The sequence below is a fragment of the Streptomyces sp. NPDC050842 genome (assembly GCF_044456565.1).
Lineage (GTDB): Bacteria > Actinomycetota > Actinomycetes > Streptomycetales > Streptomycetaceae > Streptomyces.
In genome coordinates this window covers 335,780-390,116 of sequence record NZ_JBITGA010000009.1, presented here as the reverse complement: position 1 = coordinate 390,116, position 54,337 = coordinate 335,780, and the positions used below count along the sequence as shown (strand labels likewise).

Annotated in this window: 54 protein-coding genes (1 of these 54 only partly in view); 32 read left to right on the top strand and 22 right to left on the bottom strand. The window is 71.0% G+C overall.

What is annotated here, in order from left to right; all coding sequences use genetic code 11:
- The first annotated feature begins 106 nt into the window (after nt 1-106).
- From ACIBG6_RS29825 to ACIBG6_RS29790, 8 genes are all read left to right on the top strand, one after another.
- Nucleotides 107-754: an HAD family hydrolase gene (locus ACIBG6_RS29825; protein ID WP_399225771.1), complete on the top strand. Its 648-nt coding sequence runs from the start codon at nt 107-109 to the stop codon at nt 752-754.
- A gap of 43 nt (nt 755-797) precedes the next feature.
- Nucleotides 798-2,000, top strand: a complete 1,203-nt coding sequence (locus tag ACIBG6_RS29820; RefSeq protein WP_399225770.1) for an MFS transporter — start codon at nt 798-800, stop codon at nt 1,998-2,000.
- On the top strand, nt 1,969-3,147 hold the full coding sequence (locus ACIBG6_RS29815; protein WP_399225769.1) for an acetoin utilization protein AcuC: 1,179 nt from the start codon (nt 1,969-1,971) through the stop codon (nt 3,145-3,147). Before ACIBG6_RS29820 ends, ACIBG6_RS29815 begins: the two co-directional genes overlap by 32 nt.
- A gap of 108 nt (nt 3,148-3,255) precedes the next feature.
- Entirely contained in the window at nt 3,256-4,071 is an 816-nt protein-coding gene (locus tag ACIBG6_RS29810) for a phosphatase (protein ID WP_399225768.1), read from the top strand.
- Nucleotides 4,072-4,198: 127 nt separating this feature from the next.
- On the top strand, nt 4,199-4,408 hold the full coding sequence (locus tag ACIBG6_RS29805; protein WP_017240950.1) for a helix-turn-helix domain-containing protein: 210 nt from the start codon (nt 4,199-4,201) through the stop codon (nt 4,406-4,408).
- Between the two features lie 164 nt (nt 4,409-4,572).
- Nucleotides 4,573-4,671: a 30S ribosomal protein bS22 gene (locus tag ACIBG6_RS29800; protein WP_003948845.1), complete on the top strand. Its 99-nt coding sequence runs from the start codon at nt 4,573-4,575 to the stop codon at nt 4,669-4,671.
- 138 nt (nt 4,672-4,809) lie between these two features.
- Complete coding sequence (locus ACIBG6_RS29795; protein WP_399225767.1) at nt 4,810-5,874, top strand: NAD-dependent epimerase/dehydratase family protein; 1,065 nt, start codon at nt 4,810-4,812, stop codon at nt 5,872-5,874.
- 15 nt (nt 5,875-5,889) lie between these two features.
- Nucleotides 5,890-6,984: a lysophospholipid acyltransferase family protein gene (locus ACIBG6_RS29790; protein ID WP_399225765.1), complete on the top strand. Its 1,095-nt coding sequence runs from the start codon at nt 5,890-5,892 to the stop codon at nt 6,982-6,984.
- A gap of 53 nt (nt 6,985-7,037) precedes the next feature.
- Here ACIBG6_RS29790 and ACIBG6_RS29785 read toward each other — a convergent pair whose 3' ends face one another.
- The 3 genes from ACIBG6_RS29785 to ACIBG6_RS29775 form a co-directional block, all read right to left on the bottom strand.
- On the bottom strand, nt 7,038-8,297 hold the full coding sequence (locus ACIBG6_RS29785) for a DUF5667 domain-containing protein (RefSeq protein WP_399225764.1): 1,260 nt from the start codon (nt 8,295-8,297) through the stop codon (nt 7,038-7,040).
- A 312-nt stretch (nt 8,298-8,609) separates the two neighbouring features.
- The gene (locus ACIBG6_RS29780) at nt 8,610-9,401 is read right to left on the bottom strand and encodes an ECF subfamily RNA polymerase sigma factor, BldN family (RefSeq protein ID WP_055642830.1); all 792 of its coding nucleotides are present in this window, start codon (nt 9,399-9,401) and stop codon (nt 8,610-8,612) included.
- A gap of 426 nt (nt 9,402-9,827) precedes the next feature.
- Nucleotides 9,828-10,790, bottom strand: a complete 963-nt coding sequence (locus tag ACIBG6_RS29775) for an HAD family hydrolase (RefSeq protein WP_399225763.1) — start codon at nt 10,788-10,790, stop codon at nt 9,828-9,830.
- Between the two features lie 91 nt (nt 10,791-10,881).
- On the opposite strand from ACIBG6_RS29775, the gene ACIBG6_RS29770 reads away from it, so the two are divergent.
- From ACIBG6_RS29770 to hemB, 6 genes are all read left to right on the top strand, one after another.
- Nucleotides 10,882-11,160 (top strand): glutaredoxin family protein, encoded by a 279-nt coding sequence (locus ACIBG6_RS29770; RefSeq protein ID WP_399225762.1) that lies wholly within the window; start codon nt 10,882-10,884, stop codon nt 11,158-11,160.
- Nucleotides 11,161-11,432: 272 nt separating this feature from the next.
- On the top strand, nt 11,433-12,227 hold the full coding sequence (locus ACIBG6_RS29765; RefSeq protein WP_329622761.1) for a redox-sensing transcriptional repressor Rex: 795 nt from the start codon (nt 11,433-11,435) through the stop codon (nt 12,225-12,227).
- A complete protein-coding gene (locus ACIBG6_RS29760; RefSeq protein ID WP_399225761.1) occupies nt 12,224-13,618 on the top strand; it encodes a glutamyl-tRNA reductase in 1,395 nt (464 codons plus the stop codon). The genes ACIBG6_RS29765 and ACIBG6_RS29760 overlap by 4 nt, the downstream gene beginning before the upstream one ends.
- Complete coding sequence (hemC, locus tag ACIBG6_RS29755; protein ID WP_399225760.1) at nt 13,615-14,601, top strand: hydroxymethylbilane synthase; 987 nt, start codon at nt 13,615-13,617, stop codon at nt 14,599-14,601. The genes ACIBG6_RS29760 and hemC overlap by 4 nt, the downstream gene beginning before the upstream one ends.
- Complete coding sequence (locus ACIBG6_RS29750; protein WP_399225759.1) at nt 14,598-16,268, top strand: uroporphyrinogen-III synthase; 1,671 nt, start codon at nt 14,598-14,600, stop codon at nt 16,266-16,268. The genes hemC and ACIBG6_RS29750 overlap by 4 nt, the downstream gene beginning before the upstream one ends.
- A 102-nt stretch (nt 16,269-16,370) precedes the next feature.
- A complete protein-coding gene (gene hemB, locus ACIBG6_RS29745; protein ID WP_399225758.1) occupies nt 16,371-17,375 on the top strand; it encodes a porphobilinogen synthase in 1,005 nt (334 codons plus the stop codon).
- 6 nt (nt 17,376-17,381) lie between these two features.
- Here the strand turns inward: hemB and ACIBG6_RS29740 are convergent, their stop codons facing one another.
- Nucleotides 17,382-18,158 (bottom strand): DUF4253 domain-containing protein, encoded by a 777-nt coding sequence (locus ACIBG6_RS29740; RefSeq protein ID WP_399225757.1) that lies wholly within the window; start codon nt 18,156-18,158, stop codon nt 17,382-17,384.
- 110 nt (nt 18,159-18,268) lie between these two features.
- On the opposite strand from ACIBG6_RS29740, the gene ACIBG6_RS29735 reads away from it, so the two are divergent.
- Entirely contained in the window at nt 18,269-18,538 is a 270-nt protein-coding gene (locus ACIBG6_RS29735; RefSeq protein WP_399225794.1) for a DUF1876 domain-containing protein, read from the top strand.
- Nucleotides 18,539-18,614: 76 nt separating this feature from the next.
- On the opposite strand, the gene argS is transcribed toward ACIBG6_RS29735, so the two are convergent.
- Nucleotides 18,615-20,378, bottom strand: a complete 1,764-nt coding sequence (gene argS / locus ACIBG6_RS29730; RefSeq protein WP_399225756.1) for an arginine--tRNA ligase — start codon at nt 20,376-20,378, stop codon at nt 18,615-18,617.
- Nucleotides 20,379-20,565: 187 nt separating this feature from the next.
- Between argS and lysS the strand changes: the two genes are divergently transcribed.
- A complete protein-coding gene (gene lysS, locus ACIBG6_RS29725; protein WP_399225755.1) occupies nt 20,566-22,290 on the top strand; it encodes a lysine--tRNA ligase in 1,725 nt (574 codons plus the stop codon).
- Nucleotides 22,291-22,369: 79 nt separating this feature from the next.
- Here the strand turns inward: lysS and ACIBG6_RS29720 are convergent, their stop codons facing one another.
- The 3 genes from ACIBG6_RS29720 to ACIBG6_RS29710 form a co-directional block, all read right to left on the bottom strand.
- The gene (locus tag ACIBG6_RS29720) at nt 22,370-23,662 is read right to left on the bottom strand and encodes a DUF2637 domain-containing protein (protein WP_399225753.1); all 1,293 of its coding nucleotides are present in this window, start codon (nt 23,660-23,662) and stop codon (nt 22,370-22,372) included.
- Between the two features lie 131 nt (nt 23,663-23,793).
- Nucleotides 23,794-24,531 (bottom strand): DUF3558 family protein, encoded by a 738-nt coding sequence (locus ACIBG6_RS29715; protein WP_399225752.1) that lies wholly within the window; start codon nt 24,529-24,531, stop codon nt 23,794-23,796.
- Between the two features lie 81 nt (nt 24,532-24,612).
- Complete coding sequence (locus ACIBG6_RS29710; protein WP_399225751.1) at nt 24,613-25,590, bottom strand: DUF3558 domain-containing protein; 978 nt, start codon at nt 25,588-25,590, stop codon at nt 24,613-24,615.
- Between the two features lie 175 nt (nt 25,591-25,765).
- On the opposite strand from ACIBG6_RS29710, the gene ACIBG6_RS29705 reads away from it, so the two are divergent.
- On the top strand, nt 25,766-26,959 hold the full coding sequence (locus ACIBG6_RS29705) for an RtcB family protein (protein WP_399225750.1): 1,194 nt from the start codon (nt 25,766-25,768) through the stop codon (nt 26,957-26,959).
- A 53-nt stretch (nt 26,960-27,012) separates the two neighbouring features.
- Here the strand turns inward: ACIBG6_RS29705 and ACIBG6_RS29700 are convergent, their stop codons facing one another.
- From ACIBG6_RS29700 to ACIBG6_RS29690, 3 genes are all read right to left on the bottom strand, one after another.
- Nucleotides 27,013-27,855, bottom strand: coding sequence for a hypothetical protein (locus ACIBG6_RS29700; protein WP_399225749.1), 843 nt, complete (start codon nt 27,853-27,855; stop codon nt 27,013-27,015).
- A gap of 143 nt (nt 27,856-27,998) precedes the next feature.
- The gene (locus ACIBG6_RS29695; protein WP_399225748.1) at nt 27,999-28,763 is read right to left on the bottom strand and encodes an SDR family NAD(P)-dependent oxidoreductase; all 765 of its coding nucleotides are present in this window, start codon (nt 28,761-28,763) and stop codon (nt 27,999-28,001) included.
- Between the two features lie 65 nt (nt 28,764-28,828).
- On the bottom strand, nt 28,829-29,164 hold the full coding sequence (locus ACIBG6_RS29690; RefSeq protein WP_399225747.1) for a YnfA family protein: 336 nt from the start codon (nt 29,162-29,164) through the stop codon (nt 28,829-28,831).
- 91 nt (nt 29,165-29,255) lie between these two features.
- On the opposite strand from ACIBG6_RS29690, the gene ACIBG6_RS29685 reads away from it, so the two are divergent.
- A complete protein-coding gene (locus tag ACIBG6_RS29685) occupies nt 29,256-29,717 on the top strand; it encodes a hypothetical protein (protein ID WP_399225746.1) in 462 nt (153 codons plus the stop codon).
- Between the two features lie 45 nt (nt 29,718-29,762).
- On the top strand, nt 29,763-30,248 hold the full coding sequence (locus ACIBG6_RS29680) for a MarR family winged helix-turn-helix transcriptional regulator (protein ID WP_384148110.1): 486 nt from the start codon (nt 29,763-29,765) through the stop codon (nt 30,246-30,248).
- 15 nt (nt 30,249-30,263) lie between these two features.
- On the opposite strand, the gene ACIBG6_RS29675 is transcribed toward ACIBG6_RS29680, so the two are convergent.
- Together ACIBG6_RS29675 and ACIBG6_RS29670 are read right to left on the bottom strand one after the other, a co-directional pair.
- Entirely contained in the window at nt 30,264-31,001 is a 738-nt protein-coding gene (locus ACIBG6_RS29675) for a Mut7-C RNAse domain-containing protein (protein WP_399225744.1), read from the bottom strand.
- A 63-nt stretch (nt 31,002-31,064) separates the two neighbouring features.
- Nucleotides 31,065-31,916: an NAD(P)H-binding protein gene (locus tag ACIBG6_RS29670; RefSeq protein ID WP_399225742.1), complete on the bottom strand. Its 852-nt coding sequence runs from the start codon at nt 31,914-31,916 to the stop codon at nt 31,065-31,067.
- 145 nt (nt 31,917-32,061) lie between these two features.
- Here ACIBG6_RS29670 and ACIBG6_RS29665 point away from each other — a divergent pair, with 145 nt between their 5' ends.
- Nucleotides 32,062-32,511, top strand: coding sequence for a GNAT family N-acetyltransferase (locus tag ACIBG6_RS29665; RefSeq protein WP_399225741.1), 450 nt, complete (start codon nt 32,062-32,064; stop codon nt 32,509-32,511).
- Here ACIBG6_RS29665 and ACIBG6_RS29660 read toward each other — a convergent pair.
- On the bottom strand, nt 32,508-33,038 hold the full coding sequence (locus ACIBG6_RS29660) for a GNAT family N-acetyltransferase (protein ID WP_399225740.1): 531 nt from the start codon (nt 33,036-33,038) through the stop codon (nt 32,508-32,510). The two genes, ACIBG6_RS29665 and ACIBG6_RS29660, sit on opposite strands and share 4 nt — an antisense overlap.
- Before the next feature lie 15 nt (nt 33,039-33,053).
- Nucleotides 33,054-33,968, bottom strand: coding sequence for a DUF6597 domain-containing transcriptional factor (locus tag ACIBG6_RS29655; RefSeq protein ID WP_399225739.1), 915 nt, complete (start codon nt 33,966-33,968; stop codon nt 33,054-33,056).
- Between the two features lie 126 nt (nt 33,969-34,094).
- On the opposite strand from ACIBG6_RS29655, the gene ACIBG6_RS29650 reads away from it, so the two are divergent.
- Nucleotides 34,095-34,679, top strand: coding sequence for a TIGR03086 family metal-binding protein (locus ACIBG6_RS29650; protein WP_399225738.1), 585 nt, complete (start codon nt 34,095-34,097; stop codon nt 34,677-34,679).
- 97 nt (nt 34,680-34,776) lie between these two features.
- Here the strand turns inward: ACIBG6_RS29650 and ACIBG6_RS29645 are convergent, their stop codons facing one another.
- Nucleotides 34,777-35,028, bottom strand: a complete 252-nt coding sequence (locus ACIBG6_RS29645; protein WP_399225737.1) for a hypothetical protein — start codon at nt 35,026-35,028, stop codon at nt 34,777-34,779.
- A 275-nt stretch (nt 35,029-35,303) separates the two neighbouring features.
- Between ACIBG6_RS29645 and ACIBG6_RS29640 the strand changes: the two genes are divergently transcribed.
- Complete coding sequence (locus ACIBG6_RS29640; protein WP_399225736.1) at nt 35,304-36,155, top strand: ABC transporter substrate-binding protein; 852 nt, start codon at nt 35,304-35,306, stop codon at nt 36,153-36,155.
- A gap of 66 nt (nt 36,156-36,221) precedes the next feature.
- Here the strand turns inward: ACIBG6_RS29640 and ACIBG6_RS29635 are convergent, their stop codons facing one another.
- Nucleotides 36,222-36,638, bottom strand: coding sequence for a MerR family transcriptional regulator (locus tag ACIBG6_RS29635; RefSeq protein ID WP_399225793.1), 417 nt, complete (start codon nt 36,636-36,638; stop codon nt 36,222-36,224).
- Nucleotides 36,639-36,747: 109 nt separating this feature from the next.
- Between ACIBG6_RS29635 and ACIBG6_RS29630 the strand changes: the two genes are divergently transcribed.
- Nucleotides 36,748-38,721, top strand: a complete 1,974-nt coding sequence (locus ACIBG6_RS29630) for an APC family permease (RefSeq protein WP_399225735.1) — start codon at nt 36,748-36,750, stop codon at nt 38,719-38,721.
- Between the two features lie 135 nt (nt 38,722-38,856).
- Here ACIBG6_RS29630 and ACIBG6_RS29625 read toward each other — a convergent pair whose 3' ends face one another.
- On the bottom strand, nt 38,857-39,477 hold the full coding sequence (locus ACIBG6_RS29625) for a hypothetical protein (RefSeq protein ID WP_317596433.1): 621 nt from the start codon (nt 39,475-39,477) through the stop codon (nt 38,857-38,859).
- Between the two features lie 280 nt (nt 39,478-39,757).
- Between ACIBG6_RS29625 and hemL the strand changes: the two genes are divergently transcribed.
- The 8 genes from hemL to ACIBG6_RS29585 all read left to right on the top strand — a co-directional run bounded on the left by hemL (nt 39,758) and on the right by ACIBG6_RS29585 (nt 48,212).
- Nucleotides 39,758-41,065, top strand: coding sequence for a glutamate-1-semialdehyde 2,1-aminomutase (gene hemL, locus ACIBG6_RS29620; protein ID WP_399225734.1), 1,308 nt, complete (start codon nt 39,758-39,760; stop codon nt 41,063-41,065).
- Nucleotides 41,062-41,748 carry a histidine phosphatase family protein gene (locus ACIBG6_RS29615; RefSeq protein WP_399225733.1) on the top strand — a complete coding sequence of 229 codons (687 nt, stop codon included), beginning with the start codon at nt 41,062-41,064 and terminating at the stop codon, nt 41,746-41,748. The genes hemL and ACIBG6_RS29615 overlap by 4 nt, the downstream gene beginning before the upstream one ends.
- A gap of 302 nt (nt 41,749-42,050) precedes the next feature.
- Nucleotides 42,051-43,301 carry a hypothetical protein gene (locus ACIBG6_RS29610; protein WP_399225792.1) on the top strand — a complete coding sequence of 417 codons (1,251 nt, stop codon included), beginning with the start codon at nt 42,051-42,053 and terminating at the stop codon, nt 43,299-43,301.
- An 87-nt stretch (nt 43,302-43,388) separates the two neighbouring features.
- A complete protein-coding gene (locus ACIBG6_RS29605; RefSeq protein ID WP_399225732.1) occupies nt 43,389-44,015 on the top strand; it encodes a TlpA family protein disulfide reductase in 627 nt (208 codons plus the stop codon).
- Nucleotides 44,016-44,019: 4 nt separating this feature from the next.
- The gene (locus ACIBG6_RS29600; protein WP_399225731.1) at nt 44,020-44,757 is read left to right on the top strand and encodes a cytochrome c biogenesis CcdA family protein; all 738 of its coding nucleotides are present in this window, start codon (nt 44,020-44,022) and stop codon (nt 44,755-44,757) included.
- 5 nt (nt 44,758-44,762) lie between these two features.
- Nucleotides 44,763-46,526, top strand: a complete 1,764-nt coding sequence (locus ACIBG6_RS29595) for a cytochrome c biogenesis protein ResB (RefSeq protein ID WP_399225730.1) — start codon at nt 44,763-44,765, stop codon at nt 46,524-46,526.
- Nucleotides 46,523-47,611 carry a c-type cytochrome biogenesis protein CcsB gene (gene ccsB, locus ACIBG6_RS29590; protein ID WP_399225728.1) on the top strand — a complete coding sequence of 363 codons (1,089 nt, stop codon included), beginning with the start codon at nt 46,523-46,525 and terminating at the stop codon, nt 47,609-47,611. Before ACIBG6_RS29595 ends, ccsB begins: the two co-directional genes overlap by 4 nt.
- Before the next feature lie 70 nt (nt 47,612-47,681).
- Nucleotides 47,682-48,212: an SRPBCC domain-containing protein gene (locus ACIBG6_RS29585; protein ID WP_399225727.1), complete on the top strand. Its 531-nt coding sequence runs from the start codon at nt 47,682-47,684 to the stop codon at nt 48,210-48,212.
- Between the two features lie 4 nt (nt 48,213-48,216).
- Here ACIBG6_RS29585 and ACIBG6_RS29580 read toward each other — a convergent pair whose 3' ends face one another.
- From ACIBG6_RS29580 to ACIBG6_RS29570, 3 genes are all read right to left on the bottom strand, one after another.
- Nucleotides 48,217-49,776: a hypothetical protein gene (locus ACIBG6_RS29580; RefSeq protein WP_399225726.1), complete on the bottom strand. Its 1,560-nt coding sequence runs from the start codon at nt 49,774-49,776 to the stop codon at nt 48,217-48,219.
- A gap of 4 nt (nt 49,777-49,780) precedes the next feature.
- Nucleotides 49,781-51,841, bottom strand: a complete 2,061-nt coding sequence (locus tag ACIBG6_RS29575; RefSeq protein ID WP_399225725.1) for a hypothetical protein — start codon at nt 51,839-51,841, stop codon at nt 49,781-49,783.
- Between the two features lie 115 nt (nt 51,842-51,956).
- On the bottom strand, nt 51,957-52,403 hold the full coding sequence (locus ACIBG6_RS29570; protein WP_399225724.1) for an anthrone oxygenase family protein: 447 nt from the start codon (nt 52,401-52,403) through the stop codon (nt 51,957-51,959).
- A gap of 91 nt (nt 52,404-52,494) precedes the next feature.
- On the opposite strand from ACIBG6_RS29570, the gene ACIBG6_RS29565 reads away from it, so the two are divergent.
- The gene (locus tag ACIBG6_RS29565; RefSeq protein WP_399225722.1) at nt 52,495-53,073 is read left to right on the top strand and encodes a TetR/AcrR family transcriptional regulator; all 579 of its coding nucleotides are present in this window, start codon (nt 52,495-52,497) and stop codon (nt 53,071-53,073) included.
- 80 nt (nt 53,074-53,153) lie between these two features.
- Here the strand turns inward: ACIBG6_RS29565 and ACIBG6_RS29560 are convergent, their stop codons facing one another.
- Nucleotides 53,154-54,337, bottom strand: the 3' portion of a protein-coding gene (locus tag ACIBG6_RS29560; protein WP_399225721.1) for a S41 family peptidase. Its footprint extends 199 nt past the window's final position; 1,184 of the gene's 1,383 nt are visible here — the last part of the coding sequence; its start codon lies beyond the right edge, outside the window; its stop codon occupies nt 53,154-53,156.

The window sequence follows — 54,337 nt, the reverse complement described above, 5'->3', positions numbered from 1 at the left end:
GCAGGGGGGACCCTGTGGGAGAGTAGGACGCCGCCGAACAATTTTTAGCCTCAACCCCCGGACTTTGTCCGGGGGTTGAGGCATTTTTGCGTTCTAGGCTTTGTCCATGCGATACGACTTGGTCATCTTCGACAACGACGGTGTGCTCGTGGACAGCGAGCCGATTTCCAACACGCTTCTCGCCGGCTATCTGACGGAGCTCGGGCATCCGACCTCGTACGAGGAGTCGGTGCGCGACTACATGGGGTCCGCCATGCACCGCATTCACGAGCTGGTCGAGGAGCGGACTGGGGAGCGCTTGCCCGCGGACTTCGACGAGACGTTCCACGCGCGGGTCTTCGCCGCCTTCGAGCAGGAGCTGGAGGCGGTGTGCGGGGCCGCGGACGTGCTGAAGGGACTGGCCGTGGCCGGGGTTCCGTACTGTGTGGCGTCGTCCGGGAGTCATGAGCGGATTCGGGTGGGACATCGGAAGACGGGGCTCGACGCGTGGTTCCGGGACGAGATCGTCTTCAGCGCCGAGGACGTGGGGCGGGGCAAGCCTGAGCCCGACCTGTTCCTGCACGCCGCCGAGCGGATGGGCGTCGCGCCGGAGCGGTGTGTCGTGGTCGAGGACAGCCGGCTCGGGGTCCAGGCCGCCGTCGCCGCAGGGATGGACGTGTACGGGTTCACGGCGATGACGCCCGAGGAGAAGCTCGCCGGCGCCACGGGGTTCTTCCGGGCGATGGGCGAGCTCCCCGCGACATTGGGTCTGTGATCCATCTACCCATCGGTAGGACCCGGCCCTACGCTGAGCCGCCATGACGGATGCGCGGTTGCGGCGTGGGCGGGGATCCCTGGCGGTCAGTTTCTTCGTACAGGGGGTCACGTTCGCGCTGCTCGTGACCCGAATACCGGGGATCCAGGACCGGTACGGGATCTCGGACGCGCTGCTGCCCGCCTTCCTCGCCGCCGTGCCGATCCTTGCCGGGGTGGCGAGTGTCGCGACCGAGAAGATCGTCGCCCGGGTGGGGCCCGCGGTGGTCCTGCGGTGGGCGCAGCCCGTCGTCCTGCTTGCCCTCCTGGGGGTGGGTGCCGGCACGGAGTTGTGGGAGGCGGCGGTCGCCCTCGGGCTCTTCGGGCTCGCCGTGGGGGCCCTCGACGCGTCCATGAACATGCTGGGAGTGAACCTCCAGCGGGCGTACGGGCGGAGCATCATGCTCGGGTTCCACGCCTCGTACAGCCTCGGCGGGATCGCCGGCGCCTCGTTGGCCTGGGTCGGGGCGCACTGGCACCTGTCGCTGGTCGTGTCGTATCTGCCGGTCGTGGTGGTGTTGCTGCCCGCAGCCCTGGTCGGCAGTCGGTGGTACGGGGCCGGGGAGCACCGGGCGGTGGAGAAGGAGGCGCGGGAGAGCGGCGGGAGTCGGGTCGCCTTCGCCTTGCTGCTGCCGCTCTGTCTTGTGATGACCTTCGCGTACATAGGGGACTCCACCGTCTCCAACTGGAGTGCCAAGTACCTCCAGGACGTGCTCGGGAGCTCGGAGGAGCTGGCGACCGTGCCGTACAACGCGTACATGGTGACGACGCTGCTGGGACGGGCGGTGGGTGACCTCGGGGTGCGGAAGCTGGGGGCCGTGACCGTCGTGCGGTGCGGGGCGGTGCTCGGGGCGCTGGGGTTCGCGGTGGTGGCGGTGGCGCCGGGGGCGTGGGCGGGGATCGCCGGGTTCACCGTGCTCGGGCTCGGGCTGAGCGTGATCGTGCCGCAGACCTTCGCCGCGGCCGGGAGGTTGTTTCCGGGGGCGAGTGACGCTGCTGTGGCGCGGCTCAATGTCTTCAACTACGTGGGGTTCCTCGTCGGGTCGCCGTTGGTGGGGGCGCTCGGGGACGCGTGGAGTTATCGGGGGGCGATGCTCGTGCCGATGGTGCTGGTCCTGGTGACGGTGGTGTACGCCACGTCGTTCGGTTCGCGAGAGGCCCGATACGGTGGCGGGCATGAGCGGCCGCGCACTGTTGATGTGGGATGAAGCTGTCACGCAGTACGACTTCGGGTCCGAGCATCCGATGGATCCGGTACGGCTCGCGCTGACCATGGGGCTGGTGCGGGCGTACGGGCTCGACCGGGCCGTGGACGTGGTCGCGGCGCCGCCGGCCGGGGACTCGACCCTGCGGCTGGTGCACCGTGAGGACTATGTGGCGGCGGTCCGGGCGGCCTCGGCGGATCCGCGCCACGCGGACCAGGCGTACGGGCTCGGGACGGTCGACGATCCGGCGTTCGGCGGGATGCACGAGGTGTCGGCGCTGATCGCAGGGCAGTCGGTCGGGGCGGCGGAGGCGGTGTGGCGCGGGGAGGCCGCGCACGCGGTGAACTTCGCGGGCGGGCTGCACCACGCGATGCCGGGGAGTGCGTCCGGGTTCTGTATCTACAACGACGCGTCGCTGGCCATCGCCCGGCTGCTCGAGCTGGGGGCGGAGCGGGTCGCCTATGTGGACGTGGACGTGCACCACGGTGACGGGGTGCAGGCCGCGTTCTGGGAGGATCCGCGGGTCCTGACGATCTCGCTGCACGAGCATCCGCGGACGCTGTTCCCGCAGACGGGGTGGCCGGAGGAGACGGGTGCGGCGGGGCCTGGTGAGGGTGGGGCCGTGAACGTGGCGCTGCCGGCCGGGACGGGGGACGCGGGGTGGCTGCGGGCCTTCCACGCGGTGGTGCCGGAGCTGATCGCGGACTTCCGGCCGCAGGTGCTCGTGACGCAGCACGGGGCGGACACGCATTTCGAGGACCCGCTCGCGCATCTGGCGGTGTCGCTGGACGCGCAGCGGGTGGTGCAGTCGGCCTGTCACGAGCTGGCGCACGAGTACGTCGAGGGCGGGAAGTGGGTCGCGCTCGGCGGTGGCGGGTACGCGGTGGTGGATGTCGTGCCGCGGTCGTGGACGCATCTGGTGGGGATCGCGGCGCATGCGCCGGTGGATCCGGAGTCCGTGATCCCGTCGTCCTGGCGGGACGAGGTGTACGCGCGTACCCGGCAGTTGGGGCCGGCGCGGATGACGGACGGGCGGTGGCCGGTGGGCTTCCGGGACTGGGCCGAGGGGTACGACCCGGCGGATCGGCTGGACCAGGCGGTGCTCGCGACCCGGAAGGCTGCCTTCCCGCTGCGGGGACTGCTTCCCTAGGGGTGGGGGCGTACGGGGCGAGGGCGTTCTCCTCGTTCGTTACGCCGACTGTGCACTGTCCCTGGGGTTTCGGCTCCGGGGGCGGCGTGTTCCGGCAGCATCGGGAGGGTGTTGAGTACCGGTGCGCTGCGGGCGCATCTTTTGGCGGCGGGGTTGGCGGGGACGGTGGCGACGTCGCGGGAGGAGAGTCTGCGGAGCTATCGGCTCTTCGCCGCGCGTGATCCGCGGGTGCTGCTGGGGCTCGATCCGGCCTGGGGGTGGGGCGAGGCGGATCTGCTGCGGTTGATGGCCGACAAGTGCGGGGTGTCGGGGGATCCGGCGCACCGGTCGGGGCCTGACGTGATCGATCCGGAGCGGACGTTGAGGGGGCTCGACGCCTTCGCGGCGAGGCTGGGTGCGGCGGCCGCTCGACGGGTTCCGGTGCTGTTCGGGACGGGTCATCCGCATCGTCTGCTCGGTTTCTACGTCGCGCTTGCAGACGCTTTGTCGGCGGCGGGATGTCTTGTCCTCACCCCGGCGCAGGGGCGATGTGTCGACATAACGACCCGGTTCGGCGTACGTACGTACCTCCTCGACTACGTACAAGGGGTCGCGTTGGTGCGTGAGCCCGGGCTGTCGGGGGGTGGTCGCGAGCCGGGGGCGCACTCGCACTCCGCGCTGCCGATCAGGGCCGCGCTCGAAAGCGCGGCCGAGGGCGGCGGGCCGCTGCCGGAGCTGGTGGTCGGGGACCACGGATGGGTCTGCGGTGCAGGTCAGCTGGGTATCGAGGCCATCGGGCTTGCCGATACGGATGATCCGGCGCTGTTCGTCGGTGAGGCGGAGGGGCAGGTGTCGGTGGCCGTTCCGCTTGATGACGGCGTGCGCTCCGACTACTACCGTCCGCTGACGCGCTATGTACTCAATCGAGCGTGTCTGTCACGGTAAACGGCCGATGGCAGCTCCTCTTCCCCACTCGTACCACCCGCCCCTAGTCTGGCGAGTGAGCGCTCGGCGACGAAGAGTCACCGGAGGGGAAGCCGGTGGGCGTCGCGGCGGAAGGTACAGGTGGGTCATGGCTGCTGGCGATCGACCTCTCAACGAGGTCAAGTTTCTGACCGTGGCGGAAGTCGCCGCGGTGATGCGCGTGTCGAAGATGACCGTGTACCGCTTGGTGCACAGTGGTCATCTGCCGGCGATCCGGGTGGGCAGGTCTTTCCGGGTGCCGGAACAGGCGGTTCACGAGTACCTGAGGGAGTCCTTCGTGGGGGTGGGGACCGCGTAGCGAGCGCGCGGCCGTTAAGCCGGGAAAGTCGCGTACGGCCCTCGGATTACAAGCGCGGTGCTCGGGACGGTAGGCTAGGCCGACGTAGGTCGTGTGGGCCCAGACGCCCCGCACCGATCCCCGCCGGGAGGCGGGGATGTTCCGAGAAGTGAGCGAGGGTAGTCGTGGGCTCTGTTATCAAGAAGCGGCGCAAGCGGATGGCGAAGAAGAAGCACCGCAAGCTGCTTAAGCGCACGCGCGTTCAGCGTCGCAACAAGAAGTAAGGCGACCGCTGCATCGCAGCGTTCAGTGCGTCAGGCGTGGCCCTTCACCGTTCGCGGTGAAGGGCCACGCTTTATTCGCGCCGAAATCCGGAGGCGCTACGGTGGCGACCAACGGAAGACGGACGGAAGGCGCTGATCTTGGGCAGGGTCGTGCTCGTCACCGGTGCCGCCCGGCACCTCGGGGGCCGTTTCGTACGGCGAATCCAGCGGGACCCGGAAGTGGAGCGGGTGATCGCGGTGGACGCGGTCGCCCCGGCGCATCAGCTCGGCGCCGCCGAATTCGTACGGGCGGACATCCGCCGGCCGGCGATCGCGAAGGTCCTCGCCGAGCACGAGGTCGACACGGTGGTCCATATGGACGTCACCGGTACGGCGCTCGGCGCGGGCGGCCGTACGTCGGTCAAGGAGACCAACGTCATCGGCACCATGCAGCTGCTGGGGGCCTGCCAGAAGTCGCCGCGGATCAAGCGGCTCGTGATCAAGTCGAGTACGAGCGTCTACGGCTCCGCGCCGCGCGACCCGGCGGTCTTCACCGAGACCACCCCGGCGAAGTCGCTGCCGAGCGGGGGCTTCGCGAAGGACGCCGTCGAGGTCGAGGGGTACGTGCGGGGCTTCGCCCGGCGCCGGCCGGACGTGGCCGTGTGCGTACTGCGGTTCGCGAACATCCTCGGGCCGCGGGTCGACTCCCCGCTGGCCGAGTACCTGTCGCTGCCGGTCATGCCGACCGTGCTCGGCTACGACCCGAGGCTCCAGTTCGTCCACGAGGACGACGTGATCGACGTCCTGCGCCTGGCGGCGCACGAGCCCCGCAGGGCCACCCTGAACAGCGGCACGTTCAACGTGGCCGGGGACGGGGTGCTGCTGCTCTCCCAGTGCGCGCGGCGGCTCGGGCGGCCGACCGTCCCGGTGCTGCTGCCCGCGGTCACCTGGGTGGGGACGGCGCTGCGCACGGTCGGGATCACGGACTTCGCACCGGAGCAGATCCGGCTGCTCACCCATGGCCGGGTCGTCTCGACGGTGCAGATGCGCGAGGTCCTCGGGTTCTCGCCGCGCTTCACGACGGCGGAGACCTTCGCGGACTTCGCGGGCAGCAGGGGGTCGGGTCTTCTGCCGCCGGAGATGCTCGCCGGGGCGGTGGACCGGCTTGCCGGCCGTCTCGCCCCGTCCACCAGTGACACTGCCCCACTTCACCACGGCGCCTGAGGAGACCGGACAGCGATGGCGGACGCCAAGGTCATTCCGTTCGACGACGACCGTTCGAGGGCCCGTCGTCGGCCCAGCCGGGCCGACGGGGAGGCGGCGGCCGTCAGAGCCCTGCCCGGGGCGCAGCAGAGCCCTCAGGACCCTGCTGGGCCCGTGGAAGGGCTGCCCGGTGCCGATGCGGGGGGCGTGGTCGGGGGTGGTGCGGGTGCGGAGGCCGGGAGCGGCGTCGAGGCCGGGGCCGCGTCTCCGTCCGGGGCCGTATCCGGTGCCGGGGGCTGGGAGCGGCGGCTCGCCGGTGGTCTCGCGTTCCTGCGGCGGCGGATCACCGGTGAGTACGAGGTCGACGAGTTCGGCTACGACGAGGAGCTCACCGACCAGGTCCTGATGTCACTGCTGCGCCCGCTGTACGAGAAGTACTTCCGGGTCGAGGTGAAGGGCATCGAGAACATCCCCGCGAAGGGCGGGGCCCTGATCGTCGCCAACCACTCGGGGACCCTGCCGCTGGACGGGCTGATGATGCAGGTCGCCGTCCACGACCGGCACCCGGCGGGGCGGCACCTGCGGCTGCTCGCGGCGGACCTGGTGTTCGTCCTGCCGGTGGTGAACGAGCTGGCGCGGAAGGCGGGGCACACCCTGGCCTGCGCGGAGGACGCGGAGCGGCTGCTGCGGGCGGGTGAGATCGTCGGCGTGATGCCCGAGGGCTTCAAGGGCATCGGGAAGCCGTTCTCGGAGCGGTACAAGCTCCAGCGGTTCGGGCGGGGCGGCTTCGTCTCGACGGCGCTGCGGGCTGGTGTGCCGATCGTGCCCTGCTCGATCGTGGGGGCGGAGGAGATCTACCCGATGATCGGGAACGCCAAGACGCTGGCGCGGGTGCTCGGCATCCCGTACGTCCCGATCACCCCGACCTTCCCGTGGCTGGGGCCGCTCGGGGCGTTGCCGCTGCCGACGAAGTGGACGATCCAGTTCGGGGAGCCGATTCCGACGGACGGGTACGCGCCGGAGGCTGCGGAGGACCCGATGCTGATGTTCAACCTCACGGACCAGGTCAGGGAGCAGATACAGCACACGCTGTACAAGCTGCTGGTGCAGCGGCGGTCGGTGTTCTTCTGACGGTGCACAGAGGTGAGGGGCGCCCCCGTCCGTGGGGCGCCCCTCACCTCTTGCTAGCGAGCGTCCTCGCTGTCGATGCCGAAGCCTGGTAGCAGGCCCGGCAGGAGTGGTGGCAGGGTCACGTCCGGTACGTCGGGGGGTGTCGGGGTCGTGGGAGTGGGGATCGTCGGCGAGTCGGTCGGCGTGGGCGGTTGGAGCAGCCCGCCCGTGTCGCCGCCGAGGAGACCGTCGTCCTCCGGTGAGGGAGTGGTGCCGCTGTCCGTGCTCGCGCTTGAGCTCGTGCCGGTGCTCGGGGTGGGACCGGACGGGCGGGGCGGGGCGGAGGTGCTGCCTGTGGGCGGTGCCTCGTGGGTGGACGGCGGACGCTGGGTGTCCGGTGCCTGGGTGTCCTGCGGGGTGCTCGTTCCGCTGGTGGGGCGCTCGGTGGTGATTCCGTCCTTCTCCAGGGTGCGGGGAAGCACCGACTGGAGCGGCTCCACCTCCTCGTCCATGGCGTCGAAGACCCCGGTCACCTCGGTGCCGACGTCCGTGAGCTGGACGGGGAGCCGGTCGCGGATGCCGTTCCAGGTGTCCCGGTGGGCCTGGGCGAAGGAGTTGAGACGGGCCATGGGGCCGATCTCGCCGTCCTGCTCGTAGGCCTCGCGGAGCAGGCGGTGGCCCTCGCTGGCATCGTGCTTCATTCCGCCCAGGACGCGGCGGATCTCGGTGAGCGACTCGTGGTCGAGGTCGCCTGAGCGGCCGCGCTCCATGAGTCTGCGGGCTTCGCTGAGCCGGGTGGACGCTTGGTCGAGGTAGATGCCGCCGCGGTCCGCGGCGTCGTCCGCCATTCCGAGCTTGATGTCCTCCATGCCTCGCTTGAGCCCGTAGAGCGAGTCACCGGGCAGGGCGTCGGAGCTGGCAGCGGCCACTCCGCCGAAGGCTCCCGCGGCCACACCGACCGTGAGGCCGCCGGCGGCGAGGCCCTTGGACCAGCGGGAGCGGGGGCGGAGCTTGCGGAGTGGGGACGCCCGGTGGGCTCCCTTGCTTCCCGGTGCCCGTTGTTCCGGGACCGTAGGGCCCGAGGCCGCGCTGCCCTCCATGAGCATCGCTTCCATGGCGGCGACGAGCTGCGCTCGCTGCACCACCTTGACCTCGGGGTCCAGCTGTGGCTTCGGCAGTTCGCCGAGGCCGTTCGACAAGGCCAACAGCCGCCCCTGCTCCGCCGGTTCGGCTGGAGCTTCGGGCTGTTCGGCTGCCGCGCCCTCGGCCGCCCGGTCCTCCAGGGCCTGGGCGAAGGCGTTCGCCCGCCGGTGCGCCGATACGTTCGCGATCACTGGCGGCACCTCCTCTCGTCATGACGGTCGACTCCCCGGGGTGTCCGGAAGGTTGCACACCTTGAACACATCCACACGAACGAGTGAGTGGCTGCGGGCATGGCGTGACCACAGGGAGCCTGCATTCCGCACAACGAGCGGCGCGGCACTTGGGTTACGCGCGAAAGATGATCGGACCAGTGCGTCACCGAAGGGTCACCGACTGTGAGTTGAGCGGGGGTCGTGGGATGTGGGGGGAGGTGTGGGGGGCGGGGCGTGGACCGGTAGGGCGTGGGCCGCTGGGTGGGGGCGCGTGTGGGGGGCGCGGACCGGTCAGCGTGCGTCGTCCGGGAGGAGGCGGGCCAGTGTGCGGACGGCCCGGTACTGGAGGGTCTTGATGGCGCCCTCGTTCTTCCCCATGACGCGGGCGGTCTCGGCGACCGAGAGGCCCTGGAGGAAGCGCAGGGTCACGCACTCCTGCTGCTGGGGGTTGAGGCGGCGGACCGCGTCGAGGAGTGCCGCGTTGGAGAGGGACTCCAGGACGGAGTCCTCGGGGCTGCGCTCGACCTCGTTGGCGTCGAGCATCTCGCCGGTGGTGACCTCGAGGCGGAAGCGGCTGGACTTGAAGTGGTCGGCGACCAGGTTGCGGGCGATCGTGACGAGCCAGGCGCCGAAGTCGCGGCCCTGCCAGGTGAAGGTGGAGATCCGGCGCAGGGCCCGCAGGAACGTCTCGCTGGTCAGGTCTTCCGCGGTCGCCTTTCCGCCGACGCGGTAATAGATGTAGCGGTAGACGGTGTCGCTGTACTGGTCGTACAGGCGGCCGAAGGCCTCGGCCTCGCCGGCCTGGGCGCGCTCGACCAGGTCCATCATGCGAGCGCTGTCGCTGTCGGCGGTGGGGCGGCGGGCGGCGGTCGAGGTTCCGGCGCCGCCGCGGGTTCCCCGTCTGCCCACGGCGGCGCTGCCGTCGGCCAGGGCATAGCAAGGGCCGGCGGGTGCCGGTGAGGCGAAGGCGAAGGCGGGGACGGGGCCGGCGTACGCGGTGGGGACGAAGCCGCGCAAGTGGTCGAGGACCGTTGCGCGCAGCGTAGCCAGGCCCGAGGTGTCAACCCCGACGTGTGGGTACACGGGACTCCCAGAGGCAGAGCTTCCATCACGTGCAGTGCGGGACCGTTCACTCGTCGTGGCGACGGGAGGGGTCCTTTGTGCGTCTGAGGAGAATAACGCTTCGTACAGGCAGCGCTACACCCAGTTGCTCAAATCACCGATTACGTCGTTTCCGTTACTGCTTGCAGTCGTAACTAGTCGCTATTCGTGACCGGTTGTTGATCGGATTGCTTCCGAGTGTGACTGCGCGGGCGTTGCGTTGTGCTCAAGTGCAGAACGGGGGAGTGATCGGGGCCGCTGCTGGGTAAGGAGTCCGGAATGCCTGGGAGTCGACCTGTGCGGTGGTGTTCGACCACGGACGGGTGAGGGCGGCTGGTCCGGGGTTGTCGCAGATGATCGCAGCCGAAACGTATCGGCAGGGTCTCGGCGCGCCGGGTGGCGGTGGCGTCAGTGGCGGCGGCGGTGCAGGGCGACCGCGGCGGCGGTGCCGCCGGCGATGGCGCCCAGGCCCGCGGCGGCGGGGATGCCGACCTTGGCGGCCTTGCGGCCGGTCCGGTAGTCGCGCAGTCGCCACTCCCGGGCCTTCGCGTACTTGCGCAGCTTGGTGTCCGGGTTGATCGCGTACGGGTGCCCGACGAGCGAGAGCATCGGGATGTCGTTGTGCGAGTCGCTGTAGGCGGCGCAGCGGTTCAGGTCGAGGCCTTCGGCGGCGGCGAGGGCGCGTACCGCCTCGGCCTTGGCGGGTCCGTGCAGGGGCTCGCCGACCAACTTGCCCGTGTAGACGCCGTCGACGGACTCGGCGACGGTGCCGAGCGCGCCGGTCAGGCCGAGTCGCCGGGCGATGATCGTGGCGGTCTCGACGGGGGCGGCCGTGACGAGCCAGACCTTCTGGCCGGCGTCCAGGTGGGCCTGGGCGAGGCCGCGGGTGCCGGGCCAGATGCGGTCGGCCATGTACTCGTCGTAGATCTCCTCGCCGATCGACATCAGTTCGGAGACGCGGTGGCCCTTGACGATGGACAGGGCGCTGTCGCGGGCGTCCTGCATGTGCTCGGGGTCCTCGACGCCGGCGAGCCGGAACCAGGCCTGCTGCCAGGCGAAGCGGGCCAGCTCGCGGCGCTGGAAGAACTTCCGCTTGTACAGGCCGCGGCCGAAGTGGAAGATCGCGGCGCCCTGCATCACGGTGTTGTCGAGGTCGAAGAAGGCGGCCGCTTCCACGTCGCCGACGACCGGGAACTCCGGTTCGGCCGGGGCCGCGGGCTCCGCGGTGGCTGTCTCGGCCGCCGCTTCCTCCCGCTCCCGTTCCAGCTGGAGCGAGGACTTCCGCGCTGCCTCGGCAGCGGCCTCGCCTGCGAGGACGCTGCGCGCGGTGGCGGAGCGCCTACGAGGGGTGAGCCATCCCAGAGCGGCCATGCCGTGAGCATAGCCAGTCTGTTCGGTACTTCCCGACTTGTGACGATGCCGGGGCGTGAACACTGCGGGGCTCCCCTGTTAATTGGACAGAATGGACGTCATGTTCGGACGGACGAAGAAGAAGGACGCCGGATCGCGCACCGTGACGCTGATCGGCAAGCCGGGATGTCACCTCTGTGACGACGCCCGGGCGGTGATCGAGGCCGTGTGCGCCGAAACAGGGGCACGATGGGAGGAGAAGGACATCACGCGCGATGAGGAGCTCCACCGGGCGTACTGGGAGCAGATCCCCGTCGTTCTCGTCGATGGCGAACAGCACACCTTCTGGCGTGTGGACCCGGAGCGGCTCCGGCGCGAACTGGGTGTGTGACCGAAAGGCGGTTACCATCGTGGACGTTTTGTTGGGTTTCGGGGGCGGCATCGTGAGGAGTGTGTACGGCTTTGCCCCCTTCGGGATCTCAACGCTCTGACCTGCTCCGCGGTTCCGTGACGATGGGAACCAGCCGCGTGACCCCGGTCACTTTGGCCGGACAAAACGGACACCATCTTTGTGCACGCGTTCACAAAGACATAGCCTGCATTCGACGGGGCGGTCTTGGGACATACGGCCGCCTGCAGCCCCGCTCATCCCGCAGGAGCACCGTGGCAACTGGCCGAACTCACCGACCGGCGACCCGTAGCCGAGGAATTCCCGAGGCCACCGTCGCCCGGCTTCCGCTGTATCTGCGCGCACTGACCGCGCTCTCGGAGCGCTCCGTACCCACGGTCTCCTCCGAGGAGCTCGCGGCCGCCGCGGGCGTCAACTCCGCGAAGCTGCGCAAGGACTTCAGCTACCTCGGCTCGTACGGCACCCGTGGTGTCGGTTACGACGTCGAGTACCTCGTCTACCAGATCTCGCGTGAGCTGGGGCTCACCCAGGACTGGCCGGTCGTCATCGTCGGCATCGGTAACCTCGGCGCCGCGCTCGCCGGCTACGGCGGCTTCGCCTCCCGTGGCTTCCGGGTCGCCGCGCTGATCGACGCCGACCCCGCCATGACCGGCAAGCCGGTCGCCGGGATCCCGGTCCAGCACAGCGACGACCTCGAGAAGATCATCGACGAGGACGGCGTCTCCATCGGCGTCATCGCGACGCCGGCCGGTGTCGCCCAGCAGGTCTGCGACCGGCTGGTGGCCGCCGGGGTCACCTCCATCCTGAACTTCGCCCCGACCGTGCTCTCCGTGCCCGACGGCGTGGACGTACGCAAGGTCGACCTCTCCATCGAGCTCCAGATCCTCGCCTTCCACGAGCAGCGGAAGGCCGGCGAGGAAGCGGGCGCCGAGAGCGGCCCGGAGACGGGCACGGACACCGGTGCGCCCGCCGCGCCGCCCGCCGCCCGCACCGGGGGCAGCAGCCGCAAGGGACCCGACGGGGACGTCCCCGCCGTGATGCCGGCATGAGCCTTCTCGTCGTCGGTCTGAGCCACCGCAGCGCCCCGGTCTCCATCCTGGAGCGGGCCGCGCTGTCGGGAGAGACCCAGGTCAAGCTGCTCCAGGACACCCTCGCCGCCGAACCGGCCGCCGAGGGAACCGTCCTGGCCACCTGCAACCGCATCGAGCTCTACGCCGACGTGGACAAGTTCCACGCCGGTGTCGCCGAGCTGTCCACGCTGCTCGCGCAGCACAGCGGCGTCGGCCTGGAGGAGCTCACTCCCTATCTCTACGTGCACTACGAGGACCGGGCCGTCCACCACCTCTTCTCGGTGGCCTGCGGGCTCGACTCCATGGTCGTCGGCGAGGGCCAGATCCTCGGCCAGATCAAGGACGCCCTCGCGCTCGGCCAGGAGCAGCACACCGCGGGACGCCTCCTCAACGACCTGTTCCAGCAGGCCCTGAGGGTCGGCAAGCGCGCCCACAGCGAGACCGGGATCGACCGGGCCGGGCAGTCGCTCGTCACGTTCGGCCTCGAGCAGCTCGCCGAGGGTACGGACGCGGGCACGACCGGCTTGGACGGCTTGAGCGTCGCCGACGTCGACACCTGGGCCAAGGGCAAGCGGGCGCTCGTCATCGGCGCCGGTTCGATGTCCTCCCTGGCCGCGGCCACCCTCGCGCGCTCCGGCGTCTCCGAGGTCGTCATCGCCAACCGCACCCTGGCCCGCGCCGACCGGCTCGCCCAGATCCTGAGCGAGCCCGGTGGCACGGGGGTGACCGCACGCGCAGTCGAGATGGTTGCCGTCGGCGACGAACTGACACGTGCCGACGTCGTCGTCTCCTGCACCGGCGCCACCGGACTCGTCCTCACCGCCGAGGCCGTCGAGGCCGCCGCGCGGAACCGCCGTACCCCGCTCGCCCTGCTCGACCTCGCCATGCCCCGCGACATCGACGCCGCCGCGCACCGGATCCCCGGCGTCCGGCTCGTCGACATCGAGTCGCTGGCCGAGGCCTCCGCCGACGCGCCCATGGCCGCCGACGTCGACCAGGTCCGGGGCATCGTCTCCGACGAGGTGGCCGCCTTCGGCGCCGCCCAGCGCGCCGCGCACATCACCCCGACCGTCGTCGCCCTGCGCACGATGGCCGCCGATGTCGTGGCCAGCGAGGTCGCCCGGCTGGAGGGCCGGCTGCCCGACCTCGACGACAAGCAGCGCGCCGAGATCACCCAGACCGTGCGACGCGTGGTCGACAAGCTCCTGCACGCGCCGACCGTGCGGGTCAAGCAGCTGGCCAGCGAGCCCGGCGGCGCCGGGTACGCGGACGCGCTGCGGACACTCTTCGACCTCGACCCGGAGACGGTGGCATCCGTCAGCCGGGCCGACCTGAATGACGCCGACGTCAAGAACCGAGGGCGAGTATGACCGAGAGGGCACTGAGGCTCGGGACCAGGCGCAGCAAGCTCGCCATGGCCCAGTCCGGGCACGTGGCCGACGCCGTCCGGCAGCTGACCGGCCGGCCCGTCGAGCTCGTGGAGATCACGACGTACGGGGACACCTCCCGGGAGCACCTCGCGCAGATCGGCGGCACCGGCGTCTTCGTCGCCGCCCTGCGCGACGCGCTGCTCGCCGGTGACGTGGACTTCGCCGTCCACTCCCTGAAGGACCTGCCGACCACGCCCCACCCCGACCTGGTGGTGGCCGCGATCCCGAAGCGCGAGGACCCGCGCGACGTACTGATCGCACGGGCCGGCGTCACACTCGACCGGCTGCCCAAGGGCGCCCGCGTCGGCACCGGGTCGCCGCGTCGCATGGCCCAGCTCCACGCGTACGCGCAGAGCCACGACCTGGAGATCACCTGTGTCCCGATCCGGGGGAACATCGACACCCGGGTCGGCTACGTACACAGCGGTGAACTGGACGCGGTGGTTCTCGCCGCGGCCGGTCTCAACCGCATCGGCGGGACCGCGGAGCTGACCGGCTCCCTGTCGCTCGACCACCTGTCGGTCGACACGGTCCTGCCCGCCCCCGGTCAGGGGGCCCTGGCGATCGAGTGCCCGGCGTCCGACGCCGAGCTCGTCGCCACGCTCGCCGCTCTCGACGACCCGCACACGCGGGCCGCCGTGACGGCCGAGCGATCCCTGCTCGCCGCCCTGGAGGCCGGCTGCTCCGCACCTGTGGGTGCGCTGGCCGACCTGCTGGCCGACGACCCCGGTCACGGGCAGGTTGTCACCGAAATGCGCCTGCGCGGCGTCGTCGGCACCACCGACGGCTCGACGCTGGTGCAGCTGTCCACCACCGGTCCCGTACCCACCTCGCACCACGAGGCGATGGCGCTCGGACGCGAACTCGCGGACGAGATGCTCGCCAAGGGTGCGGCTGGTCTTATGGGGGAGCGAGCACTTTGAACCCCACCCGCCCGACCACCAGCCCAGTGTCCTCGGCCTTCACCGGCCACGGCCACGTCACGTTCCTCGGCGCAGGACCGGGAGACCCCGGACTGCTGACCCTCAGGGCCGTCGAGGCCCTCGCGGGCGCGGACGTCCTGATCGCCGAGCCGGAGGTGCTCGAGGTCGTTCGCGACCATGCGCGCGCGGGGGTGAGCACGCCTGAGCTGACGGTTGTTGACGAGGCGTCAACAGCCGCCGGAGTCCCCGTGTTGAGGGATGCCGCCAATCTTGTCATGGAGGCCGCGAGGGGCGGCAGGCGGGTCGTCCGTGCGGTGACCGGCGACCCCGGCCTCGACGGAAACGCGGGCGCGGAGATGCTCGCCTGCGCCGCCGAGGGCATCCCCTTCGAGGTCGTCCCCGGTGTCGCCACCGCCGTCGGCGTGCCCGCCTACGCCGGTGTCCCGCTGCGCGACGCGCAGGGCACGGACGTGCGGTTCGTCGACGCCAGGACCGCCGACGAGCGGTGCTGGACCGAGGTCGGCGCCTCCGACGGCACCGTCGTCGTGTCCACCTCGCTCGACTCGGTGGCCGCGGCCGCCGGTGAACTGGTGGCGGCAGGCCGTAAGCCGGACACCCCGCTCACCGTCACGATCGCCGGTACGACCACCCGCCAGCGGACCTGGAACGCGACGCTCGGCACCATCGCACAGGTCTTCAAGCAGGGGAAGATCCTCCCCTCGCCCGAGGGCCACCGGCCGGTCATAGCCGTGGTCGGCGAGCGCAGCGCCCCGGCGCAGCGGGACCAGCTGTCGTGGTTCGAGTCGAAGCCGCTCTTCGGGTGGCGGGTGCTCGTGCCGCGTACCAAGGAGCAGGCCGCCTCGCTCTCCGACCAGCTGCGTTCGTACGGCGCCGTGCCGCACGAGGTGCCGACGATCGCCGTCGAGCCGCCGCGCACTCCGCAGCAGATGGAGCGCGCGGTCAAGGGTCTGGTGACCGGGCGGTACGAGTGGATCGCCTTCACCAGCGTGAACGCCGTCAAGGCGGTGCGGGAGAAGTTCGAGGAGTACGGGCTCGACGCGCGCGCCTTCGCCGGGATCAAGGTCGCGGCGGTGGGCGAGCAGACGGCCGCGGCGCTCGTCGACTTCGGTGTGAAGCCGGATCTCGTGCCGAGCGGTGAGCAGTCGGCGGCGGGGCTTCTCGAGGACTGGCCGCCTTACGACCCGGTCTTCGATCCCATCGACCGGGTGTTCCTGCCGCGGGCCGACATCGCCACGGAGACGCTGGTCGCCGGGCTCATCGAGCTCGGGTGGGAGGTCGACGACGTGACCGCCTACCGGACGGTGCGGGCGTCGCCGCCGCCGGCGGACACGCGGGAGGCGATCAAGGGCGGTGGCTTCGACGCGGTGCTCTTCACTTCGTCGTCGACCGTGCGGAATCTGGTCGGTATCGCCGGGAAGCCGCACAACGTGACGGTCATCGCCTGTATCGGGCCCGCCACGGCCAAGACGGCCGAGGAGCACGGGCTGCGGGTGGACGTCCTGTCGCCCGAGCCGTCCGTGCACAAGCTCGCGGAGGCGCTGGCGGACTTCGGGCTGCGGCGGCGCGAGGCGGCGCTGGAGGCGGGGGATCCGGTGACGCGGCCTTCCGAGCGGCGGCCGGGGGCGCGGCGGCGTCGTACGACGTAGGTGGTTGCTCGGGGTGCGGGTCCCTTGGAGGGGTCCGCACCCCGCTGCGTTGCAACACCGTGTCGGTAAAACCACTGTTTGGGCGGGCGTAGCCTCGGGCGTATGAACTCGTACGGATCCTTTCCCGGGGCGCGGCCGCGGCGGCTGCGGACGACGCCTGCCATGCGGCGCATGGTTGCCGAGACGCGGTTGCAGCCGGCCGATCTGATCCTTCCCGCGTTCGTGCGCGAGGGGATCACCGAGCCCGTGCCGATCGCGGCCATGCCCGGCGTCGTGCAGCACACGCGCGACACCCTGCGGAAGGCCGCGGTGGAGGCGCTGGAGGCCGGGGTCTCCGGGATCATGCTCTTCGGCGTCCCCGAGGACGCCAAGAAGGACGCCGCCGGTACGGCGGGGACCGATCCGGACGGGATTCTGCAGGTCGCCATCCGGGATGTCCGCGCCGAGGTCGGCGACGACCTGGTGATCATGTCGGACCTCTGTCTCGACGAGTACACCGACCACGGGCACTGCGGTGTCCTGGACGCCGACGGCCGCGTCGACAACGACGCCACGCTGGAACGTTACGCCGAGATGGCGCAGGTCCAGGCCGACGCCGGCGTCCACGTCGTCGGACCCTCCGGGATGATGGACGGGCAGGTCGGGGTGGTCAGGGACGCCCTGGACACCATCGGCAAAGAGGACGTGTCGATCCTCGCGTACACCGCGAAGTACTCCTCCGCCTTCTACGGCCCCTTCCGCGAGGCCGTCGGCTCCTCCCTCCAGGGCGACCGCAAGACCTACCAGCAGGACCCGGCGAACCTGCGGGAGTCGATGCGCGAGCTCGCCCTCGACCTGGAGGAGGGCGCGGACATGGTGATGGTGAAGCCGGCGGGGCCGTATCTCGACGTGCTCGCGAAGGTCGCCGAATCCGTGCACGTGCCCGTCGCCGCGTACCAGATCAGCGGCGAGTACGCGATGGTCGAGGCCGCCGCCGAGAAGGGCTGGATCGACCGCGACCGGGCGATCTTCGAGACCCTCACCGGCATCCGGCGCGCCGGCGCGCAGATGATCCTCACCTACTGGGCCACCGAGGTGGCGCAGAAGCTGGCCGTCGCGCGGGGTTAGCCAGGGCTAGTCCCACCAGAAGGTCCAGACGGGGCTGTCCAGCAGCCCCGTCCGGGCGTATGCGCGCAGGCCACCGTGGTCGCCCTGGTTCACGTTGTCCGGGCAGAACGCGAAGTGCTCCGCCGCCAGCGCCTCGGCCTCCTCCAGCGTCCCGGGCGGGGCCGCGACCGAGACCACCAGCTGGTCGAAGGTGAGCGCGACGACACGGGCCCCGAAACGGTCCTCCCAGGACCGCAGGACGGCACACAGGCGGGCCACGTCGTTCTCGTGGTTCAGCGGCCCGGTCCAACCGATCACCGCCGGGATGTCCGCGCTGCGCCGTGCCGGGACGAGGGCCGGCCGGGCGTCCTCCAGCCAGAAGCCCTGCTCCGTCAGCATCTCGGCGACGGCGGCCGCCGTCCCGTCGGGGTCCGCGTCGCACGGCTGCGCCGGGGCCAGGCCCGGCCAGCCGGCGCTCCCGGGTATCTCGTCGGACGCGTTCGCGTCCCAGAACCCGGCGAGGACCCCGTCGGCCTCGTGGTCGGCCGGGTCGCTCATTCGCTCCGGCATCAGCCCCCACCGGTCCAGGCTCCACTCACCGCCCAGCAGCACCGGCAGCAGTCCTGCCGTGCGGGCCGCCGGGCGCAGCGCGCTCCAGGCGGACGGGCCCGCCGCGCCGTGTCCCGACCAGATGTACGGGGCGTCCACCGGGCCGGTGAGGGCGCCGGGCGGCAGGTCGAGGCCGAGGGAACGGCCGGTCGGATCGGCTGCGAGCCGGGGCAGCTGGTTCGGGATCATCGCCATGCGGAGAACGTACGGGGCACCACTGACAACGGGGCGAGTGGTGTGGCGGCACCGGGCGGCGCACTCTGGAGAGGTAGCCGACAGGTACCTCGCTGGAGGTGGTCCTCATGATGCACACGCTTGTCGGATGGCACGTGGAGATGGAGTTCCAGGAGGAGGGCGACCGGACGCGGGCGGCGGCGATGGTCCGGCTCTCGGACGGCACCGAGTTCCGGGCCCACGGCACGGCCAATCGGCACCCCTCCGATCCTGACCAGCTGCGGGTCGGCGAGGAGATCGCGGGCGCCCGCGCGCTCATGGACCTCGCCTCACAGCTGCTCCAGAAGGCCCACACGGAGATCGACGAGGTCTCGGGCAGGACCTCGCACTCCATCGGATGACGACGAAGCCCCCGGCACGGTGTTCCCGTGGCGGGGGCTTCGCTTCGCTTCGGCTCCGAGCCGTCGCTCCGAGCCGTCAGAGGCGCTCGGGCGTCCGGATGCCGAGCAGTGCCATGCCCTGGTGAAGCGTCCGGGCGGTCAGGTCGCAGAGGAAGAGACGGTTCTCGACCCGCTCGGGGGTGTCGGCCTTCAGGACCGGGCACTCCGAGTAGAACGTCGTGTAGTGCGAGGCCAGCTGGTACAGGTACGAGGCGAGCTTGTGCGGGGCGTACTCCGCGGCCGTCTCGGCGATCAGCTCGCCGAAGGCGTCCAGGTGCAGCCCGAGAGCCCGCTCGGAGGGTGCCAGGGCCAGCTCCGCGTGCGCCGCCGGCTTGGCGTCGCCCGCCTTGCGCAGGATCGACTGGATACGGGCGTACGCGTACTGCAGGTACACCGACGTGTCGCCGTTCAGCGACACCATCTGGTCCAGGTCGAACTTGTAGTCACGGGCCGCCGACGTCGACAGGTCCGCGTACTTCACGGCGCCGATGCCCACCTGCGTACCCCGGTCGGCGATCTCCGCCTCCGTGAGGTCCTGGGCCTTCTCGCGGACCACGGCCGAGGCACGCTCGATCGCCTCGTCCAGCAGGTCCACCAGCCGGATCGTCTCGCCCTCACGGGTCTTGAACGGCTTGCCGTCCTTGCCGAGGACCGTGCCGAACGCCAGCTGGACGGCCTTCACGCCGTCGTTCAGCCAGCCCGCCCGGCGGGCCGTCTCGAAGACCATCTTGAAGTGCAGCGACTGACGGGCATCCACCACGTACACCAGGGACGTCGCCTTCAGGTTCCCCACCCGGTCGCGGATCGCCGACAGGTCCGTCGCCGCATAGCCGAAGCCGCCGTCGGACTTCTGGACGATCAGCGGGGTCGGGTTGCCGTCCGGACCCTTCACGTCGTCGAAGAAGACGCACAGCGCGCCCTCGGAGCGGACGGCGACGCCCGACTCCTCCAGCAGGCGGCACGTCTCGTGCAGCATGTCGTTGTAACCGGACTCGCCGACGATGTCCGGGTCGTTGATGTCCATGTCGAGCTTCTCGAAGACCGAGTAGAAGTAGATCTTCGACTCGTCGACGAACCGCTGCCACATGGCCAGCGTCTCCGGGTCACCCGCCTGGAGGTCGACCACCCGGGCGCGCGCCCGCGTCTTGAACTCCTCGTCGGAGTCGAAGAGCGCACGCGAGGCCTTGTAGAGCCGGTTCAGGTTCGACATGGCCTCCTCACCGGAGACGTCGGCACCCTCGACCTTGTGGTCCAGCTCGTGCGGGTGCTCGATCAGGTACTGGATGAGCATGCCGAACTGGGTGCCCCAGTCGCCGATGTGGTGCCGGCGGACCACGGTCTCGCCCGTGAACTCCAGGATCTCCACCATCGCGGCGCCGATCACGGCGGACCGCAGGTGACCGACGTGCATCTCCTTCGCCACGTTCGGCTGGGCGTAGTCGATCACCGTCGTGCCCGCCGACTCGTTGAACGGCACGCCGAGGCGCGTGTCGGCGGCGCGGGCCGCGAGGGTGTCGATGATCGCCGAGTCCGTCACCGTGATGTTCAGGAAGCCGGGGCCCGAGACCTCGATCTCCTTCAGGACGTCGTTCGCCGGGATCGCGTCGACGACCTTCGTGGCCAGCTCACGCGGGTTGCCCTTGAGCTGCTTGGCCAGCGCCAGGATGCCGTTGGCCTGGAAGTCGGCCCGGTCGCTTCGTCGGAGCAGCGGGTCGGCGGACGCGGCCTCCGGCAGAGCTGCCGAGAGTCCGTCCGCGAGGCGCTGCTGCACGGTCGAAGCGAGGGAAGGGACCGAGGCCATGAGCTTCCGTTCCTGTTGAGTTCGTCAGGTCTATTTCGCTTGTCAAGTGTCCCATGGGAGAGCAACGTGTTTTCTCCGCCTGTGGACAACCTCGGAGTGCGTGCTTCCGTCTGGGAGAATGGCTCTCGTAGGGCTATAGGCAGAACCCCTCAGGCAGAACCCCCTCAGGAAGAAGGACGTACCGACCGTGGCTCAGAGCAGCACCGAGACCGACTGGGTCTCCCGTTTCGCGGACGAGGTCATCGCCGAGTCGGAGCGACGTGCGCCTGGCAAACCGGTCGTCGTCGCCTCCGGCCTCTCCCCGTCCGGCCCCATCCACCTCGGCAACCTCCGCGAGGTCATGACCCCGCACCTGGTCGCCGACGAGATCCGCCGCCGCGGGCACGAGGTCCGCCACCTCATCTCCTGGGACGACTACGACCGCTACCGCAAGGTGCCCAACGGCATCGAGGGCATCGACGCGTCCTGGGCCGAGCACATCGGCAAGCCCCTGACCTCCGTCCCGGCCCCCGCCGGCTCGCCCCACCCCAACTGGGCCGAGCACTTCAAGGCCGCCATGGTCGAGGCCCTGGCCGAGCTCGGCGTCGAGTACGACCCGATCAGCCAGACCGAGCAGTACACCACCGGCGTCTACCGCGAGCAGATCCTGCACGCCATGAAGCACCGCGGCGCCATCGACGCCATCCTCGACCAGTACCGGACGAAGAAGGCCCCGAAGAAGCAGTCGCAGAAGCCCCTCGACGAAGCCGAGCTGGAGGCCGAGGAAGGCTCCGGCGCCGCGGCCGAGGACGACGGCTCCAGCGGCTCCTCCGGCTACTTCCCGTACAAGCCCTTCTGCGGCAACTGCGAAAAGGACCTCACGACCGTCACGTCGTACGACGACGAGACGACCGAGCTCGCCTACACCTGCACGGAGTGCGGCTTCGCCGAGACCGTCAAGCTCAGCGAGTTCAACCGCGGCAAGCTGGTCTGGAAGGTCGACTGGCCCATGCGCTGGGCCTACGAGGGCGTCATCTTCGAGCCCTCCGGCGTCGACCACTCCTCGCCCGGCTCGTCCTTCGTCGTCGGCGGCCAGATCGTCCGCGAGATCTTCGACGGCGTCCAGCCCATCGGCCCCATGTACGCCTTCGTCGGCATCAGCGGCATGGCCAAGATGTCATCCTCGCGCGGCGGCGTCCCGACCGCGGCCGACGCACTGAAGATCATGGAAGCGCCGCTGCTGCGCTGGCTCTACGCCCGCCGCAAGCCCAACCAGTCCTTCAAGATCGCCTTCGACCAGGAGATCCAGCGGCTCTACGACGAGTGGGACAAGCTGGAGGCCAAGGTCGCCGACGGCACCGTCCTCCCCGCCGACGCCGCGGCCCACACCCGCGCCGCCCGCACGGCCGCCGGCGAGCTCCCCCGCACGCCGCGCCCGCTGCCGTACCGCACGCTCGCCTCGGTCATGGACATCACCGCCGGCCACGACGAGCAGACCCTGCGCATCCTGACCGAGCTCGACCCGGAGAACCCGGTCACCTCACTCGACGAGGTCCGGCCGCGACTCGACCGCGCCGAGAACTGGATCACCAACCAGGTCCCGGCCGACCAGCGCACCATCGTCCGCGAAGAGCCCGACACCGAGCTCCTCGACACCCTCGACGACGAGGGCCGCGAGTCACTGCGCCTGCTCCTGGAGGGCCTCGACAGCCACTGGTCGCTCGACGGGCTCACCACGCTCGTCTACGGCGTCCCGAAGATCCTGGCCGGCCTCGACCCCGAAGCCAAGCCGACGCCCGAACTGAAGCTCGCCCAGCGCGCCTTCTTCGCCCTGCTCTACAAGCTCCTCGTCAGCCGCGAGACCGGGCCGCGCCTGCCCACGCTGCTCCTCGCGGTGGGGGCGGACCGGGTGCGGAAGCTGCTCGGCGCGTGAGCGAGTGAGTAGCTGAGTACGTGAAAGGGCCGCCGCCCGGACTCCGGGCGGCGGCCCTTTTCGCGTGTGCCTGCGAGCATCAGGCTCCGTTGTAGTCGGTCATCTCCTGCTGGATCTGCTGCTGGATCCCCGGAACCACCTGCTGCAGCAGCGCGGGATTGCGGAGCTCCTGCACCCCGTAGTGCTCGGCGACCATGGTCGCGAGCACCGCGTCCTCCGGGAAGCGATCGTTCTCCACGGCGAACGCCCAGGTCAGCTTGTAGACGACCTCGCGGAACTCGTCGGCCTGCGGCTCCGGCCGCTCCGGCTCCTCCACGTACTCCGGGTACGGCTCGAACGCCTCGGGGCCCTGCTCGTGGCGCGGGTCCGGGATCGGGGCGTCCTCCGGGCCGAGCGGCACGGCCACCGGAGTGGGGGCCAGGCCGTCGACGTACTGCGGGTCGTACGCCGTCTCGAGAGCCTCGGACGGGAGGTGCGGAGCCTGGAACCACGGGCTGTCGTGGTTCGGGGCTTCCGCCTCGCCCAGCTGGCCCTGCTGGCCCTGCTGCGCCTGCGGGTGCTGATGCGGCTGTTGGGGTGCCTGCGGCAGCTGCTGGGGCTGGAGTGCGGGGGCCCCCTGGACCGCCGGCACCGGCTGCATCGCGTGCACCGCCTGCTGCTGCGCCTGCGGCGGGAGGACGGCCGGTTCGATGCCGGCAGCCGCGAGGCCCGCCGCCGCCGTCTCCGCCAGCGGCACCCCGTACCGCGCCAGCCGCAGCGGCATCAGCGCCTCCACCGGGGCCTTGCGCCGCCAGCTGCGCCCGTAACGGGCCTGGAGCCGCGCCTGATAGATCAACCGCTCCTGCTCCAGCTTGATGACCTGCTCGTACGAGCGGAGCTCCCAGAGCTTCATCCGGCGCCACAGCCGGAACGTCGGCACCGGGGAGAGCAGCCAGCGCGTGAGCCGCACGCCCTCCATGTGCTTGTCGGCCGTGATGTCCGCGATGCGGCCGACCGCGTGACGCGCGGCCTCCACGGACACGACGAACAGGATCGGGATCACCGCGTGCATACCGACGCCCAGCGGATCCGGCCAGGCGGCCGCGCCGTTGAACGCGATCGTCGCCGCCGTCAGGATCCAGGCGGTCTGACGCAGCAGCGGGAACGGAATCCGCAGCCAGGTCAGAAGCAGGTCCAGGGCGAGCAGGACACAGATGCCCGCGTCGATGCCGATGGGGAAGAAGTAGGAGAAGGTGCCGAAGCCCTTGTCCACCGCGAGCTCGCGAACGGCGGCGTACGAACCCGCGAAACCGATCCCCGCGATGATCAGCGCACCGGCGATGACGAGGCCGATGAGTATTCGGTGTGTGCGTGTCAGCTGCATCGCGGCCACCCGCGATCCCCTCCCGTCAAACGACATCTCGCGCGCACAGACTGGCACATGCGCGCGGAGCCCGGCCCTCGGGGGAGGGCCGGGCTCCGCGCGCATGTCTTCGTCTGCGCCGGTTTGTCGCTACTTGTTGGCTACTTGTTGGCTGCCGCGACGGCGGCCACAGCCTCCTTGGCGGCCTTCACGGCGCCATCCATGATCTTCTTGTCGGAGGGTGCGTCGGCACCCGCGTAACCGGCACCGTTGTACGACAGCAGGACCAGCACGTTGCCCGTACGCGCGACGACCGAGGCGTAGACGAAGTCCTCGTCCGTCTTGCGCAGCTTGTACGCGACCGCCTTCGCCTCCTCGCCGATCCCCGAGGCCGTGGTGGTGCGAAGCTTCTTCGCGCCGGACGTCTCCTGGATCTTGGCGAGTTCCTTCGTCAGGTTCTCCACCGCGCGCTCCTCACCGCTGCCGAGCGACACGTCCGACTCGTACCGGTAGAACGACACGTCGAGCCAGCGGTACTGCGAGCCGTCCACACCGTTGTCGTCGAGGCCGTTCCACGAGCAGCCGCCGCGGCTGCCCAGGTCGCTGGAGGCCGCCGGCGTGCCCTTCTTGCTCTTCGCCTTGGGCACCAGGGACGCGGTCGTCTTCGCCGAGATCGCCTTGCAGACCTCGGGCAGCTTCGCGAACTTCGCCGGCTCGACCGTCGGCGTCGGCGAGGCAGTGGGGGTGGCCGAGGCCGACGCGGAGGCCTTGTCCTGCGTCCCCTTCTTGCCGGAGTCACCGCTGCCGCCCGAGTCCGAGGAGCAGCCGGCGACGAGGAGCATCACCGGGACGGCTGCGCAGGCGAGTATGCGGGGGAGTCGCGGGGCTGATCGCTGCATGGTTCCTTCAGTCGCTTGTCGGCCACGGGTACGCCGACACGTTACGTGGTCGCCGTCCGCTCACGGATCGTCCGCGAACGGCTACTCCTCCAGGCGCTCGGCGAGCATCCGGGCCAGATTCCGGGCCTTGTCCTGCAGTTCCTTGCTGTCGGGGGCCTCCGCGGAACCGGTGCTCAGCTCCCGGTAGGAGACGGTCACGATGACGTTGGATGTGCGGAACACCACGCTGACGACACGCTGATGTCCGTTTGCGCCGACGGTGCTCAGGGCGTCGTCGAGGTACGCGATGTCGCCGAGGCCGTCGAGGACGCGGGACTCCAGACCGGTGGAGCTGGAGGTCGGCGTGGGGGTGGGGCCGCCGCTGGAAGGCGCGCCGCTGGAGGGGGCTCCCGACGCCGGGCCCTCGGTGGGCGAGGTCTTGCCCGTCGGCGCGGCGGGGCTCGTGGTGGTCGTGGTGCTCTGGGTGTCGGTGGAGCCGGTCGTCTGGGGCTTCGCCGTACCGGAGTCGGTGGCGGTGCCCGTGCCCGTGGCCGTGCCCGTGGCCGTGCCGGTGGGTGTGGGCGGGGTCGTGGGGGGTACCGGGATGCCCGCCGCGAGTTGCTTGCGGAGGTACACGTCCTGAGCCCGGGCGTCGTCGCTGACGGCGGAGTCGTACGACACGACCCGCTCGATGTCGAGGACGAGCCGGTGGGAGGTCTCGGGGCTGTCGGCCTTCCACGTGCAGCCGACGCGCCGGTCGGTGTCGTACGTGACGGCCGCGACGCCGCGGTACGCCTTGGCGCGCTCGGGGTCGGACAGCGCGGCGGCGCCCGGGAGCAGGTCCTTGAGCATGGCCTGCGGGACGGCGCCGCAGGGCTCGAAGAGCGTGCGGTAGCGGCCGGGAGGTGCGACGGGCGTGACGGGGCCGGCCTTGGCGTCGACGGCGATGTCGTCGGTCGTGGGGCCTGCCGAGCATCCGGAGAGGCCGAGCCCGAGGCCCAGTCCGAGGACGCTGGTGAGGATGGCGGCGGTACGCGCCGTGGACCCGGTGCGGCCGGGGGCGTACCTCTTTCGCTGCACGGTCCCAGGGCTCCCTTCTCCCGAAGTCTTTCCCGAAAACTGTTTGCCGCGCGAACCCGGCCGGTGGACACAATGTCTATCGCACACGCAGCTGTTGATGCCGGTCCGCTGTCACCTGTACGGGCTTTGGCTCCGGTTTTTGCGTTATCAGACTTTTCGGGGGAATTGAGGAAGTATGTCGTATGTAGAGGTACCGGGGGCGAACGTACCGATCCGGATGTGGACCGATCCTTCCACGGTGGACGACGGCGCCATGCAGCAGCTGCGGAACACGGCGACGCTGCCGTGGATCAAGGGCCTGGCCGTGATGCCGGACGTGCACTTCGGCAAGGGCGCGACGGTCGGTTCGGTGATCGCGATGCAGGGGGCGGTGTGTCCGGCGGCGGTCGGCGTGGACATCGGCTGCGGGATGTCGGCGGTCAAGTCCTCGCTGACGGCGAACGACCTGCCGGGCGACCTGTCACGCCTGCGGTCGAAGATCGAGCAGGCGATCCCGGTGGGCCGTGGGCTGCACCGCGAGGCGGTGGACCCGGGGCGGCTGTACCAGTTCCCGACGGCGGGGTGGGACGACTTCTGGTCGCGGTTCGACGGGATCGCGGAGTCGGTCAAATTCCGTCGTGAACGTGCAGGACAGCAGATGGGAACGCTCGGCAGCGGAAACCACATGATCGAAATCTGTCTTGATCAGTCAGGTTCGGTCTGGCTGATGCTGCACTCCGGCTCCCGCAACGTCGGCAAGGAGCTGGCCGAGCACCACATCGGCGTGGCCCAGAAGCTGTCGCACAACCAGGGCCTGGTCGACCGCGACCTGGCGGTGTTCGTTTCGGACACCCCGCAGATGGCGGACTACCGCAACGATCTGTACTGGGCGCAGGAGTACGCGAAGTACAACCGCGCGCTCATGATGGCGCTCCTGAAGGAAGTGATCCGCAAGGAGTTCCGGAAGGCGAAGGTGTCCTTCGAGACCGAGATCTCCTGCCATCACAACTACGTGGCCGAGGAACGGTACGAGGGCATGGACCTGCTGGTCACGCGGAAGGGAGCGATCCGTGCCGGCCGTGGCGACTTCGGGATCATCCCCGGGTCGATGGGTACCAGCTCGTACATCGTGAAGGGGCTCGGCAACGAGAAGGCCTTCAACTCCGCCTCGCACGGTGCGGGCCGCAGGATGAGCCGGAGCGCGGCGAAGCGGCGCTTCACGGTGCGGGACCTGGAAGAGCAGACGCGGGGCGTGGAGTGCCGTAAGGACTCCGGCATCGTGGACGAGATCCCGGCCGCGTACAAGCCGATCGAGCAGGTGATGGCCCAGCAGCAGGACCTCGTCGAGGTCGTCGCCAAGCTGAAGCAGTTCATCTGCGTGAAGGGCTGAGCGCTGGCAGCAGACGGCCCCGGCACACTGTGCCGGGGCCGTCTGTTTGTGGCCTACAGGCCGTGTGGCGGCGGTGACGGTTCGATGCCGTTGACCAGCCGCCAACGACGCACCTGACAGCTGCTCTGGGACCGGCCCAGTTCTGCTGCCGCCTGGGCAAGAGTGGGCGCCGCGAGCAGGATGCGGTCTGCTTCGGCCGTCCAAGGTTTCCGGGGAGGCCGAACCTTCATCCCAGCCGGGCGTACCCACGAGGCCAGGGACGCGGCGGCGCTCCTCTTGCGTTCCAGGGCGAGGCAGCCGGGGAAGTAGAGGTGCTCGGCCAGTTGGATGGCCGCCTCCTTCGTGTACAGGATGTTGTAGACCCCGTCACGAGTGTTTCGCTTGATCCTGCGTTCCGCGCCGGTGATCTTCTTCGCGTAGTGGCACAGGTAGGCGCCGACAGCGGTGCTGGATGTGGTGAGCGAGACGAACGGGAGGCCTTGGCCCGTGAAGCCGACGGACCCGTCCGCGTCGATGACGCCGCGGACGTAGTCCCGGCGGGAGAAGGACACGCGGGGCGGTGTGATCTTCTTGGACTTCTTGCCGTAGGGCAGGCCGAGCTGGTTGAGCGTGGTGCGTGCTTCCAGGGCGCACAGAGTCCAGGTCGCCGAGTGGTGGCTTTCCGAGAAGTTCGTTGACCGCGTGCGTTCGGTGACGCTGGTGTTGTACGGGGTCAGGGCCTGGAACTCGCGCAGGATTTGGATGTCCCGTGCGTTGATCTCGACGGTGAGGGTTCCCTTGAGGCGTGTTCCTGCTGCCATGTGTCCGTCTGCCTGGAGGAAGCCGAACATGTAGGCGTAGCGGGGATCTTCGAGGTCCATGAAGCGCACGCGGGCGCTAGGGTCCTGTTCAGCCATCGGAAGTGTTGCCTTCCTGGTGGTGAGGCCCTCGGCTGGGATTGCAGTCCCGGTCGAGGGCCGTTCTGTATGGAGTTGTCTTCGACGTTAGGTCGGGTCTTCGGTTGTCGTCCCGGTGATCGGGTGGGTTCACTCGATCGTGGTTACAGCTCGCGGTGGACCTTGGTGTTGGAGGCCTGGGCGCGGGGGCGGACCACCAGGAGGTCGATGTTGACGTGCGGGGGGCGGGTGCAGGCCCAGGTGATGGTGTCGGCGACGTCGTCCGCGGTGAGGGGTTCGGCCACGCCCGCGTAGACCTTGGCGGCCTTGTCGGTGTCGCCGCGGAAGCGGGTGGTGGCGAACTCGTCCGTCTTGACCATGCCGGGGGCGATCTCGATGACGCGGACCGGGGTGCCGACGATCTCCAGGCGGAGGGTCTCGGCGAGGACGCGGGCGCCGTTCTTGGCGGCGACGTAGCCGGCGCCGCCCTCGTAGGTGGAGTGGCCCGCGGTGGAGGAGAGGACGACGACCGTGCCGTCGCCGCTCGCGGTGAGGGCCGGGAGCAGGGCCTGGGTCATGTGGAGGGTGCCGAGGACGTTGACCTCGTACATCCGGCGCCAGTCGTCGGGGTCGGCGGTCGCGACGGAGTCGGCGCCGAGGGCGCCGCCGGCGTTGTTGACGAGGACCGCGAGGGCGCGGAAGGCGGTGGCGAACTCGTCGACGGCGGCGCGGTCGGTGACGTCGAGGGCGTAGGCGGTGGCCTGGTGTCCGGCGTCGTTGATCTCGGCGGCGAGGGCTTCGACGCGGTCCTTGCGTCGGGCGGTGAGCACCACGCGGTAGCCGGCGGCGGCCAGCTGCTTGGCCGTGGCGGCGCCGATTCCGCTGCTCGCTCCGGTGATGACGGCGATGGGGGTACCGGGGGCGGTCATGGCGTGCTCCTCGCGCAGGTGGTCGATTCCGTGGATCGCCCGGTCAGGATAGGCGGGGGCGGGGATCAGCGGCCGCGGGGAGCGTACATGATCACGGCCATGCCGGCGAGGCAGACGAGTGCGCCGATGACGTCCCAGCGGTCGGGGCGGTAGCCGTCGGCGACCATGCCCCAGAGGAGTGAGCCCGCGACGAACACGCCGCCGTAGGCGGCGAGGATGCGGCCGAACTCGGCGTCGGGCTGGAGGGTGGCGACGAAGCCGTAGACGCCGAGGGCGAGGACGCCGGCGCCGATCCAGATCCAGCCGCGGTGCTCCCGTACGCCTTGCCAGACGAGCCAGGCGCCGCCGATCTCGAAGAGGGCGGCGACGACGAACAGGGCGGCGGAGCGGGCGATCAGCATGCGGGCAGGGTGCCACGGGCCTTGGGACACGCTGACTGATGGGGTGTCAGGAGATGGGGTCGTATGTAGGTATTTTGTGCTTATGCGTGGAATGCGGAAGTCTGTGCTCGGGGTCGTGCTCGCGGTCTCCGTGGTGATGGGTGCGGGTGGGAGTGCCGGTGCCGTGGGGGCTGAGGCGGATCTTGCCCATCACGGGCATGTCTCCCTGTGGGACGGGCGGGTCGGCGTGTGGCTGGTCAGTGAGAACCACGGGCCTTCCGATCTCCCCCAGGCGACGGTCCGGCTCGCCTTCTCCGAGCCGATGTCAGGGGGCCAGGAGCTGCCGACGGCCTGTCTGTGGAGCAGCGACCGTGTGGTGTCCTGCCGGACGGGCGAGCTCCGGGCGGCCGGGGCCGTCGGCGAGCTGGCGCTCGACCTGCGGACCGCGGGCTTTCCGGACGAGCTGACGGTGGAGATCACCACGGCCTGGCGGGACGGGGCCGGCGACGGGAATCCGGAGAACGACCGGCATCGGGTTCTGGTGCTCGCCACCGGGGATCCGTACGTCTTCTGAGGCGCGGGTCGGCGGGAGCCGGTGTCTGGTTCGTACAATTTCTGCATGCCGCAGAAGAGTTCCGACCGGCGCGAGGCGCTGATGACCGAGCTGTACGGGGAGGCCCGTCGCTACATGGCCTCCTATGCCCTGTTCAATCAGGCCGTCGCCGATCACCTGCGGCTCCACCCGACCGATGTGCAGTGCCTGAACCTGCTCAGTCTGGAGGAGCGGCCGGTGACCACCGGGCGGGTGGCCGAGCTGACCGGGCTCACCACGGGTTCCGCGACCCGGCTCGTCGACCGGCTGGAGCGGGCCGGGTACGTGACGCGCGAGCGGGACACCGAGGACCGGCGCCGGGTCCTGGTGGCGCTCGTGCCCGGGCGGATGGCCGAGCTCGCCGCGCTGTGGCGGAAGCTCAACGGCACCTGGGGCACGATGTTCGACGTCTACAGCGATGCCGAGGTCGCCCTGCTCATCGCCCATATGCGGCGCACCGTCGAGGTCAGCGCCGTGCAGATCGAGCGGCTGCGCGGCGGCGAGCTCGGCTGACCGGGGCGTGCCCCCTCAGCGGGCCGCCGCCCCGCCGAACTCCCGGACCGCTTCGGAGACGATCGCCTCCAGGCGGGCGTGGTGGGCGCCGCGCCAGTACACCCGGCCGCACTCCACGCACTCCGCGAAGACGTCGTAGGTCTTCTCCGTGCCCTGCTCCAGCCGCTCGCGGACCGCGTCCTTGTCGGCGTCGGACAGTCGGCCGTTGCACGCCGTGCAGCGGGTCCAGGGGGCCAGCGGCGGCGCGAACCGCTCCAGGACGTCGCGGAGCTGGTCCTCCGGCCGGTCGCTGTACACGTAGGCGCCCGCCCACAGCTCCCGGCGGCGCAGCAGGCCGCGGTCGCGCGTGAGCATGACCCGCTGTTCCCGGGCGGAGAGTGTGGCCAGTGCGGGGTCGCCGATGTCCTCGCTCTCGTACGCCGCGTCCACGCCGAGCAGGCGCAGCCGGCGGGCCAGTGTGCCGAGGTGCACGTCGAGCAGGAACCGGAGGGGCGCGCCCGGCACCGGCTGGGGGCGGGCGACGTCCTCCACTTCGACCGTCTCGCCCGCGACCGGGACGTGCGACGTGTCCACGGGCCGGCCGTCGACGAGGAGCCGCCCGGCTTCGGTGAGCGGGACGCCGAGCGACTCCACCACGTGCCCGAGTGAGGAGGCGCCGTCGGTGGTCACGGGGGTGTGTCCCGAGCGCCGCTCCGCCGAGACGAAGAGCCGCAGGCCGGGGGCGAATCTGATGTGGATCTCCGGTCCGTTCACGGGGACAGGATGGCATCGGGGGGTGGGAGGGGGCCAGGGGATTCGTCTGGGGGGAGGGGGTGGTCAGGGGCGGAAGGCGGCGGCGTGGTCGGTGGCCCAGGTGGCGAAGGTGCGGGCGGGGTGGCCCGTCAGCTCCTCGACGGTGCGGGTCAGCGGCGTCGGCCGGCCGTCGTGCGCGGCCCAGTAGGAGAGGAGGGCGTCCGCGAAGGAGGCCGGTATGAAGCCGGCGGCCGACGCCTTCCATTCCTCGGGGGTGGGCACGGTGTGGGGGGCGGGCCGGCCCGTGATCTCGGCGAGGATCGCGAGCTGTTCGGTGAAGTCCAGCGACTCGGGGCCCGTCAGGAGGTAGGACGATCCGCGCAGCCGGGGCTCGGTGAGTACCGCGAGGGCGGCCTCGGCGATGTCGCGCTCATGGATGGGATCCCCGTACGCGTGCGGATAGGGCAGTGCCGGTGCGTGTCCGTTCCGGAGGGCCCGCGACCACTGCAGGGCGTTGGAGGCGAAGGCGCCGGGCTGGAGGTGTGTGGCCTCGAAGGCTCCGGTGTCCGCGGCGGCGGACAGGGCGCGCTCCGCGGCCAGGTGGGAGGCGGCGATCGCGTTCCCCGCGGCGTCCGGGGCGAGGACGGTGCTGGAGGAGAGGAGCACGACGTGCTCGACGCCCGCGGCCCGGGCCCGGTCGGCGAACGTGCCGACGTGTGCGGCCTCGGCGTACAGGAACACGGCGTCGGCGCCGGTCAGGGCGGCGTCGAAGGTGGTCGGATCGGTGAGATCGCAGCGCACCGTGTCGACCCCGGGGGGTGGGGAGAGGTCGGCGGGGTTCTTGGAGGCGGCTGTGACCTTGACTCCCGCGGCGTCGAGCAGGCCGATCAGGGTGGAGGCGACGCGGCCGCGGCTGCCGGTGACGAGAACGGTCATGAGGGTGTCCCTTCGGTTCGGTGAGAGGCCGTGCGGTTTGCCGGCTGCTATTCGCTGCGTTGCGAAGAGTCTGCGTTACGCAGATAAATATCCGTGGGCTTGCCTCGCCCGTCAACCCTGAAAAACCTTGGGGTACCGTCCCCGCATGAAGATCATCGACCTCGAGCCGGGCGATCCCCGGCTGGAGAGCGACCTCCTGCCGGTCCTCTCCGAACTGCGCCCCCACCTCACCCCGGAGCTCTTCCGCGAGGTGTACGAGGCGGGACATCCCCAGGGGCTGCGGTTCAGCGCCGCCTACGCCGCCGCCGGGCGCTGCGTCGGCGCGGCCGGGTGGCGGATCATCAACAACACCAGCTCCCTGCGCAAGCTCTACGTCGACGACCTGGTGACCGCCGCCGCCGACCGCTCCACCGGCGTCGGCCACGCGCTCATCGCCCACCTGGAGGGCCACGCGCGCGCGGCCGGCTGCCACGAGCTCAACCTCGACTCCGGCACCCACCGCACCGGAGCCCACCGCTTCTACCTGCGCGAGCGCTTCGACATCGTCGCCTTCCACTTCACCCGGCTGCTCACCGGGCAGGAAGACGCCTCCTAGCCGGGAGCGAAGCCCAGGTCGAGCCGCCAGTCGTTGCACCGCATCGGGCGGCCCGGCGGGTATGCGAAGGCGCGCTCCCCGCGCAGCTCGAAACCCGCCTTCCGGCACACCGCGTTCGACGCGGTGTTGTCCGCCGACGGGAAGGCGTGCAGGTGCCGGCGGAGGCCCGCGGCCCGGGCTTCCGCCGCCACCGCGCGCGTGGCGGCCGTCGCGACGCCCCGGCCCTGGAAGCCCGGCAGGACGGTCCACCCCGTCTCGTACACCGGCTCGCCGTCCCAGGTCTGCGCCCAGAAGCCGATGCTGCCCACCACCACGTCCTCCGGCAGCAGCCGGATCCGGAACATCCGCCCCGCGCCCGTGTCGTCGCTGCTCAGCGCCACGTACCGCCGGTGGCGGCCGGCGAGCTGCTCCTCCGTCTCCGGGCCGCCGAGGTGCTCCATCAGCTCCGGCGCGTTGAGCGCGCGGAGCAGCCCCGCGTCCTCTTCGGACCAGGCTTCGAGCCGTACGGGAGAGGTGTCGTCGTCCATGGTCCGTACCGTAGGTCAGGGCACTGACACCGCCCGGGCGTACGCGGTCGGCGGCACCCCGATCGTCGCCGTGAAGTCCCGTACGAGATGGGCCTGGTCGCTGTAGCCGAGCTCGGCCGCGAGCAGGGCCCAGTCGGGGGCGCCCGCCGTCCCGGCGGCCTCCGCGCGCTCCAGGGCCTCGTGGATGCGGTAGCGCAGGATGACCCACTTCGGCCCGACGCCGACGCAGGCGGCGAAGAGGCGCTGGAGCGAGCGGGCCGACAGACCGGACGCGGCGGCCAGCCGGGACACCCTGCGCAGCCCGCGGTCCGTGCGGATCAGGTCCACGAGCTCCATGGCCTGCTCGGCGGCCGGGTCGGGTGCGGGGCCGTGCGCGAGGAGGAAGGCGTCGAGCGCCGCCACGCGCGCGTGGTCGCCGTCGGGGGAGAGGACCGCGGACAGCGGGCCGGAGCCTTCGCTCGTATCCGCGCCGTCGCCCCTACCCGCGCCGCCGGTCGTTTCCGTGTCTTCGCTCGCCGGGAACACCTCGGTGAGGGGAATCCGGCGGCCCGTCCAGGTCGAGACCGGCCACGCGGGCGCGAACGGGCGGAAGCCGCCGGGCCGGAACTGCACCCCGCAGACCCGGCCCAGGCCGGTCAGCTTCTGCGTGAACAGGCCGAGCCCGATCCCGGAGACCTCGGCGGACGACTCGGCCGCCTCCGGAGGGCTGTCGAGCGGGCCGTACCGCTGGAAGACGACGTTCACGGACGGGTGCGGGACGACGTGGGTCGCGTACGGCTCCGTCAGCTCCCAGTCGATCAGCCAGTAGTGCTCCAGGTAGGGCCGCAGCTCGGGCGCCGGTGTGTGGCGGCGGAAACGGACGCGGGTGAGCAGCTCGGCGGGGTCGACGATGCCCCGGGTGTCCCGGCGTGGGGCTGAGGCGGCGGACATGCCTCGGATGCTAGGCGGTGCCTTCGGTTGTGCGGGGGGTCTTCCCTAGGGCTTCTCTCAGGGGCGCGGGTCGGCGGCGGCGCGTTTTTTCAAGACCGGGGCGGGCAGGCTCCCTAGCGTCGACGCATGACGTACGAAGCCCCGCCCCGCATCGGTGACCTGCTCCGCACCGCCGCCGCCCACGCCGCCCCCCTGATCGGCGCCACCACCGACGACTCGCTCGGCGCGCCCACGCCCTGCGCCGAGTACGACGTGCGTGCCCTGCTGAACCACCTCTTCTCCGTCGTCGTGAACTTCCAGGCCCTCGCGGCCAAGGAGCCGGCCGACTTCGCCGAGACCCCGGACCGGCTCGCGGAGGCCGGCTGGCGCGAGCGGTTCTCGGTGGAGACCGGGAAGCTGGTCGCCGCCTGGTCGGCGCCCGGCGCGGACGAGGGGATCGTCGGGGCCATGGGGCTGCCCGCGCGGACGGTCGGGTCGATGGTCCTGCTCGACCTGACCGTGCACGTGTGGGACCTCGCCCGTGCCACCGGGCGCGGTTTCGCACCGGATCCGGCCGTGGTGGCCGGGCTGGTGGAGGAAGTGGAGGGGATGGCGCCGATGGCCCGGAAGATGAACGTCTTCGGGGAGGGCGTCGACCTGCCCGAGGGGGCGACGGTGTTCGAGCGGCTCCTCGCGGCGACGGGACGCGACCCGCGCGCCTGGGCGGTCTGAGGCGGGATCGAAGCGGAATCGAGGCGGCCGGAGCGGGCCGGAGCGGGCGGGAGGGGGCCGAGGCGCTTGAGGCCGCGCGCGCTCGCGCGGCCCCGGCTCAGCGCAGGCGGCCCGGGGCGCCGAAGGAGAGGCGGGAGACGACCTGGCCGAAGGCGTGCTCCTCCGCGGGTGTCAGCTGCACCGACTCCTGCGGGTGCCAGACGCGCTCCAGCGGGCCGGCCGCCGCCCGGTCGCGCCGCGCCCGGGCACGGGACCGGAGGCTCATCGTCAGCCACACCGCCGTCGAGACGGCGAGCAGGCCGAAGAGCGTGAGGACACGGGGGTCGGAGAACTGGCCGGGCAAGGGCATGGCTCACTCCATGGCGTGAGGGCCGTCCGTACGCGCTGCGCCCCGGCAGGTGGCGCGCGGGCACGAAGGCGCTGGCGATTCGTACTGCTTCCTCCCGACCTGTTCAGTTAACACCACGCCGGGGGACTTTCGGCAGGGGGGCCGGGACCAAAGTCCCGGGTGGGGAGGCGGGCGGCGGGGGTGTCCGCGGGTGGCCGCAGGCCCTCTTGTGCGGGCCGGGGAACCGTTCCAAGGTGGCCGCAGGAGGCAGTCTCGGCCGGGGAGGGAGCAGCCGCATGTCCGGAACGCAGCCATGGGGATTCACGGACGACAGGGGTACGGAGCCGGTGTCGGCCCGTGTGCCGGAGCGGGTCGTCGCGTACGTACGGGCCGGGGCGGCGCTGCTCGATCTGGGGGTGACGCCGGTCGCCGTCTACGGCTCCGGGCACGACGGCCCGGTGTCCGACCCGGCCAAGGCGGGCGGCCTCGACGCGGCCGGGGTCCCGTACCTCGGTCCCGGCCGGGCCCTGGACGAGGAGCTGCTGCGGGAGTCGCGGCCGGATCTGATCGTCGACGTCACGTACGACGGGAAGAGCCCGTACGCGCTGGACGAGGCGGTCGCCGACCGGCTCGGAGTGCCGCTCGTCGCGCTCTCCGTCGGCAACGAGCTCACCCTTCCGGCGATCCTCGACCGGTTCGGGGCGCTGAGCGCCTCCCTGCGGGCCGGGACGGCGGTGTCCACGGCGGCGCCGGCGGACCTGACGGGCGGCGTGGAGGAGGCCGAGGCCGTCCTCCGGGGCGTCGCCGGGCGGAGCGGGCTGACCGTGCTCGCGCTCTCCGGGGCCGGCCCCGACCAGGTCCATCTGGCCCGTCCGCAGGCCTGGCCCGAGCTGGCGCGGCTCGCGGCGCTCGGCGTACGGCTGCTCGACCCCGGCCCGGGGCCCGGCGCCAACTGGCTCACCGCCGACTGGGGCCGCGCCGCCGAGCTCCGTCCCGACCTGATCCTCTTCGACAACCGGTTCCACGCCGTCCCGCCGTACGAGACGCCGCCCGGCACCCGCCTCGCCGCGTGGAACCCCGAGACCCCGCCCAGCCCCGCCGCCTACGCGCGCTTCTTCCGCGAGCTGGCGGAGGCCCTGGTGGCGTAAGGCTTCCGGGTCAGGGCCCCGGGTCAGGCCGGGTCAGGCCCCGGGTCAGGCCGGCCAGGCGCCGGGTCAGGCCGGGGTCGAGGACAGTCGGCTGCGGAGGGACGTGGCGAACTCCTCCGCGCGGGCCAGCTGGGTCCGCAGTTCGGTGACCCGCTCCGCGGCCGCCTGCTCGTAGCGGCGGACGCGGGTCACGAGCGCGGTGCGGTCCTCCGGGTCGAGCTCCGTGTCCGTGCCCGGACGGTCCTCGGTCAGCCGGTCCACGGCCGTGAGCAGTTCGCGGGTCTCGTCGAGGGTGAAACCGAGCGGCTTCATCCGGCGGATCACCATCAGCCGGGAGACGTCCGCGTCCGTGTAGAGGGGGAATCCGCCGGGCGAGGCCGCGGAGGGCACCACCAGGCCGTTGTCCTCGTACTGGCGGATGGTGCGCAGGGACAGTTCCGTCCGTGCGGCGACCTCGCCGATCTGCATGGGTTCGCCGGTCATCCGTACTCCGCTTCGTACTCCGCTCACGCGTGACGTCCTTCCTCGTAGAGGGGTTCCGCAGGGCGCGGCTTCCGCGCATTACATACCATTCGTCCTAACTTCAGCACTTATGAGAGCTGGAAGTGCGGCGAAACGCCTGCTCGTAGGACGTCCGTTGGACAGCGGACGGCTCGGTGAGACCCTGCTGCCGAAGCGGGTGGCCCTGCCGATCTTCTGCAGCGACCCGCTCTCCTCGGTCGCCTACGCCACCGAGGAGATCCTGCTGATCCTCGCCCTCGGTGGCCTCGCCGTGCTCCATCTGGCCTGGTACGCGGCGGTCGGGATCGTGATCCTGCTCCTGGTCGTCGTCGCGTCCTACCGGCAGACCTGTTACGCCTACCCGGGCGGCGGCGGGGCCTACGTCGTCTCCGCCGAGAACCTGGGGCAGACCGCCGCGCTCACCGCCGCCTCCGCCCTGCTCATCGACTACGTGATGACCGTCGCCGTCTCCGTCGTCTCCGGGGTCGCCGCGATCACCTCGGCCGTCCCCTCGCTCGACGGGCACGCCGTGGCCATGTCGGTGGGCTTCGTGGCGGTGCTGGCCTGGCTGAACCTGCGCGGGGTGCGCGAGTCGGGACGGTGGTTCGCCATCCCCACGTACGCCTTCATCGCCGTCATCTACGTCATGTTCGCCGTGGCCGCCGTCCGGATGGCGACCGGTTCGACGATCCGCGCCGAGTCCGCCGACCTGCCCGTCGACGCGGTCTCGGCCTACTCGGGGATCGCGCTCGTCTTCCTCGCCCTGCGCGCCTTCGCCTCCGGCTGTACGGCGCTGACCGGGGTCGAGGCCGTCAGCAACGGCGTCCCGGCCTTCGCCAAGCCGAAGAGCCGCAACGCGGCCATGACGCTCGCGATCATGGGCGGGCTCTCGGTGACCATGTTCTTCGGGATCACCGTGCTCGCCATGGTCTACGAGGTCCACGTCGCCGAGGACCCCACCGAGCTCGGGCTCGCCCCCGGCACCCCGATGTCCACGGCGCTCGCCCAGATCGGCCGGGCGACCTTCGGCGACTGGCACGTCCTCTTCTACGCGCTCCAGGCCGTCACCGCGGGCGTCCTGATCCTGGCGGCCAACACCGCCTTCAACGGCTTCCCGATGCTCGCCTCGGTGCTCGCCCGTGACCGCTACGCGCCCCGCCAGCTCTTCCACCGCGGGGACCGGCTCGTCCACTCCAACGGCATCGTCCTCCTCGCGCTCGCCGCGATCGCCCTCATCGTCGCCTTCGACGCGCAGCTGACCCGGCTGATCCAGCTCTACATCATCGGCGTCTTCGTCTCCTTCACCCTTTCCCAGGCCGGGATGGTCAAGCACTGGCGGCGAGAACTCGCCACGCCGGCCGGGGCAGCCGACCGTCGCGGGATCCTGAGGCGCCTCGTGATCAACGCCTTCGGCGCCTGTCTGACCGCGGTCGTCCTCGTCATCGTCCTGCTCACCAAGTTCACGCACGGCGCCTGGCTGGTCGTGATCGCGATGCCGGTGCTCTTCGCCGGGATGAAGGGGGTGCGGCGGCACTACGACGCCGTCGCCGCCGAGGTCGCCGTCGCCCCCGGCGACCGGCCCCACGCCCTCGCCGAGAACCACGTCCTCGTCCTCGTGGCCTCGGTCAACGCGCCCAGCCTGCGCGCCCTGTCGTACGCGAAGACCCTGCGGCCCGCCTCCCTCACGGCCGTCACCGTCGCCGAGGACCCGGCGGAGGCGGAGGTGCTCCGCGCGACCTGGGAGGCCCACGGGATCGACGTACCGCTGCGGGTGCTGAGCTCCCCCTACCGCTCGCTCGTCCAGCCGATCCTGCGGCACGTCCGGGAGGTGTCCGAGCGGACGCCCGACTCGGTCGTCTCGGTCGTCATCCCCGAGTACGTGGTGGGGCACTGGTGGGAGCAGCCCCTGCACAACCAGAGCGCGCTGCGGCTCAAGACCCGGCTGCTGTTCATGAAGAACGTCGTGGTCATCGACGTGCCGTACCGCCTGGCCTCCGCCCGCGAGCTCGCCGGTCGTGAGCTCGCCAGTCGTGAGCTCGGCGGTCGCGATACCCGCCAGGGGTGACGTTATTGACGGCGGCCCTGTAGAGCGGCCCCGTAGGGCAACCCCGTAGGAACGGTCCCGTAGGAACGGTCCCGTCGGAACGGGAAGGCCGTCGGTGGGCATGCCACCGGCGGCCTTCCCCATTCCGAGCAGGGGTTACGGCCAGACCAGGCAGTACGGCTGGTGGCCGGCCTCGTGGAGGCGGACCGAGAAGTCCTGCCACTCGTGGAGCAGCTGGTAGACGTCGAAGGCGTCGCGCGGGCCGCCGCGGTCGGGGACCGTGGACCAGATGAAGGCGGCGGCGCCGACCGACTCCTCGCCGATCCCGCGCAGCGGGTCGACCACGGTCATCGGGAGCTTCACGACCGCGTAGTCCGGGTGGAGGACGACGAGCTCCAGCGGGGGCACCTTGTGCAGGGGCATGCCCTGGATGCCCGTCAGGACCATCGCCGCTATGGTCTCCGGCTTGATCTTGGTGAACATGCCGCCCATGCCGAGCTCGTCGCCGCCGAGCTCCTCCGGGCGCATCGAGATCGGGACGCGGGCCGCAGTGGCGCCGTCGGGCGCGCCGAAGTACTTGTACGTCACTCCCAACGACCGGCCGCTTCCGCTTCCGGATCCGGGATCCGCCTCGGGGCCCTGGCCGCCGGGGCTTCCCGGAGTGCCGGGCGCGCCTGGAGTCGACCCGTCCGCCCGCCGGCGCCGGTGCCTCCCCCGCCGGGCAGACTCCGGACCCAGGTCGTCCGTCCCCTCACCCGGTCCGCCACCGCGATGCATATCTCCACCCGACTGCTTTTTCTCGGCAACACGACCCCGCCGCGCGACCCGATCATCGTGTCAGTGACCTCCCCCGCGTTCGTACGGTGAAACACCTGTCCGCAAGAACGCCGTGGCCTCTGACACCATGGATTCCGTGAGTCATCCCTCTGACGCCCCAGTTTCGCAGACGCGGCCGACAGCCGCCCCGGCGTCATCCCCGGGTGCCCACACCGTTCCTCCGTACTCGAAGCCGTACTCGCAGCCGTAATCGCGGCCGTACTCGCAGGTCAGGATCACAGTGCCGTATTCATACGAAGCCCCAGTCTCACAGACGCTTTTCGACCGCGCGTCCCTCGTGACGCCCGGCGGCGTGAACTCACCGGTGCGTGCCTTCCGAGCCGTGGGCGGTACGCCCCGGTTCATGGTCTCCGGTACCGGTCCGTACCTCACCGACGCGGACGGTCGGGAGTACGTCGACCTGGTCTGCTCGTGGGGGCCGATGATTCTCGGCCATGCGCACCCCGAGGTCACCGCCGCGGTGCAGGCCGCCGTGGCCCGCGGCACGTCCTTCGGTACGCCGGGTGAGGGCGAGGTCGCGCTCGCGGAGGAGATCGTCGCGCGCGTCGAGCCGGTCGAGCAGGTCCGGCTGGTGTCCTCCGGTACGGAGGCCACGATGTCCGCGATCCGGCTCGCCCGCGGCTTCACCGGGCGCGCCAAGGTCGTCAAGTTCGCGGGCTGCTACCACGGTCACGTGGACGCGCTGCTCGCCGCGGCCGGTTCCGGGGTCGCGACCCTCGGTCTGCCCGACACGCCCGGGGTGACCGGTGCGCAGGCCGGGGACACCGTCGTGCTGCCGTACAACGACCTCGAAGCGGTGCGGGCGGCCTTCGCCGCGCACCCGGGTGAGATCGCCTGTGTGATCACCGAGGCCTCGCCCGGGAACATGGGCGTCGTGCCGCCGGCGGAGGGCTTCAACCAGGGCCTGGCGGACCTGTGCCGGGAGAACGGCGCGCTGTACATCTCGGACGAGGTGATGACCGGTTTCCGTACGTCGCGGGCCGGCTGGTACGGCGTCGACGGCGTCAAGGCCGACCTGCTGACCTTCGGCAAGGTCATGGGCGGTGGCTTCCCGGCCGCCGCGTTCGGTGGCCGCGCCGACGTCATGGGGCACCTGGCCCCGGCCGGGCCGGTCTACCAGGCGGGCACGCTCTCCGGTAACCCGATCGCCACCGCCGCCGGGCTCGCGCAGCTGCGGCTGCTCGACGCGGCCGCGTACGCGACGGTGGACGCGGTGTCGAAGGAGATCCAGGGGCTCGTGACCGGCGCCCTCGCGAAGGAGGGTGTCGCGCACCGGCTGCAGACCGCCTCCAACATGTTCTCGGTGTTCTTCACGGCCGACGAGGTGCGGAACTACGAGGAGGCGAAGCAGCAGGAGGCCTTCCGCTTCAACGCCTTCTTCCACTCGATGCTGGCCGACGGGGTCTACCTGCCGCCGTCCGCCTTCGAGTCCTGGTTCGTGTCGGCCGCCCACGACGAGCGGGCGATCGAGCGGATCGCCGCCGCGCTGCCGGCCGCCGCCCGTGCCGCCGCGGAGGCGACGGCATGAGCCCCTCCAGTGACGACATCACCGTCGTCCACCTGATGCGGCACGGCGAGGTCCACAACCCGGACGGGGTCCTCTACGGCCGCCGCGCCGGCTACCACCTCTCCGAGCTGGGCCGGCAGATGGCGGACCGGGTCGCCGAGCACCTGGCCGCCCGGGACGTCACGTACGTCGTCGCCTCCCCGCTGGAGCGGGCGCAGGAGACGGCGATGCCGGTCGCCAAGTCGCACGGCCTGGACCTGGCGAGCGACGAGCGGCTGATCGAGGCGGCGAACGTCTTCGAGGGCAAGACCTTCGGCGTCGGTGACGGGGCCCTGCGCAAGCCGGGGAACTGGAAGCACCTGACCAACCCGTTCCAGCCGTCGTGGGGCGAGCCGTACGTCGAGCAGGTCGTGCGGATGATGGGCGCGCTGGACGCGGCGAAGGACGCGGCCCGCGGGCACGAGGCGGTCTGCGTCAGCCATCAGCTGCCGATCTGGATCGTCCGGAGCTTCGTGGAGAAGCGGCGGCTCTGGCACGACCCGCGGCGGCGGCAGTGCACGCTGGCGTCGCTGACCTCGTTCACGTACCGCGGCGACAAGATCGTCTCGGTCGGGTACAGCGAGCCGGCCCGGGATCTCGTCCCGGTGCACCTCCTCGCCGGGGCGAAGCCGGTGAAGGGGAAGTCGAAGGCTTTCGGGGCGTAGTCCCCAGAGTTCTCGGAGCGCGGTCCCAGGGATCTCGGAGGGTAGTCCCGAGCCGGGTTCCGGACGTGGTCCCGAGCCGGTTCCGGGCCTGGTCCCAGGGGTCTTCGGACGCGGCCCCTCTGGACAGGGGGCGCGAAGAGGTCCATCGTCAGGGCGGTCAGGTGGTGTACATGCCATCCGACCGCCCTGAAATTTATGTGCGAATTTCCGGAACCTCCGTGTTCCGCCCTGCATCTCACTCATTGTCGGTTTGGATGACGTTTAGTTCATACGTCAGCGCGAATGGGGATGTCATGCGCGGGATCAACGGAATCAGTCGAAGGGGGCTCCTCGGGGCGGGCGTTGGCGCGGCCGCGGCGATCGGAATCGCCGGCTGCGGCAGCAACAACGAGGACAAGCCGGGACGTTCCGGACCCGGCAAGGGGGGCGACGCGTCGGCGGAGCCGACCACACCCGCTCCGACCAAGGACGACGCCAAGCTCATCGGCGACGGTTCCACCGCCGACACCGGCAAGCAGCCGCACCAGCCCGACACCCCCGTGCCCCTCGAACCCGGCCAGACCCCGCCGCAGTTCGTGATCTTCTCCTGGGACGGCGCGGGCGAGGTCGGCAACGGCCTCTTCCCCCGCTTCCTCGAACTCGCCAAGAACCACGACGCGGCGATGACCTTCTTCCTCTCCGGGATCTACCTCCTCCCCGAGTCGAAGAAGAACCTCTACCGCCCGCCGAACAACCGCGTCGGCGCCTCCGACATCGGCTACCTCACCGACGACCACATCAAGGACACGCTGAAGTACGTCCGGCAGGCCTGGCTCGAAGGCCACGAGATCGGCACCCACTTCAACGGGCACTTCTGCGGCGGCTCCGGCTCCGTCGGCAACTGGACCCCGGCCCAGTGGCAGAGCGAGATCGACCAGGCGATGAAGTTCGTCACCGAGTGGAAGACCAACAGCGGCTGGACCGACCTCGACCCGCTCCCCTTCGACTACTCGAAGGAGCTCGTCGGCGGCCGCACCCCCTGCCTCCTCGGCCAGGACAACCTGCTCCCCACCGCCAAGCGGCTCGGCTGGCGCTACGACGCCAGCTCGCCCGGCGGCCGCCAGACCTGGCCCGTCAAGCGCCAGGGCATCTGGGACCTGCCGCTCCAGGCGGTGCCCTTCCCCGGGCACTCCTTCGAGGTCCTCTCCATGGACTACAACATGCTCGCCAACCAGTCGAAGAACACGACGAAGGGCATGCCCTCCCGCTACCCGGGCTGGCGCAAGCAGGCCACCGACGCCCTCCTCGGCGGCTTCACGCGCGCGTACGAGTCGAACCGCGCGCCCTTCTACGTCGGCAACCACTTCGAGCAGTGGAACGGCGGCATCTACATGGACGCCGTCGAGGACGCGATCAAGGGAATGGCCGGAAAGAAGGACGTCCGGCTCGTCTCCTTCAAGCAGTTCGTGGACTGGCTCGACGTGCAGGACCCGAAGATCCTCGCCAAGCTGCGCACGCTCGAAGTGGGGCAGAAGCCCACGGGCGGGTGGAACGCCTATCTCAAAACCGCCTAGTCGGGCTTAGGCGATCTTGACAAGGGGCTTTACGGGCACGTAGGGGGGTGCCCAAGATCCCCCAAACGCCCATGCGAAACTTTTCACATGAGCCTTAGCAGTCGTGCCAGTCGCGCCCGTCGTGCCCCTCGACGCACCCTGCTCGCCGTCGGAGTGCTGTCCGCCGCCCTCACGCTCTCGGCCTGCGGCGGCGACAGCAACGGCAAGTCCGGCGGCGGTGGCAACACCAACTTCGTGACCAACACGGGCGGTATCTCCACCGCCGCCAAGGGCGAGCGGGCGACCCCCGGGAAGCTCGCGGGCGAAACCCTCGACGGCAAGCAGCTCGACGTCGCCGACCTCAAGGGCAACGTGGTCGTCCTCAACGCCTGGGGCTCCTGGTGCGCCCCCTGCCGCGCCGAGGCTCCCCACTTCGCGAAGGTCGCCAAGGACCTGGAGGGCAAGGGCGTCGAGTTCGTCGGCCTCAACACCCGCGACCCCAACAAGCAGCCCGCGATCGCCTTCGAAGAGGACTACGGGGTGCCCTACCCGAGCCTCTACGACCCGCAGGGCAAGCTGATCCTCTTCGGCTTCCCCAAGGGCACCCTCAGCCTCCAGGGGATCCCCTCCACCGTCGTGCTCGACAAGGAGGGCAAGATCGCCGCCCGTTCCCTCATGGCGCTCGACGAGGAGAAGCTCCGGTCGATGATCGAGCCTCTCCTCAAGGAGAAGTGAGCCCGTGAACGAGACGGTCACCAGCGGAGCCCTGCTGCTCGCCCTGCCCCTCGCGGTCCTCGGCGGCCTGGTCTCCTTCTTCTCGCCGTGCGTGCTCCCGCTCGTCCCCGGCTACCTCTCGTACGTCACCGGGGTCACCGGCGCCGACCTCGCCGAGAGCCGCCGCGGCCGGATGACCGCCGGGGCCGTCCTCTTCGTCCTCGGCTTCACCGCCGTGTTCGTCTCCGGCGGCGCCCTCTTCGGCTACTTCGGGTCGACCCTCCAGGAGTACCGCGAGACGCTCACCACGGTCCTCGGCGTGCTCATGATCCTCATGGGCGTGTTCTTCGTCGGCCTGATGCCCTGGTTCACGCAGCGCGAGTTCCGCTTCCACAAGAAGCCCGCCGCCGGACTGATCGGCGCCCCGCTGCTCGGCGCGCTCTTCGGCATCGGCTGGACCCCGTGCATCGGCCCGACCCTCGCGTCGGTCAACGCCCTCGCCCTGGAGCAGGCCAGCGCCGGGCGCGGCGCGATACTCGCCTTCGCGTACTGCCTCGGCCTCGGCGTACCGTTCGTGCTCGCCGCCATCGCCTTCCGCAAGGCGCTCGGCGCGTTCGGATGGGTCAAGAAGCACTATGCGTGGGTCATGCGGATCGGCGGCGGCATGATGATCGTCACCGGCGTCCTGCTCCTCACGGGCGCGTGGGACAGCATGGTCGCCACGATGCAGGGCTGGTCCAGCGGTTTCACGGTGGGGATCTGAGTTCCATGAGCAAGTCCGATACGACTGATACGCCCGGCGCGGTGGAGACGGAGCGCGCGGCCGACGAAGCGGCCGGCGCGCAGCTCTCCACCGCCCCCACCGAGGACCGCGGCGACGCCCCCGTCGGCGGCCCCGTCCTCGGGGTCGTCGGCTGGATCCGCTGGTTCTGGCGGCAGCTGACGTCGATGCGGGTCGCGCTGATCCTGCTGTTCCTGCTCTCCCTCGGCGCCGTCCCCGGCTCCCTCATCCCGCAGACCAGCGCGGACGAGATCAAGGTGCAGGACTTCCAGGCCGCGCACCCCACCCTCACGCCGATCTACGAGAAGCTGCAGCTCTTCGACGTCTACGGCTCGGTGTGGTTCTCCGCGATCTACATCCTGCTGTTCGTCTCCCTCATCGGCTGCATCGTGCCGCGCACCTGGCAGTTCGTCGGCCAGCTCCGCAGTCGTCCGCCGGGCGCCCCCAAGCGCCTGGACCGGCTCCCCGCGTACGCCACCTGGCGCACCGAGGCCGAGCCCGAGCAGGTCCGCGAGGCCGCGCTCGCCGTCCTCAAGGGCCGCCGCTTCCGCGCCCACACCGCCGGTGACGCGGTCGCCGCCGAGAAGGGCTTTCTGCGCGAGGCGGGCAACCTCCTCTTCCACGTCGCCCTGATCGTGATCCTCGTCGCCTTCGCCTGGGGCCAGCTCTTCAAGTCCGAGGGCGGCAAGCTGATCGTCGAGGGCGACGGCTTCTCCAACACGCTCACGCAGTACGACGACTTCAAGTCCGGCTCGCAGTTCGGTACGGAGGAGCTGGAGCCGTTCACCTTCACGCTCGACGCCTTCGACGGCACGTACGAGAAGAGCGGCCCGCAGCGCGGCACCCCCCGCACCTTCGAGGCGAAGGTCCGGTACTCCGAGGCCGACGGCGCGGAGAAGAAGGCGGTCATCCGCGTCAACGAGCCGCTCAAGGTCGGCGACTCCAAGGTCTACCTGATCGCCCACGGCTACGCGCCTGTCGTCACCGTCAAGGACGGCGGCGGCAAGACCGTCTTCCACGGCGCCGTGCCGCTCCTGCCGATCGACAACAACATCACCTCGACCGGCGCGATCAAGGTGATGGACGGTTACCGCGACAAGAACGGCAAGGGCAAGAAGGAGCAGCTGGGCTTCCAGGCCTTCTTCGTGCCGACCTTCGCCGGTGCCGGCCAGGGCACGATGTTCTCTCAGTTCCCGGGGCTCGACGACCCGGCCATGGCGCTCACCGGCTATCACGGCTCCCTGGGCGTGGACTCCGGTCTGCCGCAGAACGTGTACCAGCTCGACAAGACCAAGATGAAGCAGTTCACGGACACGTCCGGCAACCCGATCGCCCAGCGCCTCCTGCCCGGCATGACGATGACGCTCCCCGGCGGGGCCGGCTCGATCACCTTCGAGAAGGACGTCAAGGAGTGGGCCAGCTTCCAGATCTCGCAGCAGCCGGGCAACGGCCTCGCCCTCGCGGGCGCGATCGCGGCGATCGCCGGTCTGACCGGTTCGCTCTTCATCCAGCGGCGCCGGGTCTGGGTCCGGGCCGTACGGGGTGAGGACGGCGTGACCGTCGTCGAGATGGCCGGCCTCGGCCGGAGCGAGTCGGCCAGGCTCCCGGAGGAGCTGGGCGACCTCGCGGTCACGCTCACCGCGGACGCCCCGCCCGCCGCACCAGCGCCGGAAGCCGATCCGGAGGCCGTACCGGAACCCGCGGAAGAACCCGCAGAAGACCCTGCCCCTTCGGGAGAGGCCGACAAGTGATCCTCGCCGCCACCACCAACGAGAGCCTGGCGAAGATGAGCGACCTGCTCATCTACTCCTCCATGGCCGTCTACACCCTGGCCTTCTTCGCGCACATCGCCGAGTGGGTCCTCGGCAGCCGCAGCAAGGTCGGCCGGACCGCCGCCGCCCTCACGCAGCAGGCCTCGGCCGCTGCCGCCGCCGTGACCGTCCAGGTCAAGGGGGCGGCCGGCGCCACCGCCGTCCTCGACAAGCCGAAGGTCGTCACGCGCTCCGCGGCCGGCACCCGGGACGTCCCGGACGGCCCCGGCGCGGCCGGCGGCACGGTCAAGGGCGACCTCTACGGCCGGATCGCCGTCTCCCTCACCGTCCTCGCCTTCGCCATCGAGGCGGCGGGCGTGGTCAGCCGGGCCCTCGCCGTGCAGCGCGCCCCCTGGGGCAACATGTACGAGTTCTCCACCACCTTCTCCACGGTGGCGGTCGGCACGTACCTCGGCTTCCTCCTCGCCAAGAAGGACGTGCGGTGGATCGGCCTGCCGCTGGTCACGACGGTCCTGCTCGACCTGGGCCTGGCCACCACCTGGCTGAAGACCCCCAGCGACCAGCTGGTGCCGGCGCTCGACTCGTACTGGCTGTGGATCCACGTCTCCACCGCGATCTTCTGCGGCGCGGTCTTCTACCTCGCGGCCGTCGCCACCGCCCTGTACCTCTTCCGCGACTCGTACGAGAACAAGCTCGCGAGCGGCGGCACGCCGAGCGCCTTCGCCCGGTCCGTCCTGGAGCGGCTGCCCTCGGCGGCGTCCCTGGACAAGTTCTCGTACCGGGTCAACGCCGCCGTCTTCCCGCTGTGGACGTTCACGATCATCGCGGGCGCGATCTGGGCCGGCGACGCGTGGGGCCGCTACTGGGGCTGGGACGCCAAGGAGGTCTGGTCCTTCATCACGTGGGTCGGCTACGCGGCGTACCTGCACGCGCGCGCGACGGCGGGCTGGAAGGGGCGGAAGGCCGCGTACATCGCGCTCATCGCGTTCGGCTGCTTCCTCTTCAACTACTACGGCGTCAACATCTTCGTCACCAGCAAGCACTCCTACGCGGGCGTGGAGTAGGAACCGGCGTCACCGCCCTCGCCCGAGTGTTGGAGTAGCGGGTGGGGGACCCCGGGGCCACGCTGGAGGTATGAGCGAGATACCCCGGGGCAGGTGCGAGACCCACGACGGCGACACGCACCTGCTGCGGTACGTCATGGAGCTCCCGCACCCGCAGGCGGAGGTCTGGGAGGCCGTCGCCACCCCCGAGGGACTGCCCGGCTGGCTGTGCGCGGCGGACCCGCTGGAGCCCCGGCTCGGCGGCCGGGTCACGCTCCGCTGGCTCAACAGCGAGACGGAGGTCTCGGGGCGGGTGACCGCCTGGGACCCCGAGTACGTCGCCGAGTACACGGTCGATCCGCCGCACGGCCGGATCCGGTTCCATCTGGAGCCGGGGTCCGGGAGCGGCGGGTCGACCGTGCTGCGTTTCACCAACGAGTTCCGGGGGACGCGGGAGTACCGGCTGGACTGCCTGGCCGGCTGGCACGACCACTTCGAGCGGCTCTCCGCCGCGCTGGACGGGCGGCCGACGGACTGGTCCGCGTGGTCGCCCGAGCGCTGGGCCGATCTGCGCGTGCTGTACGAGCGCGACGAGGCGCCCTGGCCGAAGTGGGTGCCGTGACCTCCTAGCTCCTCTTCGGTGGCAGGCAGGACGTGTTCGGTGGGTTCTTCTCCGGCCAGGCGATGGCGACGAAGCGCTGTGAGCCGTCCAGGGCCAGTTCCACGATCGGGACCGCCTTGTTGTACGGGTTGCCGTAGTTGTCGAGGCAGATCCAGCCGCTCGCGCCCTGCACCCGCAGCGAGCCCTTCACCTGCGGCCACTGCGTGACCACGTCGCCGAGCTCCGGGTACTGGGCCTCCCGCGGCGTGGCCTGGCGGATCGCGTGGACCGCCGTCGCCATCGCGTCGTACGCGACGATCGCCTGCCCGTCCGCGAGCGGGACCGGCTTCTTCGAGGCGCGGGCGATGTCCGTCTCGAAGGTCGAGTACGCCACCACCGAACCGCCCGTCGCCGGGACCGGCCGTCCCGGCGCCGGCTTCCACGCGTCGGGGTGGGCGAGCGCGGCGTAGCGGACGGTCAGCTTCTTCTTGAGCGCGTTCCGGTCGAGCTTCTTGTCGGCGCCCAGGTACGAGCCCTCGTCGCCGGTCAGGATCGTGAAGGCGCGGTCGGTGCAGCCGCGCGACCCCAGTGCGTTGATGAACTGGCGGAGCTGGGTGTGGCGGCCCGCGAAGAAGACGGTCTCGGCGCGGGTGTCGCAGATCAGGTGGGTGATCTGGCGGAAGGTGTTGGCCGTGGTGCCCTCGTCGGTCGGGTCGGGCGGCGAGGTGAAGAGCTGCGGCTCGTAGGGCGCGCCCTTGAGGGAGGCGGCGAAGGCGCCCTTGAGGGTGTCCGTGTAGTGGTCGCCGCTGCGGGTGTCCTGGACGAGGAGCGCCTTGGCGGCGTCGACGCGGCCGAAGTGGGCGAGGGCCTTGGCCTCGTCGCTGTTGGTGGGGGAGACGCGGGCGAGGCCGGGGTAGCGGTTGTTCCCGGCGCCGGGGCCGTTGGCGATGTCGTCGGCGGTGATGGTGGTGCCGACGACGGCGATCCCGTCCTCGGTGAGGGCGGTCACCGCCTCGCGCATCTCGGTCGAGGAGGTGGCGATGCCGGAGACGACCCGCAGCCGGTCGGGGGCGCCGGTCATCGTCGCGAGCTGCTGGGTGACCGACGGCCAGTGGGCGTTGCCCCGGCCGGTGTTGGCGAGGACGAGCCGGATCTTCGGGGTCTGGCTGTTGGACTCGTGGTTGGCGCGGTACTGGTAGGCGTACGCGCCCTGCACCTCGTGGAGCACCTTGGTCCGCATGCCTCCGTCGGGGGAGGTCAGCGGCAGGAGCACGGCGACGGTCGCGTACTCGCCGGGCGTGAGGGCGGCGTTCTCGCGGCCGATGGCCTCGGCGACCTCGGCGAGTTCGGGGATGCCGAAGGCGTGGCCGTCGCCGTTGACGCCGACGCACTCGGAGCTGCCCTCGGGGCGTTCGACGCCCGCCGCGCAGGAACGGTCCTCCGGAGTGGTGAGCCGGGCGATCCCGTATCCGCCGAGGCCGACGACGAGGACGGTCCCGAGCAGGGCGGCGACGAGCTTCTGGCGGGGTGTGCGGACGCGACGGCGGAGCCGGTCGGTCAGTCCACCGGTCGGACGGTCGGGCATGGCGTCAGACTCCGTCCTCGCGGCCGGGCGGCAGCGAGAGCTCCCGCCAGGCGCGGATGTCGCGCGGCCAGTGGGTGGCCGCGTCCCAGAGCGAACCGCTGCCCGTCAGGTGGCGGCCGGAGAGCCTGCGCAGTTCGTGCGCGAGCCGGTCGGCCACGTCGTCGTCGGGCAGTGCGAGCGGATCGGTGAGCAGCCATACGGCGTGCAGCAACCGCCGTACGGAAAGGTGGAGTTCGATGCGGTCGGCGTCGAGTCCCGCCGGGAGGTCGCCCGTCGGTGCCTGCCCCAGGGCGATCGCGCGGCGCGGGTCGGGCCCCGACCGGTTCCGCTCGCGCGGGTACGGGGCGGCGGCGACGAACTTCAGCCGTCCGAGCCAGCCGAGGACGTCCTGCTCGGGGAAGGTGGCCCGCAGGTGGGTGACGGCCTCCTCGGTGCGGCCGAGCGCGAGGTCGTGGTGGAGGCGGTACGGGCCGGGCTCGGGCCCGTAGTACCGGAGCAGGGTCTCGTGGACCGCGCGCCAGGACGCGTACAGCGGGTGGTCGTCGTCCTCGAAGCGGAGCCGGTGCAGGAGCAGGGCGCGCAGGAGGGGGTCGGCGACGAAGTGGCGGGGGCCCTCCTGCCAGTCCTCGGCGCGGAGCCGGTCGCGGACGCGCAGTGCCACGTCCCCGTCCAGGGACTCGCCCTGGAGCCGGGCGTGGGCGAGCACGCGGGCGGACGCCTCGTCGTGGGTGGCGGCGAGCACGGCGTACGGGCCGGGGCGTCGCACCGGGAGCAGCTCGGCGAGGAGGGTGGGGGCGACGGGCACCGGCGGGGCGTCCTCGCGCAGCTCCACCGTCAGGTCGAGGAGCCCGCCCGGGGTGAGGGCGGCCCGGAGCTCGGCCGGGGCCTCGCCGGCGGCCCGGCCGAGGAGGGCCACGCCGAGCGGCCGGCCGCCGGTCAACCGGTGGACGGCGCGGGCGAGTTCGGGGGGTGTGCGGCCGGCCGGGTCGTGGTGGTCGAAGGCGGTGCGGGTCTGGGCGGGGGAGAGGGGGGTGAGCTCGACGGCGAGGATGCCGGAGCCGACGCTCGTCCCGCGCGGACAGGGCGCGCGGTGCGAGGTCTCCGGAAGCCGGGTCCGGGTGGCGTGCCGCAGCCCCTCGTGCTCGCGGACCCGGGAGGTGGCGAGGACGACGGTCCGGTCGCGGCGGCCGCCGGCGCGGGCGCGCAGGATCGGCTCGACGAGCTGCCGGCCGAGCTCCTCGTGGGCGTTGTCGAGGAGGAGGAGCGGTCTGCCGATGCGGGTGCCGCGCCGGAGCCCCGTATAGGCGTGGAGCAGGTCCTCGGTGAGGGCGCCGACGAGGAAGTCCTCGGCCTCGCGGCGGCGTCGGCCGCCCTGTTCGAAGTCGATCGCGAGCTGCCGGAGACCGGCCTTGCCCCGCCCGCCGGCGTTGCGGTAGCTGCCGTACCAGTTCTCGGAGGCGCGCTGGAACCGCCCGAAGACCTCTTCGAGGACGGTCTCGACGGTCGCCTCGGCGAGCAGTCCGGCCATCGGGACGGTGGCCTCGGCGAAGGTGGCGGCCAGTTTGGAGAGGACCTTGGAGACCCAGTTCCCGGTGGCGCCCTTCGTCGCGTCGACGGTCGCGAGCAGCGGCCCGAGCTGGAGGAGGTCGTTCCTGGCGCGCTCGTCGTCCTCCTGGGACCAGCCGAGCGAGGCGACGGCCACGAGCCCGAGCGAGAGCCTCGGGAACTGCACGGGCTTCGCGGCGAGCACCTTCGGCGACAGCTGGACGGCGAGCTCGGTGAGCGCCCCGGTGACCTGGCTCCAGCCGGGGCCGTGGTCGGCGGGCGGCTCGACGTGCGCGCAGTCGAGCAGGGCCAGCGGCGTGTAGCCCTTGTAGCGGTTGCGGACCTCCTTGAGCAGGGAGGTCTTCCCCATGCCGCGCCCGCCCGTGAACACCGTGACCGGCGGATCGTCGCCGTGCTCGTACGCGACCCGCGCGGCACCGTGCCGGGTGAGCCCGCTGAGCCGTGCGACGAGACCGCTGTCGTGCAGGACCGCCTCGCGTCCGTAGAGCTCCCTGTCCACCGGCCACCCCCCTGCTTCCCCCTGCTACCCCACGAGATGCGCCCCGTCACATCATCAAGTTCAGGATATCGACAGGGTGTTGGGGGCACGACAACCTTTGCGAGGTTGCCGGGTATCAGACGAGGGCGGTGACCAGCAGGGCGAAGGCGGCGATGATGACGGCGACGCGGACATAGTGGAAGCGTTCCCAGCGGCGCAGCTGCTCCTTCCAGTCCGCGGGCCGGTTCTCGGGGGTCCACGTCTTGTTCCGGTTGTTGATCGGGACGAGCAGCAGGATCGACATGATCACGCTGACGATCAGCAGCGCGCCGGCGGTGACGACGAGGCCGGTGCCGTGGTGGTCCCATCCGGCGATGGCCCAGACCGCGACGAGGACGAGCGAGCCGATGTACCAGACCGGCATCACGGCGCCGAGCATCCGGCCCCCGTGGGCCTTGCCGAGTTGGCCACTGTCCTCCGGGAGGGCGTTGAGTATCGGGTTGATGACGAAGGCGACGGCGAACTCCACCCCCACCATCACGCCGACGATCACGGTGGTGACGATCTCCAGTGCGTTGAGCATGACTACCCCTCCTGGAATCTAGTGTTGCTAGGTGATGAGGCAACGCTAGTACTACTGCCGCTTGATTGTCTAGCGGTGCTAGGGTCGAAGTATGTCGGTACAGGAACGCAAGGAGCGCGAACGAGCGGTCCGCGAGCGCCTCATCGTGGCCACGGCCCGCGAACTCGCCGAGCAGCAGGGCTGGGACGCGGTCACCACCCGGCGGCTCGCCGAGCGCATCGAATACAGTCAGCCCGTCCTCTACAGCCATTTCCGCGGCAAGCGCGAGATCATCGGCGCCGTCGCCCTCGAAGGCGCCGCCGAGATGGCCGCGGCACTGCGGGCGGCGACCTCCGCCGCGGACGGCCCGCGCGCCCGGGTCACCGCCCTCGCCCGCGCCTACCTCGACTTCGCCGAGCGCAATCCGGCGGTCTACGACGCCATGTTCCGGCTCGACGGCGGGCTGGCGTTCGCGGACGAGGAGACCCCGGAGCCCCTGAAGGACGCCTTCGCCGCGCTACTGGAGACTCTCGAAGAGGTCGCCGGGGAAGGCGTCCACCCGGGACTGTTCACCGAGGTGTTCTGGGCGGCCCTGCACGGGCAGGCGACCCTGACCCGGGCGGGACGACTGCCGGCGGAGTACGCCGAGCAGAGAGCCGAGCTGGTGGTGGACCGGCTCGCCGTGGTCTGACGCGTCGTACGGCCGAGCAGCAGGGCCTTCGGGCCCGGCTGCCCGCCCGCGACATCGCCCACACGCACCTGCCACACGCTTCAGTCCCGCAGGACCTTCACGGCCCGGTCGAAGGCCGAGTCCTTGTTCCGGTCGAACTCCTCCGTGGTGAAGACCGGTTCGGCGAGGTGCGGCGGGATGCCCGCGCCGTCGAAGGTCCTGCCCGACCGGGTCAGCAGCTCCTCGTTCGGCAGCCAGACCGACATGCCGTTGGGGAGCTTGCGCACCATGACGTCCGAGAAGACGCCCTGCGTGGGCTGCCCGATCCGCACGGTCCGGCCGGGCCGGTCCATGAGGGCCTGGGTGAAGGTCTCTCCCGCGCTGACGGTGGAGCCTCCGGTCAGTACGGCGACCGGTCCGGTGTAGCGCGGGCCGTGGGCGGGCGTGACGTAGAGGGGCTGAGGGCGCGTGTGCCGGGTGGGGTCCGCGGGGTCGTTGCGGGCCCGCTTGGAGTAGGCGAGGTAGGGGGTGTCGGTCAGCCGCCCGGCGATGTGGAGCCCCATGGCGTCGGAGCCGCCGCCGTTGATCCGCAGGTCGATGACCAGGCCCTTCAGGTGCCGGGTGCGCTCCTGGTCGAGGACCGTGTCCAGCGCCTTGTCGAGCTCGGCCAGCTCGGCGGTGTAGGGGGCCTTGTCGCCCGCGTAGCCGCCGAATCCGGAGATCCGCAGGTAGCCCTGGCCGCCGGGGAGGTCGGCGTAGATGATCCGCCCGGCGGCGAAGTCCTGGAGGTTCCGGGCGTCCTTGAGGTCGCGCTCCACCACGAACCTCTTGACCTTGGCGTCGAGCTTCCCGCCGGGCATGACGGTGCCGGGGCGGGCCTGTGCGAAGAGCCGGTCGGGGTAGCCGTCTTCGTCACCGTCGACGTCCAGGACGGCGACGTGGGCGTCGTGGAGCGGCTCCACCATCTTGCTGAAGACGGCGAAGAGTTCGTCCGGGGTCGTCCCTTCGTGGACCGTGGGCCGGTACCGGTCGCGTACGGCGTGCCAGTCGATGCCCTTGGCGGCGAAGAAGGGGTAGTTCTCCTCGAAGGACTGCCAGAAGACGTCGAAGGAGGCGAGCGGTCCCCCGGGGGCGGACCGCGTGCAGGCCTCGGGCAGTTCCGTCATCCGGCGCAGATTCCGTTCGCCGACGTCGCCGTCCAGCCGTACGGAAGCGCGGTCGCGGTCCCCGCGGGTGCGCACGGTGAGGACGGTTCCTTCGGTCGTGGTGTAGGCGCCGGGGCCGG

Bases quoted from the DNA above. Each gene is read 5' to 3' on its own strand.
- ACIBG6_RS29825 (WP_399225771.1), top strand. From the start codon at position 107: ATGCGATACGACTTGGTCATCTTCGACAACGACGGTGTGCTCGTGGAC.
- ACIBG6_RS29820 (WP_399225770.1), top strand. From the start codon at position 798: ATGACGGATGCGCGGTTGCGGCGTGGGCGGGGATCCCTGGCGGTCAGT.
- ACIBG6_RS29815 (WP_399225769.1), top strand. From the start codon at position 1,969: ATGAGCGGCCGCGCACTGTTGATGTGGGATGAAGCTGTCACGCAGTAC.
- ACIBG6_RS29805 (WP_017240950.1), top strand. From the start codon at position 4,199: ATGGCTGCTGGCGATCGACCTCTCAACGAGGTCAAGTTTCTGACCGTG.
- ACIBG6_RS29790 (WP_399225765.1), top strand. From the start codon at position 5,890: ATGGCGGACGCCAAGGTCATTCCGTTCGACGACGACCGTTCGAGGGCC.
- ACIBG6_RS29775 (WP_399225763.1), bottom strand. From the start codon at position 10,790: ATGGCCGCTCTGGGATGGCTCACCCCTCGTAGGCGCTCCGCCACCGCG.
- ACIBG6_RS29770 (WP_399225762.1), top strand. From the start codon at position 10,882: ATGGACGTCATGTTCGGACGGACGAAGAAGAAGGACGCCGGATCGCGC.
- ACIBG6_RS29760 (WP_399225761.1), top strand. From the start codon at position 12,224: ATGAGCCTTCTCGTCGTCGGTCTGAGCCACCGCAGCGCCCCGGTCTCC.
- hemC (WP_399225760.1), top strand. From the start codon at position 13,615: ATGACCGAGAGGGCACTGAGGCTCGGGACCAGGCGCAGCAAGCTCGCC.
- hemB (WP_399225758.1), top strand. From the start codon at position 16,371: ATGAACTCGTACGGATCCTTTCCCGGGGCGCGGCCGCGGCGGCTGCGG.
- ACIBG6_RS29740 (WP_399225757.1), bottom strand. From the start codon at position 18,158: ATGGCGATGATCCCGAACCAGCTGCCCCGGCTCGCAGCCGATCCGACC.
- ACIBG6_RS29735 (WP_399225794.1), top strand. From the start codon at position 18,269: ATGCACACGCTTGTCGGATGGCACGTGGAGATGGAGTTCCAGGAGGAG.
- argS (WP_399225756.1), bottom strand. From the start codon at position 20,378: ATGGCCTCGGTCCCTTCCCTCGCTTCGACCGTGCAGCAGCGCCTCGCG.
- ACIBG6_RS29715 (WP_399225752.1), bottom strand. From the start codon at position 24,531: ATGCAGCGATCAGCCCCGCGACTCCCCCGCATACTCGCCTGCGCAGCC.
- ACIBG6_RS29705 (WP_399225750.1), top strand. From the start codon at position 25,766: ATGTCGTATGTAGAGGTACCGGGGGCGAACGTACCGATCCGGATGTGG.
- ACIBG6_RS29700 (WP_399225749.1), bottom strand. From the start codon at position 27,855: ATGGCTGAACAGGACCCTAGCGCCCGCGTGCGCTTCATGGACCTCGAA.
- ACIBG6_RS29695 (WP_399225748.1), bottom strand. From the start codon at position 28,763: ATGACCGCCCCCGGTACCCCCATCGCCGTCATCACCGGAGCGAGCAGC.
- ACIBG6_RS29690 (WP_399225747.1), bottom strand. From the start codon at position 29,164: ATGCTGATCGCCCGCTCCGCCGCCCTGTTCGTCGTCGCCGCCCTCTTC.
- ACIBG6_RS29685 (WP_399225746.1), top strand. From the start codon at position 29,256: ATGCGGAAGTCTGTGCTCGGGGTCGTGCTCGCGGTCTCCGTGGTGATG.
- ACIBG6_RS29680 (WP_384148110.1), top strand. From the start codon at position 29,763: ATGCCGCAGAAGAGTTCCGACCGGCGCGAGGCGCTGATGACCGAGCTG.
- ACIBG6_RS29670 (WP_399225742.1), bottom strand. From the start codon at position 31,916: ATGACCGTTCTCGTCACCGGCAGCCGCGGCCGCGTCGCCTCCACCCTG.
- ACIBG6_RS29665 (WP_399225741.1), top strand. From the start codon at position 32,062: ATGAAGATCATCGACCTCGAGCCGGGCGATCCCCGGCTGGAGAGCGAC.
- ACIBG6_RS29660 (WP_399225740.1), bottom strand. From the start codon at position 33,038: ATGGACGACGACACCTCTCCCGTACGGCTCGAAGCCTGGTCCGAAGAG.
- ACIBG6_RS29655 (WP_399225739.1), bottom strand. From the start codon at position 33,968: ATGTCCGCCGCCTCAGCCCCACGCCGGGACACCCGGGGCATCGTCGAC.
- ACIBG6_RS29650 (WP_399225738.1), top strand. From the start codon at position 34,095: ATGACGTACGAAGCCCCGCCCCGCATCGGTGACCTGCTCCGCACCGCC.
- ACIBG6_RS29645 (WP_399225737.1), bottom strand. From the start codon at position 35,028: ATGCCCTTGCCCGGCCAGTTCTCCGACCCCCGTGTCCTCACGCTCTTC.
- ACIBG6_RS29640 (WP_399225736.1), top strand. From the start codon at position 35,304: ATGTCCGGAACGCAGCCATGGGGATTCACGGACGACAGGGGTACGGAG.
- ACIBG6_RS29635 (WP_399225793.1), bottom strand. From the start codon at position 36,638: ATGACCGGCGAACCCATGCAGATCGGCGAGGTCGCCGCACGGACGGAA.
- ACIBG6_RS29630 (WP_399225735.1), top strand. From the start codon at position 36,748: ATGAGAGCTGGAAGTGCGGCGAAACGCCTGCTCGTAGGACGTCCGTTG.
- ACIBG6_RS29625 (WP_317596433.1), bottom strand. From the start codon at position 39,477: ATGCATCGCGGTGGCGGACCGGGTGAGGGGACGGACGACCTGGGTCCG.
- ACIBG6_RS29615 (WP_399225733.1), top strand. From the start codon at position 41,062: ATGAGCCCCTCCAGTGACGACATCACCGTCGTCCACCTGATGCGGCAC.
- ACIBG6_RS29605 (WP_399225732.1), top strand. From the start codon at position 43,389: ATGAGCCTTAGCAGTCGTGCCAGTCGCGCCCGTCGTGCCCCTCGACGC.
- ACIBG6_RS29595 (WP_399225730.1), top strand. From the start codon at position 44,763: ATGAGCAAGTCCGATACGACTGATACGCCCGGCGCGGTGGAGACGGAG.
- ACIBG6_RS29585 (WP_399225727.1), top strand. From the start codon at position 47,682: ATGAGCGAGATACCCCGGGGCAGGTGCGAGACCCACGACGGCGACACG.
- ACIBG6_RS29580 (WP_399225726.1), bottom strand. From the start codon at position 49,776: ATGCCCGACCGTCCGACCGGTGGACTGACCGACCGGCTCCGCCGTCGC.
- ACIBG6_RS29570 (WP_399225724.1), bottom strand. From the start codon at position 52,403: ATGCTCAACGCACTGGAGATCGTCACCACCGTGATCGTCGGCGTGATG.
- ACIBG6_RS29565 (WP_399225722.1), top strand. From the start codon at position 52,495: ATGTCGGTACAGGAACGCAAGGAGCGCGAACGAGCGGTCCGCGAGCGC.